The sequence below is a fragment of the Nocardia sp. NPDC041819 genome (assembly GCF_055590505.1).
Map to the genome: position 1 here is coordinate 466181 of NZ_JBVJAP010000001.1, position 57671 is coordinate 523851.

General features: G+C 69.6%; 52 protein-coding genes and 1 pseudogene (2 of these 53 running past the window's edge). 38 read left to right on the forward strand and 15 right to left on the reverse strand.

The window, feature by feature from the left end; genetic code table 11:
- The 4 genes from ACZ6DL_RS02140 to ACZ6DL_RS02155 all read left to right on the forward strand — a co-directional run.
- Positions 1-987 carry the 3' portion of a winged helix DNA-binding domain-containing protein gene (locus ACZ6DL_RS02140; protein WP_466048460.1) on the forward strand. It extends 123 nt beyond the left edge of the window, so only the last 987 of its 1110 coding nucleotides appear in the window; its start codon lies off the left edge, out of view; the stop codon is at positions 985-987.
- 350 nt (positions 988-1337) lie between these two features.
- A complete protein-coding gene (locus ACZ6DL_RS02145; RefSeq protein ID WP_466049515.1) occupies positions 1338-2534 on the forward strand; it encodes a glycosyltransferase family 4 protein in 1197 nt (398 codons plus the stop codon).
- The gene (locus ACZ6DL_RS02150; RefSeq protein ID WP_466048462.1) at positions 2531-4660 is read left to right on the forward strand and encodes an amylo-alpha-1,6-glucosidase; all 2130 of its coding nucleotides are present in this window, start codon (positions 2531-2533) and stop codon (positions 4658-4660) included. The genes ACZ6DL_RS02145 and ACZ6DL_RS02150 overlap by 4 nt, the downstream gene beginning before the upstream one ends.
- A 94-nt stretch (positions 4661-4754) precedes the next feature.
- Entirely contained in the window at positions 4755-4940 is a 186-nt protein-coding gene (locus tag ACZ6DL_RS02155; protein ID WP_357116330.1) for a hypothetical protein, read from the forward strand.
- Between the two features lie 72 nt (positions 4941-5012).
- On the opposite strand, the gene ACZ6DL_RS02160 is transcribed toward ACZ6DL_RS02155, so the two are convergent.
- The 8 genes from ACZ6DL_RS02160 to ACZ6DL_RS02195 form a co-directional block, all read right to left on the reverse strand.
- Positions 5013-5468 (reverse strand): DUF350 domain-containing protein, encoded by a 456-nt coding sequence (locus tag ACZ6DL_RS02160; RefSeq protein WP_062969855.1) that lies wholly within the window; start codon positions 5466-5468, stop codon positions 5013-5015.
- A 64-nt stretch (positions 5469-5532) separates the two neighbouring features.
- The gene (locus ACZ6DL_RS02165) at positions 5533-6696 is read right to left on the reverse strand and encodes a glutathionylspermidine synthase family protein (protein WP_357033737.1); all 1164 of its coding nucleotides are present in this window, start codon (positions 6694-6696) and stop codon (positions 5533-5535) included.
- Complete coding sequence (locus ACZ6DL_RS02170) at positions 6697-7509, reverse strand: hypothetical protein (protein WP_466048464.1); 813 nt, start codon at positions 7507-7509, stop codon at positions 6697-6699.
- 31 nt (positions 7510-7540) lie between these two features.
- Positions 7541-7819, reverse strand: a complete 279-nt coding sequence (locus ACZ6DL_RS02175) for an acylphosphatase (RefSeq protein WP_357033741.1) — start codon at positions 7817-7819, stop codon at positions 7541-7543.
- On the reverse strand, positions 7819-8286 hold the full coding sequence (locus ACZ6DL_RS02180; protein ID WP_466048466.1) for an OsmC family protein: 468 nt from the start codon (positions 8284-8286) through the stop codon (positions 7819-7821). Before ACZ6DL_RS02180 ends, ACZ6DL_RS02175 begins: the two co-directional genes overlap by 1 nt.
- A gap of 98 nt (positions 8287-8384) precedes the next feature.
- Positions 8385-9068 carry a response regulator gene (locus ACZ6DL_RS02185; protein ID WP_466049517.1) on the reverse strand — a complete coding sequence of 228 codons (684 nt, stop codon included), beginning with the start codon at positions 9066-9068 and terminating at the stop codon, positions 8385-8387.
- Between the two features lie 54 nt (positions 9069-9122).
- Positions 9123-11669: an ATP-binding protein gene (locus ACZ6DL_RS02190; RefSeq protein ID WP_466048468.1), complete on the reverse strand. Its 2547-nt coding sequence runs from the start codon at positions 11667-11669 to the stop codon at positions 9123-9125.
- 102 nt (positions 11670-11771) lie between these two features.
- Positions 11772-12026, reverse strand: coding sequence for a hypothetical protein (locus ACZ6DL_RS02195; RefSeq protein WP_466048469.1), 255 nt, complete (start codon positions 12024-12026; stop codon positions 11772-11774).
- Positions 12027-12156: 130 nt separating this feature from the next.
- On the opposite strand from ACZ6DL_RS02195, the gene kdpF reads away from it, so the two are divergent.
- The 4 genes from kdpF to ACZ6DL_RS02215 all read left to right on the forward strand — a co-directional run bounded on the left by kdpF (position 12157) and on the right by ACZ6DL_RS02215 (position 17063).
- Positions 12157-12363: a K(+)-transporting ATPase subunit F gene (gene kdpF, locus ACZ6DL_RS02200; protein WP_466048471.1), complete on the forward strand. Its 207-nt coding sequence runs from the start codon at positions 12157-12159 to the stop codon at positions 12361-12363.
- Positions 12364-14034 carry a potassium-transporting ATPase subunit KdpA gene (kdpA, locus tag ACZ6DL_RS02205; RefSeq protein WP_466048472.1) on the forward strand — a complete coding sequence of 557 codons (1671 nt, stop codon included), beginning with the start codon at positions 12364-12366 and terminating at the stop codon, positions 14032-14034.
- A gap of 100 nt (positions 14035-14134) precedes the next feature.
- Positions 14135-16192, forward strand: a complete 2058-nt coding sequence (kdpB, locus tag ACZ6DL_RS02210) for a potassium-transporting ATPase subunit KdpB (RefSeq protein WP_466049519.1) — start codon at positions 14135-14137, stop codon at positions 16190-16192.
- Between the two features lies 1 nt (position 16193).
- Positions 16194-17063: a potassium-transporting ATPase subunit C gene (locus ACZ6DL_RS02215; RefSeq protein WP_466048474.1), complete on the forward strand. Its 870-nt coding sequence runs from the start codon at positions 16194-16196 to the stop codon at positions 17061-17063.
- Between the two features lie 48 nt (positions 17064-17111).
- Here the strand turns inward: ACZ6DL_RS02215 and ACZ6DL_RS02220 are convergent, their stop codons facing one another.
- Together ACZ6DL_RS02220 and ACZ6DL_RS02225 are read right to left on the reverse strand one after the other, a co-directional pair.
- Entirely contained in the window at positions 17112-17741 is a 630-nt protein-coding gene (locus tag ACZ6DL_RS02220; RefSeq protein WP_466049521.1) for an MBL fold metallo-hydrolase, read from the reverse strand.
- Positions 17735-18820, reverse strand: coding sequence for an S-(hydroxymethyl)mycothiol dehydrogenase (locus ACZ6DL_RS02225; protein WP_466048476.1), 1086 nt, complete (start codon positions 18818-18820; stop codon positions 17735-17737). The genes ACZ6DL_RS02220 and ACZ6DL_RS02225 overlap by 7 nt, the downstream gene beginning before the upstream one ends.
- Before the next feature lie 227 nt (positions 18821-19047).
- Here ACZ6DL_RS02225 and ACZ6DL_RS02230 point away from each other — a divergent pair, with 227 nt between their 5' ends.
- Positions 19048-19473 carry a DUF1707 SHOCT-like domain-containing protein gene (locus tag ACZ6DL_RS02230; RefSeq protein WP_466048477.1) on the forward strand — a complete coding sequence of 142 codons (426 nt, stop codon included), beginning with the start codon at positions 19048-19050 and terminating at the stop codon, positions 19471-19473.
- 57 nt (positions 19474-19530) lie between these two features.
- On the opposite strand, the gene ACZ6DL_RS02235 is transcribed toward ACZ6DL_RS02230, so the two are convergent.
- Positions 19531-21177: a hypothetical protein gene (locus tag ACZ6DL_RS02235; protein WP_466048479.1), complete on the reverse strand. Its 1647-nt coding sequence runs from the start codon at positions 21175-21177 to the stop codon at positions 19531-19533.
- Between the two features lie 441 nt (positions 21178-21618).
- Between ACZ6DL_RS02235 and smc the strand changes: the two genes are divergently transcribed.
- A complete protein-coding gene (gene smc, locus ACZ6DL_RS02240) occupies positions 21619-25239 on the forward strand; it encodes a chromosome segregation protein SMC (RefSeq protein WP_466048481.1) in 3621 nt (1206 codons plus the stop codon).
- A gap of 12 nt (positions 25240-25251) precedes the next feature.
- Here smc and ACZ6DL_RS02245 read toward each other — a convergent pair whose 3' ends face one another.
- Complete coding sequence (locus ACZ6DL_RS02245) at positions 25252-25449, reverse strand: hypothetical protein (RefSeq protein ID WP_157172836.1); 198 nt, start codon at positions 25447-25449, stop codon at positions 25252-25254.
- A 130-nt stretch (positions 25450-25579) separates the two neighbouring features.
- Positions 25580-26500: an NmrA family NAD(P)-binding protein gene (locus tag ACZ6DL_RS02250; RefSeq protein WP_466048483.1), complete on the reverse strand. Its 921-nt coding sequence runs from the start codon at positions 26498-26500 to the stop codon at positions 25580-25582.
- Positions 26501-26606: 106 nt separating this feature from the next.
- On the opposite strand from ACZ6DL_RS02250, the gene ACZ6DL_RS02255 reads away from it, so the two are divergent.
- The gene (locus tag ACZ6DL_RS02255) at positions 26607-27380 is read left to right on the forward strand and encodes a TetR family transcriptional regulator (RefSeq protein WP_466048485.1); all 774 of its coding nucleotides are present in this window, start codon (positions 26607-26609) and stop codon (positions 27378-27380) included.
- Between the two features lie 130 nt (positions 27381-27510).
- On the opposite strand, the gene ACZ6DL_RS02260 is transcribed toward ACZ6DL_RS02255, so the two are convergent.
- On the reverse strand, positions 27511-27900 hold the full coding sequence (locus tag ACZ6DL_RS02260; protein WP_019048221.1) for a DUF2237 family protein: 390 nt from the start codon (positions 27898-27900) through the stop codon (positions 27511-27513).
- Between the two features lie 193 nt (positions 27901-28093).
- On the opposite strand from ACZ6DL_RS02260, the gene ftsY reads away from it, so the two are divergent.
- From ftsY to trmD, 13 genes are all read left to right on the forward strand, one after another.
- The gene (gene ftsY / locus ACZ6DL_RS02265; RefSeq protein WP_466048487.1) at positions 28094-29581 is read left to right on the forward strand and encodes a signal recognition particle-docking protein FtsY; all 1488 of its coding nucleotides are present in this window, start codon (positions 28094-28096) and stop codon (positions 29579-29581) included.
- Positions 29582-29908: 327 nt separating this feature from the next.
- Positions 29909-31288: an ammonium transporter gene (locus ACZ6DL_RS02270; protein ID WP_357033770.1), complete on the forward strand. Its 1380-nt coding sequence runs from the start codon at positions 29909-29911 to the stop codon at positions 31286-31288.
- A 4-nt stretch (positions 31289-31292) separates the two neighbouring features.
- Positions 31293-31631, forward strand: coding sequence for a P-II family nitrogen regulator (locus ACZ6DL_RS02275; RefSeq protein ID WP_040868325.1), 339 nt, complete (start codon positions 31293-31295; stop codon positions 31629-31631).
- Between the two features lie 83 nt (positions 31632-31714).
- Positions 31715-34186: a [protein-PII] uridylyltransferase gene (locus ACZ6DL_RS02280; protein WP_466048490.1), complete on the forward strand. Its 2472-nt coding sequence runs from the start codon at positions 31715-31717 to the stop codon at positions 34184-34186.
- Positions 34187-34306: 120 nt separating this feature from the next.
- Positions 34307-34621: a hypothetical protein gene (locus tag ACZ6DL_RS02285; protein WP_040868323.1), complete on the forward strand. Its 315-nt coding sequence runs from the start codon at positions 34307-34309 to the stop codon at positions 34619-34621.
- 106 nt (positions 34622-34727) lie between these two features.
- Positions 34728-36290 carry a signal recognition particle protein gene (gene ffh, locus ACZ6DL_RS02290; protein WP_466048492.1) on the forward strand — a complete coding sequence of 521 codons (1563 nt, stop codon included), beginning with the start codon at positions 34728-34730 and terminating at the stop codon, positions 36288-36290.
- 130 nt (positions 36291-36420) lie between these two features.
- The gene (locus tag ACZ6DL_RS02295; protein ID WP_466048494.1) at positions 36421-37515 is read left to right on the forward strand and encodes an amidohydrolase family protein; all 1095 of its coding nucleotides are present in this window, start codon (positions 36421-36423) and stop codon (positions 37513-37515) included.
- A 54-nt stretch (positions 37516-37569) separates the two neighbouring features.
- The gene (locus ACZ6DL_RS02300) at positions 37570-38553 is read left to right on the forward strand and encodes an LLM class F420-dependent oxidoreductase (RefSeq protein WP_040868319.1); all 984 of its coding nucleotides are present in this window, start codon (positions 37570-37572) and stop codon (positions 38551-38553) included.
- A gap of 49 nt (positions 38554-38602) precedes the next feature.
- Positions 38603-39340 (forward strand): class I SAM-dependent methyltransferase, encoded by a 738-nt coding sequence (locus tag ACZ6DL_RS02305; protein WP_393228398.1) that lies wholly within the window; start codon positions 38603-38605, stop codon positions 39338-39340.
- Positions 39341-39534: 194 nt separating this feature from the next.
- Positions 39535-39966, forward strand: a complete 432-nt coding sequence (gene rpsP, locus ACZ6DL_RS02310; RefSeq protein WP_357116297.1) for a 30S ribosomal protein S16 — start codon at positions 39535-39537, stop codon at positions 39964-39966.
- A gap of 91 nt (positions 39967-40057) precedes the next feature.
- A complete protein-coding gene (locus ACZ6DL_RS02315; RefSeq protein WP_011210690.1) occupies positions 40058-40300 on the forward strand; it encodes an RNA-binding protein in 243 nt (80 codons plus the stop codon).
- Positions 40301-40825, forward strand: coding sequence for a ribosome maturation factor RimM (rimM, locus tag ACZ6DL_RS02320; RefSeq protein WP_466048496.1), 525 nt, complete (start codon positions 40301-40303; stop codon positions 40823-40825).
- A gap of 73 nt (positions 40826-40898) precedes the next feature.
- Positions 40899-41606, forward strand: a complete 708-nt coding sequence (trmD, locus tag ACZ6DL_RS02325) for a tRNA (guanosine(37)-N1)-methyltransferase TrmD (RefSeq protein ID WP_466048497.1) — start codon at positions 40899-40901, stop codon at positions 41604-41606.
- A 221-nt stretch (positions 41607-41827) separates the two neighbouring features.
- Here the strand turns inward: trmD and ACZ6DL_RS02330 are convergent, their stop codons facing one another.
- The gene (locus tag ACZ6DL_RS02330; protein ID WP_466048499.1) at positions 41828-42679 is read right to left on the reverse strand and encodes a LuxR C-terminal-related transcriptional regulator; all 852 of its coding nucleotides are present in this window, start codon (positions 42677-42679) and stop codon (positions 41828-41830) included.
- Positions 42680-42778: 99 nt separating this feature from the next.
- Here ACZ6DL_RS02330 and ACZ6DL_RS02335 point away from each other — a divergent pair, with 99 nt between their 5' ends.
- The 14 genes and pseudogenes from ACZ6DL_RS02335 to ACZ6DL_RS02400 all read left to right on the forward strand — a co-directional run.
- On the forward strand, positions 42779-44413 hold the full coding sequence (locus ACZ6DL_RS02335; protein ID WP_466048500.1) for an AMP-binding protein: 1635 nt from the start codon (positions 42779-42781) through the stop codon (positions 44411-44413).
- Positions 44410-46047: an AMP-binding protein gene (locus ACZ6DL_RS02340; RefSeq protein ID WP_466048502.1), complete on the forward strand. Its 1638-nt coding sequence runs from the start codon at positions 44410-44412 to the stop codon at positions 46045-46047. The genes ACZ6DL_RS02335 and ACZ6DL_RS02340 overlap by 4 nt, the downstream gene beginning before the upstream one ends.
- A 100-nt stretch (positions 46048-46147) precedes the next feature.
- On the forward strand, positions 46148-48565 hold the full coding sequence (locus ACZ6DL_RS02345; protein WP_466048503.1) for a Tex family protein: 2418 nt from the start codon (positions 46148-46150) through the stop codon (positions 48563-48565).
- Positions 48566-48592: 27 nt separating this feature from the next.
- Positions 48593-49513, forward strand: coding sequence for a hypothetical protein (locus ACZ6DL_RS02350; protein ID WP_466048505.1), 921 nt, complete (start codon positions 48593-48595; stop codon positions 49511-49513).
- A gap of 150 nt (positions 49514-49663) precedes the next feature.
- Complete coding sequence (locus ACZ6DL_RS02355) at positions 49664-49957, forward strand: hypothetical protein (protein ID WP_040868301.1); 294 nt, start codon at positions 49664-49666, stop codon at positions 49955-49957.
- Positions 49958-50225: 268 nt separating this feature from the next.
- Entirely contained in the window at positions 50226-50567 is a 342-nt protein-coding gene (rplS, locus tag ACZ6DL_RS02360; protein ID WP_040780792.1) for a 50S ribosomal protein L19, read from the forward strand.
- Positions 50568-50644: 77 nt separating this feature from the next.
- A complete protein-coding gene (gene lepB, locus ACZ6DL_RS02365; RefSeq protein WP_040868300.1) occupies positions 50645-51427 on the forward strand; it encodes a signal peptidase I in 783 nt (260 codons plus the stop codon).
- A 47-nt stretch (positions 51428-51474) separates the two neighbouring features.
- Complete coding sequence (locus tag ACZ6DL_RS02370; RefSeq protein ID WP_466049523.1) at positions 51475-52260, forward strand: ribonuclease HII; 786 nt, start codon at positions 51475-51477, stop codon at positions 52258-52260.
- A gap of 46 nt (positions 52261-52306) precedes the next feature.
- A complete protein-coding gene (locus tag ACZ6DL_RS02375; RefSeq protein ID WP_011210678.1) occupies positions 52307-52612 on the forward strand; it encodes a DUF2469 domain-containing protein in 306 nt (101 codons plus the stop codon).
- Positions 52613-52713: 101 nt separating this feature from the next.
- Positions 52714-53070, forward strand: coding sequence for a YraN family protein (locus ACZ6DL_RS02380; protein WP_466048506.1), 357 nt, complete (start codon positions 52714-52716; stop codon positions 53068-53070).
- Positions 53071-54123, forward strand: a pseudogene (locus tag ACZ6DL_RS02385) (YifB family Mg chelatase-like AAA ATPase); the annotation flags it as partial.
- A 289-nt stretch (positions 54124-54412) separates the two neighbouring features.
- On the forward strand, positions 54413-55696 hold the full coding sequence (locus tag ACZ6DL_RS02390) for a site-specific integrase (RefSeq protein ID WP_466048508.1): 1284 nt from the start codon (positions 54413-54415) through the stop codon (positions 55694-55696).
- Positions 55693-57492 carry a hypothetical protein gene (locus tag ACZ6DL_RS02395; protein WP_466048509.1) on the forward strand — a complete coding sequence of 600 codons (1800 nt, stop codon included), beginning with the start codon at positions 55693-55695 and terminating at the stop codon, positions 57490-57492. The genes ACZ6DL_RS02390 and ACZ6DL_RS02395 overlap by 4 nt, the downstream gene beginning before the upstream one ends.
- Positions 57489-57671, forward strand: partial view of an integrase gene (locus ACZ6DL_RS02400; RefSeq protein ID WP_466048510.1) — the beginning only. Its footprint extends 1971 nt past the window's final position; the window shows 183 of its 2154 coding nt (coding positions 1-183); its start codon is at positions 57489-57491; the stop codon falls past the right edge of the window. The genes ACZ6DL_RS02395 and ACZ6DL_RS02400 overlap by 4 nt, the downstream gene beginning before the upstream one ends.

Here is a 57671-nt window from a genome sequence, read left to right on the forward strand (position 1 = left end):
CCGAACTGGCCCTATGTGGGGCTGTGGTCGCGCCTCGCGGAGTTCCGGCACGACGATTTGGCCGCGCTGCTGCGTGACCGCAGGCTGGTGCGCTCCACCATGATTCGCCGGACCGTCCACCTGGCCGATGCGGCGGACTACCGCTGGCTGCGGCCGACGGTGCAACCGGTGGTCGACGCCGCGCTGAAAGCGCCGTATTTTCGTGACGAGATCGACGGCGTCGACCTGGGAGCGCTCGCGGCCGCCGGACGTGAACTGCTCGCCGGACAGCGGCTGCGCCGCCGCGAACTGGGTGACCTGCTCGCCCGGCGTTTCCCGGACCGGCACACGCGCAGGCTCGCCGAAACCGTCGAGTTGCTGGTCCCGTTGACGCACGGCCCCGAGACCGGCGCGTGGGGGCGGTGGCGCAATCGGCAGGTCACGGTCGGTCTGGCCGAGGAATGGACGGGCCTGCCCATGGCCGAGGTGGCCCAGCCCGAGACGCTGGTCCTGCGCTACCTAGCCGCGTTCGGTCCGGCGACGGTGGCGGATATGCAGGCGTGGGCGGGTATCACCCGGCTGGCCGAGGTCGTCGACGACCTGCGCACCCGGCTGCGCGTGTTCACCGACGACCAGCACCGCGTGTTGTTCGATCTGCCGGACGCGCCGTTGGCCGAGCCGGATCTGCCCGTGCCCGTACGCTTTCTGCCCGCCTTCGACAACGCGCTGCTGGGCCACAAGGACCGCCGCAGGATCATCAGCGAGGAAGACCGGAAGCGCACCGCCAAGGAGGCTTCCGCGGGCGTGCCCATGTATCTGGTCGACGGTTTCGTGCACGGCCGCTGGTCGCTGGAGGGCGCCACGCTGCGCATCATGCCCTGGCATCCGCTGTCCGCGACCGAGGAGGCGGCGGTGCGCGCGGAAGCGGAAGATTTGCTGTCGTTCATCGTCGCGGGTGGCGACGCCACCGCGGCCGGCTGCGAACCGCAGGTCGTCCTCGAGGGGTGAGACGCGCGGCAACCGGCTGTCGGAGAAGACGGGGCCACCGGACTACCCATCGGTAGCTGAACAATCGCTGGACGACGGGATTTTTCCCCAACTGTGGTTTGAACCACACCGCCTGAGGTACCTCCCACTCGGCCCCCCTGATCATGCCGAAAGCGTGACCAGGCCAACCAAGCCCCATGGACGGCGGTGCAGCTAGGTCTTCACCTCCGCCGCGGGGGCCACTTAGTTCAGTTCGGCGCCCGGTACTCCGAGTGCTGGGTGAATGCGAGTGTTACTTGGTTGTCCCTGGAAGGAGGGTCATGAGCGCGCTTTCCGTGCCGATTTCCGCGCAGGCGTCGTCCGATCTGGAGATGCCGTCGTGCGACTACGTGTCGACAGATCGCTCCAGCGGTCCGTTCCGGATCGCGATGGTCGTGCCGCCGTACTTCGACGTCCCGCCCAAGGCATACGGCGGTGTCGAGGCCGTGGTGGCCGATCTTGTCGACGCACTGGTGGCCCGTGGCCACGACGTGACTCTGCTTGGCGCGGGGGAACCAGGGACGAAGGCCAAGTTCGTGCCGGTGTGGGACCGGGCGCTGCCCGAGCGTCTCGGGGAGCCGTTTCCCGAGGTCGTACACGCGTTGCGGGTGCGCCGCGCCATCGAGAAGCTCGTGGCCACATCGGGTGTCGACCTGGTGCACGACCACACCTTCGCAGGCCCGCTCAACGCGTCCGTCTTCCAGGGCATGGGCCTGCCGACGGTACTGACCGTGCACGGGCCGGTGGAGGACGACATCTACCGCTACTACCAGGATCTGGGCGACGAGGTGGCGCTGGTCGCGATCAGCGACCGGCAGCGCGAGCTGGCGCCCGGCCTGAATTGGACCGGGCGCGTGCACAATGCGCTGCACGTCGACGACTGGCCCTTCCGTGTCGAGAAGGACGACTACGCGCTGTTCCTCGGCCGGTTCAACGAATGCAAGGCCCCGCACCTGGCGCTGGAGGCCGCGCACGCGGCGGGCATCCCGCTGGTGCTGGCCGGTAAGTGCAGCGAACGTCCGGAACAGGCGTACTTCGAGGAGAAGGTACGGCCGATGTTGACGGACAACGATCACGTGTTCGGACTCGCCGACGCGGCGGCCAAGCGTAAGCTGCTTGCCAATGCGCGTTGCCTGTTGTTCCCAATCCGCTGGGAGGAACCGTTCGGCATGGTGATGATCGAATCCATGGTTTGTGGCACGCCGGTGGTCGCGTTGCGCGGCGGGGCGGTGTCCGAGGTGATCGTCGACGGCGTGACCGGCCGCATCTGCGAGGATCCCGCCGAATTGCCCGCGGCCATCGAAGAGGTCCGCGGCATCGACCCGTATGCCTGCCGAGCCCACGTGCAGGCCAATTTCGGGTCCGACACGCTCGGCTTCGGGTACGAGCAGGTGTATCGCCGTCTGCTGCGTTCCAAGCGGCGGTTCGGCGCCGCGCCACTCGACATCGCGGCGCCCGCGGTCGCGCCGCTCGACACCACGGCGACCGGCGCCGCGCCCGTCCGGATCGCGGCGAGCGGATTGGCGTGAGCGGTGCCACCCCGTTGACCCCGGCCCCCCTGAACTCCGGTGAGTCCACCGGGTTCGGGGGGTCCGGTTCGGTGACCCTGGTCGAAGGCGGCACGTTCTGCCTGTCCAATCGGCTCGGTGACGTCGAACCGGGCAAGCCGCACGGCTTGTTCTTCCGGGACGCACGCGTGCTGTCGCGCTGGGAGTTGCTGGTGAACGGCAAACCCGCCGAGTCGCTTTCGGTGCTCAGTCCGGAGGCGTTCGCCGCCAGGTTCGTGTTGCGCAGGCCCCCGCAGGCGGGCCTGGCCGACAGCACGCTGCTGGTGGTGCGCGAACGGATCGTGGCCGACGGCATGCACGAGCTGATCACACTGGAGAACATGGGCCGCGAGCCCACCGCGGTGCTGCTGGAACTGCATGTGGACGCCGACTTCGTCGACCTCTTCGCGGTGAAGGAAGGCCGGGCGGGGCACGCGCGGGCCGACGTGACGGTCGCCGACGGCGAACTGGTGCTGCACGACCACGCCGACCGCAGCCGGGGAATATCGATCTCCGCCACGGTGGAACCCGAGGTTCTTCCGGGTTCGCTGCTGTGGCGGGTGATCGTGCCGGTCGGCGAATGCTGGCAGACCGAGATCATCGCCCAGCCGACGGTGGGAAACCAGCGATTCCAAGCCGTGTCGCCGGGGGAGCACTACAACGTCAGCGCGCCGGGCCGCAAGATCGAGGCGTGGCGCGACACCGCCACCGACATCGCCGCGTCCGACCCGGCGCTCACCCGCGTGCTGCGCCGCACCGAGAGCGACTTGGGCGCGTTGCAGATGCACGACGAATCCGGCAACGCCCGCCCCTTCGTCGCCGCGGGTGCGCCGTGGTTCATGACCCTGTTCGGCCGCGACAGCCTGCTCACCGCGTGGATGGCGCTACCGCTGGAGGTCGATCTGGCGCTGGGCACCCTCGAGCAGCTGGCGGAACTGCAAGGGCAGGACGTGAACCCGCTCACCGAGGAGGAACCCGGACGCATCATGCACGAGATGCGCCGCGGCCCGGCGGGCGGGCAGGTGTTCGGTGGCAACATCTATTACGGATCCGCCGACGCCACGCCGCTGTTCGTGATGCTGCTGGCCGAATGCCATCGCTGGGGCGCCGACTCCGAGGTGATCCGGCAACTGCTGCCCGCCGCCGACGCCGCGTTGCGCTGGATCACCGACTACGGCGACCGGGACGGCGACGGCTTCGTCGAGTACCGCCGCGCCACCGACCGCGGCCTGATCAACCAGGGGTGGAAGGACAGTTTCGACGGAATCAACGACGCCACCGGCCATATCGCCGAGGCGCCCATCGCGCTGTGCGAGGTGCAGGGCTATGTGCACGCCGCGATGCTGGCCCGGGCCGAGCTGGCCGAGGCGTTCGACGACCCGCGCCTGGCCGGCCTGCTGCGCGAACGCGCCGCGGAGTTGCGGGTCAAGTTCGCCGAACAGTTCTGGCTGCCCGACCGTGGCTGGTACGCCGTGGCGCTGGACGGTGGCAAGCGGCAGGTCGACGCGCTGACCAGCAATGTGGCGCACTGTCTCTGGTCGGGTATCGCCACCGACGAGCACGCGGCCGAGCTGGTGGCGCGCATGGCGGCTCCCGAGATGGACTCCGGCTTCGGGCTGCGCACCTTGGCCTCGAATATGGGCGCCTACAACCCGATGAGCTATCACTGCGGTTCGATCTGGCCGCACGACACGGCGATCGCGGTGGCGGGGCTGCTGCGCTACCGGCACGTGCCCGGTGCGGTGAAGCTGGCAACCCGGCTGGCCACGGGCCTGCTGGACGCGGCGGCGGCGTTCGAGGGGCGCCTGCCGGAGCTGTTCTGTGGTTTCCCCCGGTCCCGATTCGCCACGCCCGTGCCGTATCCGACGTCCTGCTCGCCGCAGGCGTGGGCGAGCGCGGCGCCGCTGTTGCTGGTGCGCTCGTTCCTCGGACTCGACCCGGACACGCCGAGCAGGACGCTCACCGTGCGGCCGCAGCTACCGGCGCGGTGGGGCAAGGTCTCGCTGCGCGCGCTGCGGCTCGGTGCGACCACCGTCGATCTGGAGGCCGAGGGCGCGCAGATCACCGCGGCACGCGTGCCCGACGACTGGCGGCTGGTGACCCGGTGAGCCACACCGGTTGCCGAGCGGCCCGAGCGGGTATGCCTCCGGCGTAAGGACATTGCAAGCCTTCTCGCACCGATACCAGCACGGGAGGTGCACGATGCAGACATCGCTGGATACGCAGGACCTCTGGCGGAGCCGATACCGGGACTGTTCGGCGGACCCGACAGACCTCGACCTCGATCGCGCGCTGTTCGTCCGCGGCGTGCACGCCGGTCACGGTCCGGAGTGCCGCCAGTACCTCGCCGCGGCGGCGTACTGTCTCGACCACGCGGACGAGCACTGACCAGCGGCCGCGCCGCTGCGAGGGATGCCGGGCCGGTACCGAACGTCGGGCCCGATGAGATCGCGGATACGCCTAGAGGATCGCGAAGGCGACGACCAAGCCGAGCGCGAAATGCGCGGCCGCCACCACGAGTACCTCGGTGGTGTAGGTGTCGGCGTGCAGCGCGGTGCCGATGTCGATGCCGAGCGCCCGCTCGATCACGCGCACCGAGATGACCTGGGCGACAATGCCGACCAGGCCGAACACCAGCGCGGCGATCAGGCCCTCGGACAGCTTGCCGCCGCCGCCCACGGCGAAGATGGCGAGCACGACGATGAACGCCATGCTGATCATGCCCGCGGCGGTGACGATGACGGCGTTCGGCTTGCCCGCCACCACCAGTTTGCGCAGCTTGCCCGGTGTGGTCAGGTCGATGGCGTAGAAGCCGACGAGCATGAGCACCAAGCCGACGAGGGCGTAGAGGATGATCGCTCCCACACCCTCGCCCAGCGAACTCCAGTACCCCGATTCCAGGGCGACTGCGGTCATCTTGATCCTTCCGAGAGGGATTGGCGGGCGGCCGAGATTAGTTCGTGCTTGCCGGTGACGAGGCTCAATCGGTGATGCGGTGCGGGACGAAGGCGGAGCCGTCGTCGGTGATCAGTCCCGCGGTCTCGCGGATGCCGAGGCCCGCCGCGGCGTCGCCGACGATCCACGCGCCGAGCACCGGACGCATGTCGTCGAATTCCGGCAGCGGGTCGAGCAACTGGTACACGTAACCTTCCTCGCCGTAGACGCCACCGGTAGCGGTCTCCAGACCCGCGCCGACGATCGTCATATTGGCGCCCTCGCGTCCCAGCTTCGGTTTACGGATGTACTCGGTGAGCTCGTTGGGCTGGTCGAGATAGGCGGGCAGCAGATTCGGGTGGCCCGGGTACATCTCCCACAGCACCGCCAGGATCGCCTTGTTGCTCAGCAGCGTCTTCCACAGCGGCTCGATCCACATGGTCTCCGGCAGGCTGTCCACGACGCGCTTGCCGAAATCGTCGTCGAGCGCCCACTCCCACGGGTAGAGCTTGAAGATCGCCTCGATCGGAGCCTCCGCCAGATCGACGAACCGTTCCAGCGCGGAATCGAAGCCGATCTCCTCGATCGGCAGCGCGATGGTGTCGAACCCGGCCTCGGCCGCGGTCTCCTGCATGTAGGCGGTGGTGACGTTGTCCTCACCGGTGGCGTCCGCGCCGGACCAGGTGAAATGCAACTGCGCGCTGGGAAGTACGTCGCGCAGCTCGCCCCACCGCTCGACCAGCTTCTCGTGCAACGAGTTCCACTGGTCGCCGCCGGGGTAGCGGTCGGTCAGCCAATGCCACTGCACGATCGCCGCCTCCAGCAGCGAGGTCGGCGTGTCCGCGTTGTACTCCAGCAGTTTCGCCGGGCGCCGCGCGTCGTAACGCAGATCGAAGCGCCCGTAGACGTGCGGGTCGGAGCGCCGCCAGGATTCGGCGATCGGGCCCCAGCTCCATTCGGGCAGGCCGAAATCGGCGTACCGCTCGGTCAACACGATGTGCTCCACCGCGTTCAGGCACATCGAGTGCAGCAGTTCGACGTCGGCCTCCAAGGCGAGGATCTCCGGCATCTCGAACTCGTAGTGCACCGACTCGTCCCAGTACGGCCGCGGCTGACCGCTCGCGTCCCGTCCCGGCGAACCGTAGACCAGGCCCTGTCCCTCGATGATCTGCTGCCAGCCCGCCCGGGGCGTATCCCGCACGCGCCGCATCTACGAACCTCCGCCGGTGCTCTTGCTGCCCAGGCCGCCGCGCTGGATCGTGGTGCCGCTCTTGGTCTTGATCTCGGCGCCTTTCGGTTTGATGGTGGTGCCGCCGGTCGGCGGTCTGCCGACGGTGCCGGTGCCGCCGTAGTAGTAGCGGTACTGCGGTCCGCCGCCGAGGATGATCAGACCGGGACCGACACCGGTGTCGCCGATGAAACCGGGACGACCGTCGCCGCAGTGGGAGTCGTCCACCACGATCTCTTGGCCGTTCTCGACTTTCACGCACTGAGCGGTGACCCGGTCCGGCGCGGTCAAGGCGCGATAGGTCAGGTAGCCGCCGCCGACCAGCGCGGCTACGCCGACGATGGCGGCACCGCCGATCATGACGCGCTTGCGGGTGCGCTTCTTGGCCTCCTCGGCCGCCGCGGCCGCGCGCTGCGCTTCTTCGGCGCGCTTGCGGGCCTTGTCCCTCGCCCGTAGCTCGGCCACCGTGGGCGGGCGGGGCTGGGTCACGCCGGCTTCTTGCCGCTGGATACTGCCGGGACGCGGCGGGTGCTCGGCGGGTGGTTGCTGCTCGGCCGGACCGCTCGGGCTGCCGGGCGGCACCGAAGTGGGCGTGGACCAGTCGGTATCGGACTGCTCGGGGCCACCCGGCGTGGAAGCGGGTTCCGTGCCACCGGAGACGGGCGTCGACCAGTCCTGTTCGTCGCCGGACCCGGGTGTGGCCGCGGTCGGTTCGTTCTCGTCGGGACGTGGCGTCCCGGACGGCCGCTGGGGATCGTCCCGGCGCTCGTCGTCACCCGGATTCCGCGTGCTCACCGCTGTGCCCCCCTCGTCGCCCGAACCACCACTACCGCTCCTCGAAACCGGTCAAATCACCCCGCGCGGGCTCCCAGCTTTCCACAACCAACCTGACCTGACCAGGAGTATCGCCGGAACGCAGCTGTGCGAGCAACCGCTCGCAGGCCGGTCGCGGCCCCTCGGCGACCACATGCACCCGGCCGTCCCTGGCATTCCTCGCCTGCCCGACCAGCCCCAGCTCCAGCGCCCGCGACCGAGTCCACCAGCGGAAACCCACGCCCTGGACCAGGCCGTGCACCCAGGCGCTCAACCGAACGGCCTCGTCCATCAGGCCTCGACGTCGAACGACAGCGTCACCTTCGATCCCGCCTTCAGCGTCCGTCCCACCGTGCAGACCTTGTCGATCGCACGCTGCACGGTGACCAGCAACCGCTCGCGGGCCTCGTCGTCGAGTTCGCTGAGATCGAGTTCGAACACTTCGTCCAGCTGCGGGTAGACCTCGTTCTCCCGGTCGGCGTCGCCGGAGACGCGGATGGTCGCGTCGAAGTTGTCGCCGAGTTTGCGCGACAGCGGGAAGTCCGCGCTCAAGCCGGAGCAGGCGGCCAGCGCGATCTTCAGCAGCTCGCCGGGGGTGAACACACCGGGGACGCCCTGCGAACCGATCAGGACCTCGGCGCCACGGGAGCTGCGTCCGGTGTAGGCCCTGGTTCCGGTGCGCTCGACCCACAGCGTGGTGGGCTCCGGCGCGCTCGGCGCCGCGGTGGCGGTGGTGGGTGTAGCGGTGTGTTCAGCCATGGGTTCGATCCTGCCATTGTCGTCGCAATCAACTCGCGCGCCTGGCAACGCCGTGCCCCGTCGCGCCATTCCGCGCCGTCGGCGGCCCGTGGCCGGGATTACTCCTGGAACCGGTAACCCATGCCCGCCTCGGTGAGCAGATGCTTCGGGCGCGACGGATCGTCCTCCAGTTTGCGGCGCAATTGCGCCAGATAGACCCGCAGGTAGTGGGTCTCGGTGGCGTAGGACGGGCCCCAGACCTCGCGCAGCAGTTCGCGCCGCCCGACCAGCTTGCCGCGATTGCGGACCAGCATCTCGAGCATGCCCCACTCGGTGGGCGTGAGGTGCACGGTATGGCCTCGCTTGGTGACTCTCTTGGCGGCCAGGTCGACGGTGAACGAGTCGGTGGTCACCACCGGGGCCGAGGCGTCGGAGTCGGTGGCGCCGCGCCGGACGGCGGCCCGCAGCCGGGCCAGCAGCTCGTCCATGCCGAACGGTTTGGTCACGTAGTCATCGGCGCCCGCATCCAGCGCTTCGACCTTGTCGGCGGAATCCGTCCGCGCCGACAGCACGATCACCGGCGCCGAGGTCCAGCCGCGCAATCCCGCGAGCACCTCGATGCCGTCCATGTCCGGCAGGCCGAGGTCGAGGATCACGACGTCCGGGTGCCGGTCGGCGGCCGCGCGCAGACCCGCGCCACCGGTCGCGGCTGTGATCACCTCGTAGCCACGGACCGACAGGTTGATCCGCAGCGCGCGCACGATCTGCGGTTCGTCGTCGACCACGAGCACCTTCGTCGCCATCGCCTCGGGCGTCTTCGTCACAACCGCCGCCTCCTGTGTCGTCACCCGGACACCTCACTCACCCGCGCGCGTCGTTTCGTGCGCCGCGCCGCCGCCGGTACCGTCCACGTCCGGCGGCTCGCCGCCGGGCAAGTCGACCAGCATGGTCAATCCTCCGCCGGGGGTGGGCTCGGCGTGCACGGTGCCGCCCATCGCTTCGACGAACCCGCGCACCACCGACAGACCGAGCCCGACTCCGGTGGTGTTGTCCCGGTCCCCGAGGCGCTGGAACGGTTCGAACAGCTGCTCCTCGGTACCTTGCGGTACGCCGGGACCGGTGTCGACGACCGCGATCGAGACCCGTTCGCCCGCCCGTTCCGCGGTGACCCGGACCGTGCCCGCGCGTGGCGCGTGCCGCAGCGCGTTGTCGATCAGGTTGGCCAGCACGCGTTCCAGCAGACCGCTGTCGGCGCGCACCGACACGTCGCCGACCTCGATGCGGACCCGGTCCATCGCGGCGCGGCGCAGTCCGCGCGCACCCATCCCGACGCTCACCAGCGCGCGGTGCACCGCCTCGTCCAGGTAGACCCGCCGCAGGCGCGGGGTGACGACGCCGACCGCGAGCCGGGAAGAATCCAGCAGATTGCCGACCAGCGCGGTGAGCTGGTCCACCGATTCCTCGATCGTCTCCAGCAGTTCGGCGGTGTCCTGCGGGGAGAACTCGATGTCGTCGCTGCGCAGGCTGGACACCGCCGCTTTGGCGCCGGCCAGCGGGGTGCGCAGGTCGTGACTGACCGCCGAGAGCAACGCCCGCCGCAGGCGATCGGCCTCCAGCAGGGCCGCGGCGGCGCCGGCCTCCTCGGCCAGGCGCGCCTGCCGCACCAGGGCGACGGCCTGGTTGGTGACCGCGTTGAGCACCGGGCGGTCGGCCGCCGCCAGCGGTCGGCCCGCCAGCAGCAGCCAGTGGCCCCCATCGCCCGCCTCGACCACGGTGTCCGCGTCCGAGGGGCTGCGCGGCGGGTCGGCACCCACTTCGGCGAGCATCCGGTCACCCGACACCAGGCAGACCGCGCGTTGCGCGAAGACCTCTCTGATCTGTTCGAGCAGCCGGGGCAGATCCGCGCCGTGCAGGATGGCGCCGGAGAACATGGTGAGCAGTTCGGCTTGCCGGGATGCCTTGCGCGCCTGGCCGGTTCGTTTCGCGGCCAGATCGACCAGCGCCGCCACCGCGACGGCGACGATGAGCAGCACCACCACGGTGATGAAGCTGTTCGGCTCGGCGATGGTCAGGCTGTAGCGCGGCGGCGCGAAGAACCAGTTCAACAGCAGGCCGGACAGCAGGGCCGAGAACGACGCGGGCACCACGCCGCCGAGCAACGCCACCGCGACCACGCCCACGACGAACACGGCGCTGATGCCGCCGAGATCCAGCACCTCGTCGAGGTACGCGGCGCCCAGCGCGCAGACCAGCGCGGGCACCAGCACGGCCGCGAGCCAGGCGGTGACGGGGCGGCGCGGGTGCAGCGCCGAGTACCGCAGCCCGCGGTGGGCCTCCTCGTGTGTCACCATGTGCACGTCGATCTTGCCGGAGCGCTGCACGACGGCGGAGCCGATGCCCTCGTCGAAGATCCGTGCCCAACGGGAGCGGCGCGACGTGCCGAGCACGAGCTGGGTCGCGTTCGCCTCGTGGGCGAACTCGAGCAACGCGGTGGGCACGTCCTCGCCGGTGACGGTGTGCAGCGAGGCACCCAGACCGGCCGCCAGTTCACGCAGCCGCGCCAGCCGCTCGGTGGACACCCCGGCCAAGCCGTCGCCGCGTACCACATGCACGACCACGAGGTCGGCACTGGATTTGGCGGCGATCCGGCCGGCCCGTCGCACGATGGTCTCCGATTCCGGACCACCGGTCACCGCCACCACGACCCGCTCGCGGGCCTCCCACAGCTCGGTGATGTGGTGGTCGGTGCGGTAGGCCGCCAGTGCGGCGTCCACCTGGTCGGCCAGCCAGAGCAGCGCCAATTCGCGCAGCGCCGTGAGGTTTCCCGCGCGGAAGTAGTTGCGCAACGCGGCGTCGACCTTCTCGGCGGCGTACACGTTGCCGTGCGAAAGCCTGCGCCGCAGCGCTTCCGGGGTGATATCGACCAGCTCGACCTGGTCCGCCCCGCGTACCACCGCGTCCGGCACGGTTTCGCGCTGCTGGATGCCGGTGATCCGCTCCACGACGTCGTTGAGGCTGTCCAGATGCTGCACGTTGACCGTGGAAATCACGTCGATGCCCGCGTCGAGCAGTTCCGCCACATCCTGCCAGCGTTTCTCATGCTTGCTTCCGGGGGCGTTGGTGTGCGCCAGCTCGTCGACCAGCACCACCGCGGGCGCACGCCGCAGTACCGCCTCGACGTCGAGTTCCGCGAACGTGCTGCCGCGATACTCGATCGACTTCGGCGGTATTCGTTCGATGCCGTCGAGCAACATCGCGGTCTTCTCCCTGCCGTGGGTTTCGACCACCCCTGCCACCACATCGCGGCCGCGTTCCAGTCGCCGGTGCGCCTCGCCGAGCATGGCGTAGGTCTTGCCGACTCCCGGCGCGGCGCCGAGGTAGATACGCAGCTGACCGCGTTTCACGTGTTCATCATCGCGCGTCGCGCTGCCGCGGCCGCGCAAGGCTCGATCACCACGGCGTGCTGCCACGGGCACGGTGCTGCCGCGCCGCGTCGCCGGTCCCCGTCACCGGCGCGCATCGTCCGCCTCGATCACGACCGGTAGGGGCCGCCGCGTCTGTTCACGAGTGCCGAGCGCGCGGATGACCAGCGCGCAGCAGACGAATGTGGCGACGAGGACGACTACCGACATTGCGATCCCTCTCTTCTCTCCCGGCCGTTCGGCACCGGTCGCACTGGAATGGTCCGCGTGGTCCGGCTCTCCACTTCTACCGCCGCCGGACCCGCCGACCTCGATCTTTACGGTGTGCTGACGGTTCACCGGGATTCCTTGACGGGTTACTTGCGGGACGTCGCGCGGCTGTCAACGAAGCGCAAATGCCCGGCAGCGGAGCATCAAGAAGTCGTCAGGAACCGGTCGGCGGGGCCGGACGGGCGGTTCACTCGCTCTGATGCGCCGCGTCCCGGCGCGCGGAGGGAGGTTGTGGAGTCATGTCGGTCGTCGTGTTCACCGCGCTCACCGTGGCTGCGTTCGCGCTGCTGGGGTTGGTCCAGCGCGGGGTGGAGAAACTGTGACCGCGAATTGGATCGGTCTGGTTCTCGCTGTCGGCGTGGCGATCTACCTGATCGCGGCGCTGCTGTTTCCCGAGAGGTTCTGAGTGAGCACGACAACCGCCGGGGCCGTTTTCGTGGCGGCCCTGATCCTGGCGCTCGCGCTGGTGCACGTGCCGCTGGGGGATTACATGTACCGGGTGTACGAGGGGCGAAGACACTCTCGTGCCGAACGCCTCGTCTACCGCGCGATCGGCGCGCAACCGGAAGTCGAGCAGCCGTGGCCGGTGTACGCACGCAGTGTGCTGGCCTTCTCAGCGGTCGGCATTCTCTTGCTGTTCTTCTTCCAACTCCTGCAAGGCCGATTGCCGCTGCACCTGAACGATCCGGGCACCACGATGACGCCCGCGCTGGCCTGGAACACCGCGGTCAGTTTCGTGACGAACACCAACTGGCAGAACTACTCCGGTGAATCCACTCAGGGGCACCTGGTGCAGATGGCCGGGCTCGCCGTGCAGAACTTCGTCTCGGCGGCGGTCGGCATGGCCGTGGCGGTTGCGCTGGTGCGCGGGTTCGCCCGCAGGCACACCGGCGACCTCGGCAACTTCTGGGTGGATCTGGTGCGCGGTACGCTGCGCGTTCTGCTGCCGATCGCGTTCGTGTTCGCGGTCGTGCTGGTGGCGGGCGGTGTGATCCAGAACTTCCACCTGCACGATCAGGTGGCGCAGACCCTGAACGGCACCGAGCAGACGATCACCGGTGGGCCGGTCGCCAGCCAAGAGGTGATCAAGGAACTGGGCACCAACGGCGGCGGCTTCTACAACGCCAACTCCGCGCACCCCTTCGAGAACCCGGCTGCCTGGACCAACTGGGTGGAGATCTTCCTGCTGCTGGTGATCAGCTTTTCGCTGCCGCGCACCTTCGGCCGGATGGTGGGCAGCCGCAAGCAGGGCTACGCGATCGTCGCGGTGATGGGGACGATCGCACTGATCAGTGTCACGTTGACCAATCTTTTCCAGCTCCAGCACCACGGCACTGTGCCGACCGCGATCGGCGCGTCCATGGAGGGCGCCGAGCAGCGCTTCGGCGTGGCGAATTCGGCGACCTTCGCCGCCTCGACGACCCTGACCTCCACCGGAGCCGTCGACTCGTTCCACGACTCCTACACCAGCCTCGGCGGATTGATGACGATGTTCGATATGCAGCTGGGGGAGGTCGCGCCGGGCGGCACCGGATCGGGTCTGTACGGCATGCTGATACTCGCGGTGATCACCGTGTTCGTCGCGGGCCTCATGGTCGGGCGCACCCCGGAGTACTTGGGCAAGAAGATCACGCCGCGCGAGATCAAGCTCGCGGCATCCTATTTCCTGATCAGCCCGCTGATCGTGCTGGTCGGCACCGCCGCCGCTATGGCAATGCCGGGCCCGCGCGCGAGCATGCTGAATACCGGGCCGCACGGTCTGTCGGAGGTGCTGTACGCGTTCACCTCAGCCGCCAACAACAACGGCTCCGCCTTCGCGGGCCTGACCGGCAACACCGAGTGGTACAACACCGCACTCGGGCTCGCCATGCTCTTCGGCCGCTTCCTGCCGATCATCTTCGTGCTCGCGCTGGCCGGTTCACTGGCCCGGCAGGGCACCACCCCCGCGTCGATCGGCACGCTGCCGACGCACCGGCCGCAGTTCGTCGGCATGGTCGTCGGCGTGACGGTGATCCTGGTCGCGCTCACCTTCCTGCCCGCGCTGGCGCTCGGGCCGCTCGCCGAAGGAATCCACTGACATGTCCAGTTCTGTGATGGAGGAGAAGGTTTCGGCGCATGCCGAGCCCGAGCGGCGGCGGCGGGGCGAGAGCGTCCCGAGGGGAGTGCTCGATCCGAGGATGCTGCTGACCTCGTTGCCGGACGCGCTCCGCAAGCTCGATCCGCGCACCCTGTGGCGCAACCCGGTGATGTTCATCGTCGAGCTGGGCGCGGTGTGGTCGACCGTTCTCACACTGGCGGATCCGTCCTTTTTCGCCTGGGCGATCGTCGTGTGGCTATGGCTCACGGTGATCTTCGCGAATCTGGCCGAGGCGGTCGCGGAGGGGCGCGGCAAGGCGCAAGCCGACACACTGCGCAAGGCGAAGACCGACACCGTCGCACGGCGACTGGTCGAGTGGTCACCGGGCGCGCGGGTGGTCGAGGAGCGCGTCGCCGCTGCGGGACTGCGCCGCGGCGATCACGTCGTGGTCGAGGCCGCGCAGGTGATCCCGGGCGACGGCGACGTCGTGGAAGGCATCGCCTCGGTCGACGAGTCGGCGATCACCGGTGAATCCGCGCCGGTGATCCGGGAATCCGGCGGTGACCGGTCGGCGGTGACCGGCGGCACCACCGTGCTGTCGGACCGGATCGTCGTGCGGATCACCCAGGAGCCGGGGCGCAGCTTCATCGACAAGATGATCGCGCTGGTGGAGGGCGCCAGCAGGCAGAAGACCCCGAACGAGATCGCGCTGAACATCCTGCTGGCGGCGCTGACGATCATCTTCGTCTTCGCGGTCGTCACCCTGCAGCCGATGGCGATCTTCAGCAAGTCGAACAATCCGGGGGTGCCGGACAGCGCGGCGCTGGACACGCACGGCGTCACCGGCATCGTGCTGGTCTCGCTGCTGGTGTGCCTGATCCCCACGACCATCGGCGCGCTGCTCTCGGCGATCGGCATCGCGGGCATGGATCGCCTGGTGCAACGCAACGTGCTCGCCATGTCCGGTCGTGCCGTCGAGGCCGCGGGTGATGTGAACACGCTGCTGCTGGACAAGACCGGCACCATCACCCTCGGTAATCGACAGGCCACGAACTTCGTCCCGGTGCCCGGCGTGAGCGAGGACGAATTGGCCGACGCCGCACAGCTTTCCAGCCTGGCCGACGAGACGCCGGAAGGCCGCTCCATCGTCGTCTACGCCAAGCAGACCCATGGGCTGCGGGAGCGGACGGCAGGCGAGTTGGCCCACGCGCGGTGGGTCGAATTCACCGCGCAGACCCGGATGTCGGGCGTCGACCTGGACGGCCGCCGGTTGCGCAAGGGCGCGGCGGGCGCGGTCACCGACTGGGTGCGGGCCGAGGGCGGTGCGGTGCCCGGCGAACTCGGCGCGATCGTCGACGGGATCTCCGCGGCCGGCGGCACGCCGCTGGTCGTGGGCCGGGTAGCCGACGGCGTCGCGCGGGTGCTGGGTGTGATCCAGCTCGAGGACGTGGTGAAGCAGGGGATGCGTGAACGGTTCGACGAGATGCGCCGGATGGGCATCCGGACCGTGATGATCACCGGTGACAATCCGATGACCGCCAAGGCGATCGCCGACGCGGCCGGGGTCGACGACTTCCTCGCCGAGGCGACGCCGGAGGACAAGCTGGCGCTGATCAAGCGGGAACAGGAGGGCGGACGGCTGGTCGCGATGACCGGTGACGGCACCAACGATGCGCCCGCGCTGGCGCAGGCCGACGTGGGCGTCGCGATGAACACCGGCACCTCGGCCGCCAAGGAGGCGGGCAACATGGTCGATCTGGACTCCGATCCGACCAAGCTGATCGAGATCGTGGAGATCGGCAAACAGTTGCTCATCACCCGCGGTGCACTGACCACGTTCTCCATCGCCAACGACATCGCCAAGTACTTCGCCATTATTCCGGCGCTGTTCGTCACGCTGTTCCCCGGTCTGGACCGCCTCAACGTGATGCGCCTGGCCAGTCCGCAGTCTGCGATCCTGTCGGCGGTGATCTTCAACGGCCTCGTCATCGTGGCGCTCATCCCGCTCGCGCTGCGCGGGGTGCGTTACCGGCCGTCGAACGCGTCGAAGTTGCTCAGCCGCAATCTCGCCGTCTACGGGCTCGGCGGCGTCATCGCGCCGTTCCTCGGCATCAGACTCATCGACCTCGTTGTCCATTTCCTCCCCGGGATGTCCTGAGATGCGCTTTTCGACCTGGATCCGACAGCATCTCGCCGCGTTGCGCGCCCTGCTCGTGCTCACGGCGATCACCGGAATCGGCTATCCCCTGGCGGTACTCGCGGCGGCGCAGCTACCCGGGCTGCACGACAAGGCGGACGGTTCACTGCTCGAGGCGAACGGATCGGTCGTGGGCTCCGCCCTCATCGGTCAATCGTTCGCCGCCGCCGACGGCGCCGCACTCGCGCAGTATTTCCAGAGCCGCCCGTCGGCCGCTGGTCACGGCTACGACCCGATGGCCACGGCGGCGAGCAATCTCGGACCGGAGGACATCGTGGACACCGCGTCGCGGCCGAGCTTGCTCACCACCGTGTGCGCGCGTAGCAAGGCGGTCGGCGACCGTGAGGGGGTCGACGGCAGTCGCCCGTTCTGCACGAAAGACGGTGTGGGCGCGATTCTCTCGGTGATCGGTCCTCGCGGGACCGACGGCGACGTCGCGCATCCGGTGCAGGTCGTCAGCGTCAACCAGGTCTGCCCCGCGCGGCCGTTCCTCGCCACCTATCGCGGAGCGCGTGTCGAATGCGCCGAACCCGGACGGGACTACACCCTCGGCCGTATCGTGCCGATTCGCGGTGACGCCCCCGACTCCCCGGCGGTGCCCGCGGACGCCGTATCCGCTAGCGGCAGTGGGCTGGACCCCCATATCTCACCGGAGTACGCGACCATTCAGGTGGCGCGTGTCGCGAAGGCACGCGGGATCACCGAGGGGCAGGTGCGGGCACTGGTCGGCGAACACACCCGCGGCCGGACCCTGGGGTTCCTGGGTGAGCCGCGGGTCGACGTCCTGCGCTTGAATCTGGATCTGGATCAGCGCTACCCGTACCGCGGCTGAGCGGGATCGCGGGTGGCCGCGCTCGATCCACCCGCGATCCTCGAGGTCTCAGTGACCGCGGGCGATCCACTCGGCCAGGAACGGTTTCTCCGCGCCGATGGTGGTGGAATCGCCGTGCCCGGTGTGCACCGCGGTTTCCTCCGGCAGCGTCAGCAGGCGGTCGCGGATCGACTCGATGATCGTGCCGAAATCGGAGAACGAGCGACCGGTCGCGCCGGGCCCGCCCGCGAACAGCGTGTCGCCCGTGAACACGGCTTTCGCGTCGGGCAGGTGCAGGACGACCGATCCGGGGGAGTGCCCGGGCGTGTGCAGCACGTGGATCTCGGTGTCCCCCACGGGTATCCGATCGCCGTCCGTGAGCGGCTGGTAGCCGGCGTCCGGGTGGGTCATGCGCCACAGCGGCTCGTCGCCGGGATGCAGCAGGACCGGTGCGTTCAAGCGTTCGGCGAGTTCGGGCGCCACCGTCACGTGATCGTTGTGCCCGTGGGTGCACACGATCGCGCGGACGGCGCGGCCCGCGACCGCCGCGACGATCGGGCCCGCGTCGTGGGCGGCATCGATGACGACCACCTCGTCGTCGTCACCGACCAGCCAGATGTTGTTGTCCACCGCCCAGGTACCACCGTCCAGGCAGAAGTCGCCGGAGGTGACGACGCGGTCGATGCGGGCGGTCACCAGACCACCACCGAGCGCAGCACATCGCCGGTGTGCATCTCGGCGAAGGCCCGCTCCACCTGGTCGAGCCCGATGCGTTCGGTGACGAAGCGGTCCAGCGGCAACCGTCCCTGGCGGTGCAGGCCGATCAGGGTGGGGAAGTCGCGTTCCGGCAGACAGTCGCCGTACCAGGAGGATTTCAGCGCGCCGCCGCGGGAGAACAGGTCCAGCAGCGGCATCTCGATGGTCATCTCCGGAGTCGGCACGCCGACGAGCACCACCGTGCCGGCCAGGTCGCGGCCGTAGAACGCCTGCTTCCAGGTCTCGGGTCGCCCGACGGCCTCGATGACGACGTCGGCGCCCCACCCGCCGGTGTACTCCTGGATCTTCTCCACTACGTCCTCGGTGGTGGCGTCGATCGTGTGGGTGGCGCCGAAGTCCGTGGCCCAGCCCAGTTTCCGGGCGTCGCGATCCACCGCGATGATGGTCCTGGCCCCCGCCAGGCGGGCTCCGGCGATAGCCGCGTCCCCGACGCCGCCGCAGCCGATCACCGCGACAGTGTCGCCGGTCGACACGTTGCCGGTGTTCATCGCCGCGCCGATGCCCGCCATCACGCCGCAGCCGAGCAGGCCTGCCACCGCGGGGTCGGCCGCCGGATCGACCTTGGTGCACTGGCCCTCGTGCACCAAGGTCTTGTCGGCGAACGCTCCGATGCCCAGCGCGGGGGTCAGCTCGGTCCCGTCGGCGAGCGTCATCTTCTTGCTCGCGTTGCGGCTGTCGAAGCAGTACCAGGGCCGGCCCCGTTTGCACGCCCGGCACTCACCGCAGACCGCGCGCCAGTTGAGGATCACGTAGTCACCCTCCGCCACGTGGGTGACCGCGGCGCCCACGGTTTCCACCACGCCCGCCGCCTCGTGACCGAGCAGGAACGGGAAGTCGTCGGTGATACCGCCTTCGCGATAGTGCAGGTCGGTGTGGCAGACGCCGCAAGCCTGCACCCGCACCACCACGTCGTGTGGTCCGGGATCCGGGATCACCACCTCGACGATCTCGACCGGTGCGCCTTTGCTGCGGGCCACGACCCCGCGGACGGTTTCCGACACCTGTTCCTCCTCGAGCGAGTTGGTCGGGACGCGGAGCCGGCCGTTCGCCGGGCCCGCGAGCCGAACACCTGTCCATACAGTTGTTCTCGTCTAACCGAACATTACCGCCGCCGGGTGGGCAGTCCCCGCTTTCGGACGCTGAACGTCCCGGGTTGACATTCCACTTTGGAGGGTTATCCTAGACCTATATTCCACTATGGAGGGTGGAACCGTCGATAGGACCAGGCATGGACATCTCCACCGGCACCCGCGCCTCGAATGCCGAACGCGACGCCGTGGTGCGCCTGCTCGGCAGGCATATGGCAGACGGGCGGCTCGATCTGCCCGAATACGACCAGCGCGTCGCTCAGGTGTACGCCACCACCGATCGTGAGGACCTGCGCTCGGTGCTGTCCGATCTGCCCGAACTCGGCAAGGATGCCGTCGCACCGGCTTCCGCGCGCCCGCGCATCCCGATCTGGCAGCGCATCGAGGGCAGCACCTGGCTCGCCGTGAGCCTGCTGGTGCTCGTCATCTGGGGTGCGGTCTCGCTGAGCGTCGGCGCCTTGACCTACTTCTGGCCGATCTGGGTGATCGGCCCGTGGGGCGCCGTCCTCGCCTTCCGTATGGTGGCCGGCTTCGAGAACGGCCGGTTCACCGACCGCGCGAGCTGAGCCCCGCTTCTCGGCGCTGTCACCCGGAGCGCCGGGTGACAGCGCCGATTTCGTGTCCTACCACCCGCGCCGCGAGGTGGACTCGTGTGAGGGGGCCGGGTTTTCGCGCCGTGAGCCCTGATCGCCGCGATGGCGGCGGTCGGGTGGCGGTTGATCGTAGGTCCGCTCCGGGATGCGTTCGGACGGTGTCGGCCGGTCCCGCCGACCGGTCCTCGGCTCGAAGTCCATCGGCGGCTGAAGGGTGCGCCCTGACCGCCGACCGGGTCGTGAACGAGGGGAATCGGTCTCGTCGGGGTAGCGATCCGGCTGCCGGGCGACGTGCTGGTCGTCGTCGGCGAGTTCGCGGTGTCGACGTCTCGGGAGGTCGGGACGGCCGGAGGTGGGCCGGGTGGGCACTTGCGGCTCGTCCGCACCGGGCCACCGATCGCCGCGCTGCGGCGATTCGGGTTCGCCGCGTCGACGGCGCGCCGGAGGCGTTCGCGCGGGCGAGCCGTGGTCGTCGCACCGGAGGTTCTGTTGCGCCACGTCGTCGCGTGATCGTCGAGCGGCACCGGCGCGGGGGGATGAGGGTCGGGGGGCGGCGGCGCTTGGTGTGGAGCGGCGCTCGGAAGCTCTCCGAGCGGCCGGAGGTCCTTCGCGACCGGACGAGAGCCGGGCATGGTCATCGTCCACGGCTTCGGCCGACCGGCGTGCGGTCCCGGTGCCGGACGCGTCATCAGGCAGCTTGCGGAGGGACTTGCCCGCGCGCGGCGGCTGCGGTGGACGGCCCGGCTGGAGGACGGGTAGTTCGCGGGTGGTCTGCGCGGCGTTGACGCCCTTCTCCCGGTAGGTCGCGGGAATGTCGTGGGCGCGCAGCCACGCGCCGGGGTCTCGGCGAGCGCCGGCGTCCAGCCAGGGAATGGTGTCCTCGAGCAGATCGAGGAGGTCGCCGGGCCCGTCAGCGAGGGCGCTGCGAATCGCGTGGAAGGCGTCGGGGTGGAACGTCCACTTCCATTCGGAGGGCGGATGCGCACCGTCGTGCCACCGGCCGTGCACGACGAGGTCGCCGGAGCGGCCGATCCTGGCTCGCACCGTTCGCCTGCTCGATTCGATGACGAGTTCGCCCGTCTCGGTGCGGGTGATCTGCTCTGTCTCGTCATGGTCGTCGAGTTCGCCGTCGGCTTCCTCGTCGGGGTCCACGCGGCGAATCCATTTCGTCATCGCGTTCAGGGTCGGCAGGGGCAGCCGTTCGCCCGAGGCGCCGAGGCGGGTGATCCGCAATGTCCGCGCAATCCCGGTGACGAGATCGGCGCGCCCCGCGGATTCCTCGGGTTCGAGCTGGTCGTCGTCTTCGAGGTCGGCCACGGGAGCGGGCCTCGCGGCCGCCTCCGTGCGACGCGCTCGCTCGCCCCTGCCGTATGCCGTGTCCGCCCGACGCCCGGATCGGCCGGGAAAATTCCCAGGACTGGGAGTTTCGTACTGCTCGGCGTCGTCCCACGGCGGATCGGCGTCCTGCTCCGGCCCGCGCAGCTTGATCTCGAACCACGCCGCGGCCAGGGCGGCGGCGCCGAGAGCGGCCGCGAACGCCACCTCCACCCGCACATCGCCGAGCAGCGCGCTCTTGCTGCGCTCGCAGGCGTGCAGGAACACCAGGCTGCCGAGTACCAGCCCCGTGATCCGGGCAAGGCGCAGCCGCGTGCTCGTCCCTGGTGAGGGGGCAGACATCGTGGTGCGCTCCCGAACGTTCCGCTGGCGAATCAGAGGGATCGTATGTGGCCGGAGCGCGCGGCGTCAGTGCCAGTTCGAGACCGCCCGGATTCGGCTGATCGACGAGCCCGGAAGCGGACCGGCGATCGAGCGAACACGCAGGGGCGTCGCGCCGTCGCGGGCGAGGGCCCAGTGGTTCGCGGTGCGCGCGCCACCGGTCCGGACCGGGTGCTACAAACAGTGCGGCGCGCCGTCCGGGCAAACCCCGGGCACATCGAAATGCGCGCGAACCGGCGGCGAGTCGATAACCTACGGATATCGCCGAACCGCCACTCGGCCGCGTGCGCCGTCGGGGCCCGGGAGCGCCCGGCACGCGACGGATACCATGACTGGTCGCCGGATGCGCTGCCTCGACCGCGCGGAACGCCGACCGGGCAGAACACGGAAAGGTCGTCGAACTTGCACCTGAAGAGTCTGACGTTGAAGGGCTTCAAGTCCTTCGCGTCCGCGACGACGCTGCGGTTGGAGCCGGGCATCACGTGCGTGGTCGGTCCGAATGGATCGGGCAAGTCGAACGTCGTCGACGCGCTCACCTGGGTGATGGGCGAGCAGGGTGCGAAGGCGCTGCGGGGCGGCAAGATGCAGGACGTCATCTTCGCGGGCACGGCGGGGCGCGCGCCGCTCGGCCGCGCCGAGGTCACGCTGACCATCGACAATTCCGACGGCGCACTGCCGATCGACTACGCGGAGGTCTCCATCACCCGGCGCATGTTCCGCGACGGAGCGGGCGAATACGAGATCAACGGCAACTCCTGCCGCCTGATGGACGTGCAGGAACTGCTCAGCGACTCCGGTATCGGCCGCGAGATGCACGTCATCGTGGGTCAGGGGCAGCTGTCGGCGATCCTGGAGTCGCGCCCGGAGGACCGCCGCGCGTTCGTCGAAGAGGCCGCCGGTGTGCTCAAGCACCGCAAGCGCAAGGAGAAGGCGGTCCGCAAGCTGGAGGCCATGCAGGCCAACCTGGCCCGGCTCACCGACCTCACCACCGAACTGCGCAGGCAGCTCAAACCGCTGGGCAGGCAGGCCGAGGTGGCCCGAAGGGCGCAGACCGTGCAGGCCGATCTGCGTGACGCGCGGCTGCGCCTGGCCGCCGACGACCTGGTCACCCGCCGCGCGGAGCTGGCAGGTCAGCAGAGCAAGGAGGCCTACGCGCGCGAGCAGCAGATCACCGTGCAGTCCGAGCTGGACGCCGCCAACGCGGCGCTGGCGCAGCAGGAATTCCAGCTGTCCCGGTTGACGCCGAGCGCCGAGGCCGCCGCGCAGATCTGGTTCCAGCTCTCCGCGCTGGCCGAGCGGGTCAACGCGACCATCCGCATCGCGGGCGACCGGGCCCGGCACCTGGACACCACCGCTCCGGTCGGCGCGGGCCGCGACCCCGAGCAGCTCGAGGCCGAGGCCGATCGTGTCGAGGCCGAGGAGGCCGAGCTGCGCGAGGCGGTCGAGATGGCCACCGAGACGCTGGAGGCGGCCAGAGACCAGCTGGCCGAACGCGAGCACGCCGCCAAGGCCGCCGAGCAGGCGCACCTGGCCGCGGTGCGGGCGATCGCCGACCGGCGCGAGGGCGTGGCCCGGTTGGCGGGCAAGGTGGACACCTTGCGGGCCAGAGCGCAGTCGGTGGACGCGGAGATCGCGCGCCTGTCGGTCGCCATCGCCGACGCCCGCCATCGCGGCGAGGCCGCCCAGGCCGAATTCGACACGGTGCAGACCGAACTCGACGAACTCGACGCGGGCGAGGCCGGTCTGGACGCCCAGCACGAGCACGCGGTACAAGCCCTCGAACTGGCCGATCAGCGCGTCACCGAACTGCGCGAACAGGACCGCGACGCGAGCAAGCGGGTCGCCTCGCTCGGCGCGCGCATCGAGGCGCTCGGGATGAACCTCGCGCGCCGCGACGGCGTGGCCTGGCTGGTGGAGCACCGCGAACAGGGTTTGCTCGGCCCACTCTCGGCGCTGCTGCGCGTGCACGGTGGGTATGAGGCCGCCGTCGCCGCCGCGCTCGGCCCGCTGGCCGACGCCGTCGCCGCCGACACCGGCGAGTCCGCGCACGCCGCCATCCAGGCGCTCAAGGCCGCCGACGGTGGTCGCGCCGCGGTCGTCTTCGGCACCGAGAGCGCCGAGGGGCCGCACCCGGGCGCATTGCCCGGCGGCGCCCGCTGGCTGGTCGACGTGGTGGAGTGCCCCGACACCGTGCGTGGCGCGATCGCGGCGCTGACCGCGGGAATCGCCGTGGCCGAGGATCTGCCCGCCGCCCGCGCGCTGGTCGCCTCCCGGCCCGGCCTGCGCGTGGTCACCCGCGACGGCGACCTCGCCGGAAACGGCTGGCTGCTCGGCGGTTCCGATCGGGCGCCCAGCCAGCTGGAGATCCAGGCCGACATCGATGCCGCCCAGGCCGAGCTGGTGTCCGCGCAGCGGCGCGCCGAGGAACTCGAGGCCGCGCTGTCCGGCGCGCTCGAGGAACAGGCCGACCGCAAGGACGCCGTCGATCAGGCATTGCTCGCCCTGCACGAATCCGATCAGGCGCTGGTGGCGATCTACGAGCGGCTGGGCAGGCTCGGCCAGACCGCCCGCACCGCGCACGCGGAGAGCGAACGGCTGCTCGGCCAGCGCGACGACGCCGAGGCCAACCGGGAAGAGGCGCTGGCCGCGCTGGCCGACCTGGAGGATCGCCTGCGGCACGCGGAATTCGAACAGTCCGAGGTGGATGCCGACGGCGCGGGCGCCGCGGGTACCGAAGCCGCGGGCCGCGCGCGCGAGGAGGCGGCGTCCGCGCTGGCCGAGGCGCGCGCGATGGAGGTCGAGGCCCGGCTCGCCGTGCGCACCGCCGAGGAACGCGCGGAATCGGTACGCGGCAAGGCGGAGTCGCTACGCCGTGCCGCTCGTGCCGAGCGGGAGAACCGCGCCCGCGCCGAACGCGCGGCGGCCGCGCGCAAGAAGGCGGCCGAGGTGGCCGCCGCTGTCGCCGAATCCGGTGCGAAGATCGCCGCCGAGCTCGAGCGGGTGGTCGCCGCGGCGGGCGCCCGCAGGGACGAGCTGGTGCGCAAGCGCTCGGAGTGCGCCGCGCAGGTCGAGCAGATCAAGGAGCGGGTGCGTGCGCTCACCGCGCAGCTGTCCCAGCTCACCGACGCCGTGCACCGGGACGAGGTGGCGAAGGCGCAAGCGGCGCTGCGCATCGAGCAACTGGAGGCGACGATCGCCGAGCAGTTCGGCATCGCGTTGAACGATCTGATCGCCGAGTACGGTCCGGACGTGCCGCTGCCGCCCTCGGCGCTGGAACTACAGGAGTACGAGCAGGCCAAGGAGCGGGGCGAGCAGGTCAGCGAGCCCGCACCGATGCCCTACGACCGGCAGACCCAGGAGCGTCGCGCCAAGCGCGCGGAGAAGGATCTGGCCACCCTCGGCAAGGTGAATCCGCTGGCACTGGAGGAATTCGCGGCGCTGGAGGAGCGCTACAACTTCCTGGCCACCCAGCTCGAGGACGTCAAGAGCGCGCGCAAGGATCTGCTCGACGTGGTCGCCGAGGTCGACGCCCGCATCCTCCAGGTCTTCACCGAGGCATACGCCGACGTGGAGCGCGAGTTCGTCGGGGTGTTCGCGAAACTGTTCCCCGGCGGCGAGGGCAGGCTGCTGCTCACCGACCCCTCCGACATGCTCACCACCGGCATCGAGGTGGAGGCCCGTCCGCCGGGCAAGAAGGTCAAGCGGCTCTCGCTGCTGTCCGGCGGAGAGAAGTCGCTCACCGCGGTCGCGTTGCTGGTGGCCATCTTCCGCGCCCGGCCCTCGCCGTTCTATGTGATGGACGAGGTCGAAGCCGCGCTCGACGACACCAACCTGCGTCGCCTGATCGGCTTGTTCGAGCAGCTGCGGGAGAAGAGCCAGCTGATCGTCATCACCCACCAGAAGCCGACGATGGAGATCGCCGACGCGCTCTACGGCGTCAGCATGCGCGGCGACGGCATCACCCAGGTGATCTCCCAGCGGCTGCGCGGGGAGAATCTGGCGCCGGTCGGCGCGGCGGGCTGAGCCGCCGCGCGGTCACCCGCCGGTCGCGGGGAGGGTGACCGTGCCGGCGTCCAGGTCGACCAGCGGATCGTCACCGGAGACGCGGTCGTCGAGCTTCGCGACCGCCACCCATTCCTTGCGCTCGTGGATGTGCTTGCGCGACGGGCCGAATATCTCGTCGACTTCCGCGCCCACCGGGTCGCGCCGGGGACGGCGGGATGCTCGGCGCATGCGTAACACCGTGCCGAGGGTACGCCTGGCGGGGCGATCACCCCGGCGAGCTGGGCGGCGGCTGAGCAGACGTCCGCGGCATCGTCCGCCGACCGGTCACGCCGTCACATGCGGATCGGCCGGGCTCTTGTCAGCTGACCGCGGCGGTGGCCTTTTCGCCGTCCAGCAGCGCTTTGATCTGCGCCGCACCGGTTTCGGCGAGCCAGGTGTCGAATGTCCGCAGGCCGGGATGGATTTCGCGGGTCTCGTCGACATCGGCGCGCCAGCCGCCGGTGTGGCGCATCGAACGCCAGGTATTGCCGATCTCCGCGCCGATCGCGTCCGCCTCGGCCTCGCCGACCTCCTGATACCGGACGGAGTGGCCGGTGGCCGCGCTGATCGCCGCGGCGGCCGCGGGCGGGGCGAGCACGTCGCCCGCGAGTTCGAGGACGCGGCCGTGGAATCGATCCGGGTCGGCGAAGACGAGACCGGCGATATCGCCGATATCCGCCAAGGCGATCACCTTCATCGGCCCTTCGGCCGGGAAGAGATGCCGGTGTACGCCGTCGAAGATGCCGTCGACCGGTGAGGTGCGCAGCAGGTAGTTCTCCATGAACCGCACCGGGCGCAGCAGGGTGTAGCGGGCGCCGCTGGCGATGACGGCGTCTTCGATGCGCTTCTTGCCCGTCACGCCCCACGACGCGTTGTCGCCCATCGAGGCGATGCCGGTGAACACGATCTGCCGAACGCCGGCGTCGCGCGCCGCGTCCACGACCGCTCGTCCGCGCGCGGCTTCCAGGTCGACATCCCAGCCCTGCGGACGGTATGCGGCCGGCGGGACCAGGAACAGCCCGGTGACACCGGCCAGCGCCGCGGGCAAGGTCTCCGGGGCGTCGAAGTCGCCGACGACGAGTTCGGCGCCCGCCGCGGCCAGGGCCTGTGCGGCCGGTGCCTGCGCGTCGCGGACCAGCGCGCGCACCGCCCTGCCGTCCGCCAGTAGCCTGCGGGCGGTCACTCCGCCCTGCTTGCCGGTGGCGCCGGTGACCAGGATGAGGTTGTGCTGAGGGGACATGCTCCGCCTTCTCTGCTCGTTAGAATCGGGTCGGTCAACCCGGATTCGGACGATACGGGTGGCTCGACCCGATTCACCAGGTCGCTTCCAGGAAGGCCGTAACGAAATGACCACCTCGCTCGCCCCGGACGGGCTGTCCCGAGCCGATGCCCGGCGCAACCGCGCCCTCGTGCTGGCGGCCGCGCAGCGGGCCTTCGCGGAGCAGGGCGCCTCGGTGTCGCTCGCCGAGGTCGCCCGCAGGGCGGGCGTCGGCGCGGGCACCGTCTACCGCCACTTCCCGACGAAAGCCGCTCTGCTGGAAGCCGTTATGCAGCAGCGCATCGACCGGTTGGCGAAAATGGCCGCCGACCGTCTCGGCGCCGCCGATCCCGGCGCCGCCTTCTTCGACCTGTGCACCGCCGTGATCGCCACGACCCCGGGTAACCAGGCGCTGTGCGATCTGGTCCAGTCCGACGACGGGTGGCCGCGTGCGCTGTTGCAGGGCGCGGGCGTGCGTTTTCATCGCGCGCTGGGCGCGCTGCTGGCCGCGGCCCAGCGCGAGGGGGCGGTCCGGGCCGACATCGAACTCGACGACGTGCTGGCGATCTTCACCGGATGCGTTGCGATTCAACAACTCCGCAAGGCGCGGGGCGAAGTGGACCGCACCGCGGCGCTCGTGCTCGACGCGCTGCGCGCCCGGCCGGGCGGTCCGGCGGTGACGAAACAGGATGCCGGGATCGAAAACCGTAACGAATCAGTCGAACGTAACGAAACCGGGGACGGTCGCTGCCCGGTGTGCCACGCGGCGGTGCCGCGGGCCGGGACGGGCCGCCGGGCCAGGTATTGCTCGGCGGCATGCCGCCAGAAGGCGCATCGCAGGCGTGTTGCGGCGGCCCGGTAGGGAGAATGGCGCATCTGTGCCATTCGGTGCTCTACTGCGCCACCCATCCGATCGGACGCCGGTTCGCCGTCGGGGGCGGTGGATCCTCGCGGCGACCCGCCGGGGGCCGAGGAAGAGAATTCCCCCTCGCTCAGAGCAGGTCGCTGACGTCGTCGGGCACGTCGACGGCGTACTTGCGCAGAATGTCCATCGAGATCACTTCCAGGGCGTTCTCGTGGGTGGCCGCCAGCACCACGGGCGCGGCCACGCCGTCCTCGTGTGCGTGCAGCCACCGCACGGCCACCACGCACCACCGATCGCCTGGCTGGAGGCCAGGAAAATTGTTCTCCGGACGCGGCGTGCTCAAATCATTTCCGATGGACGCTTGATGCTCCAGGAATTCTGCCGTGACGACGGTGCACACGGTGTGGCTGCCCAGATCCTCCGGCCCGGTACTGCAGCAGCCGTCCCGGTAGAAGCCGGTGAGAGGATCGGTGCCGCACTCTTCCAGCGGCCCCCCAAGCACGTTTCGATCGGTCACGTCGCCGATCCTATTGTCCCTTCGCGAGAAGTTCCGCAGGACAAGAAATCTCGGGGGCTGTGTCGGTACCGGGCAGGGCTCGTGCACGGCCCGGTATCTGCGGTGTTCCCCGAGGTCACGCCGTCGGCCCGGTGGTGCGACTCGCGCGGCGGGTGCGGCTCGGGGCCCGGCACGTGATGGTCGGTCTGCAAGGATGGTCCGCGTGAGTCCCGAAGTCTGGATCCTGATCGCCGCGGTCGCCGCACTGCTGCTCGTCGTGCTCGTCGCCGGTTTCGTCCGGTACCGGCGCGGCCGCGTGTCGCTGACACCGCCCACGCAGGACAAGGAGGTGACCGACCGGTCCGGTGGCTACACCGCGTCCGGCGGATTCACCTTCAGCAGGGGCGGCACGGCGACCGAGCCGCAACCGGTCGAGCGCACCGACACCGAAGGACAGCCGCACGTCGGCGACGACGCCGCGATCCCGCGTGACGCGCCCAAACGCGGCATCACCAATGTTCCGTTGCCGGAGGCGGACGTCGCCGAGGCCCCGCCCGCGGCCGGTGCCGCCGCTCCTGCCGAACCGGAGACGGCGGAGCCCGCCACCGGCGAGGCGGCAGCGCCGGAGCGCCCCGTGACCGGCACCGCGCCGGTCACGGCCGACGACACCGAGGTCGCGGACGCTACCGCCGACACCGCGGCCTCGGATGCCACCGCCACCGGAGTCGTCGCTCCCGACACGCCCGCCGGCGTCGAGGCGCCTGTCGCACTGGAGGAGATCGAGCCCACCGCCGGACGCCTGGTCCGGCTGCGCGGACGGCTGTCGCGCTCGCAGAACGCCGTCGGCAAGAGCCTGCTCGGCCTGCTCGGCGGCGGTGACCTGGACGACGACTCGTGGGAAGAGGTCGAGGACACCCTCGTGCTCGCCGACCTGGGCACCGCCAGCACCACGGCCGTCGTCTCCCGGCTGCGTGCGGAGATGGCGGCGCGCAGCGTGCGCACCACCGACGAGGCGCGTGCGGTGCTGCGCGACGTGCTCGTCGAGCAGTTGCGACCGGAACTGGACCGCGCGGTGCGCGCGCTGCCGCACCCGGACCATCCGTCGATTCTGCTCGTGGTCGGCGTGAACGGCACCGGTAAGACCACCACCACCGGCAAGCTCGCGCGTGTGCTCGTCGCCGACGGGCGCCGGGTGCTGCTCGGCGCGGCCGACACCTTCCGTGCCGCGGCCGCGGACCAGTTGCAGACCTGGGGTGAGCGGGTCGGCGCCGACACCGTCCGCGGCCGCGAGGGCGCCGATCCGGCCGCGGTCGCGTTCGACGCGGTGGCGGCGGGCGTCGAGCGCGGCGTCGATGTGGTGCTGATCGACACCGCGGGGCGGCTGCACACGAAGACGGGGCTGATGGACGAACTGGGCAAGGTCAAGCGGGTCGTGGAGAAGAAGGCCGCCGTGGACGAGGTCCTCCTCGTGCTGGACGCGACGGTCGGGCAGAACGGACTGACCCAGGCCCGGGTGTTCGCCGAAGTGGTGGATATCACCGGTGTCGTGCTGACCAAGCTGGACGGCACGGCCAAGGGTGGCATCGTCTTCCAGGTCCAGCACGAACTGGGCGTGCCGGTGAAGCTGGTCGGACTCGGCGAGGGCGCCGACGATCTGGCTCCGTTCGAGCCGGCCGCGTTCGTGGACGCGCTGCTGGGCTGATCCTTCCGCTTCGAAAGGGGCTGCGACTCGTGGCGTTCCGGTCGGCGGCGCGCCGCGAGACGCTCCCCGCCGGGATGCGAGGCCGATCACACCCCGGATGTTTGCCGAGTCCTCCTCCGCTGTAACGAATGTCCGATTCCCCGGCGCGGGCCTCACAACGCCGCGAAACGCCCGGTGTAGGTGACGAAACGTAGTGGCAACACGGCTGCGCCATCCGTTCACGTAGGTGAAACACATCAGCTCTACGGATGAAACACCGAGTAAGGACCCTTCTGTTCAGGTCCATTTGCCGGAATCGGCGGGGCCCGAGATGAGGAGGACATTAAGGTGGCTTTTCCACTTACCGGTGCACCGGATACCGGTGACACCGCCTGGATGCTGGCGAGCTCGGCGCTGGTGTTGCTGATGACGCCGGGCCTTGCTTTCTTCTACGGTGGCATGGTCCGGTCGAAGTACGTGCTCAACATGATCATGATGAGCATCAGCGCCATGGGCCTGGTCGGCGTGCTGTGGTCGCTGTACGGATACTCGACGGCTTTCGGCGACAACAAATTCGGCGTGATCGGTGACCCGACGCAGTTCTTCGGCCTGAAGGGCTTGATCGGGGGCAACTCGGTCGCCGAGGTCAAGGACGCGGCGGGCGCGGTCACCACCGAAGCGGTGAACATCCCGCTCGCGGGCACGATTCCGGCCACCGTCTTCGTCGCCTTCCAGTTGATGTTCGCCATCATCACGGTTGCCCTCATCTCGGGCGCGGTCGCCGACCGCTTGAAGTTCGGCGCGTGGCTGCTGTTCGCGGGCATCTGGTCCACGGTGGTCTACTTCCCGGTCGCGCACTGGGTGTTCGACTTCGACGTCAAGGACGCCGACGGCAACGTCGTGCACGAGGGCGGCTGGATCGCGAACAAACTGCTCGCGGTCGACTTCGCGGGTGGCACGGCGGTGCACATCAACGCCGGTGCCGCCGGTCTGGCCCTGGTGCTGGTGCTCGGCAAGCGCAAGGGCTGGCCGACGACCCCGTTCCGTCCGCACAACCTGCCGTTCGTCATGCTGGGCGCCGGTCTGCTGTGGTTCGGCTGGTTCGGCTTCAACGCCGGTTCCGCGGTGACCTCCGGCGGCCTCGCCGGTTCGACCTTCGTCACCACCACCGTCGCGACCTGCGCCGCCATGCTGGCCTGGCTGCTGGTGGAGAAGATCCGCGACGGCAAGCCCACCTCGCTCGGCGCGGCCTCGGGCATCGTGGCGGGCCTGGTCGCCATCACCCCGTCGTGTTCCTCGGTGAACGTGCTCGGCGCGCTGGCCATCGGCGCGGTCGCGGGCGCGTTGTGCGCCCTCGCGGTCGGCCTGAAGTTCAAGTTCGGTTTCGACGACTCGCTCGACGTGGTCGGCGTGCACCTGGTCGGCGGCATCGTCGGCACCCTGATGGTCGGTTTCGTCGCGGCGCCCGAGGCGGGCGCGGGCAAGACCGGTCTGCTCTACGGCGGTGGCGTCGATCAGTTGTGGCGGCAAGCGGTGGGCGCCGGTGTGGTACTTGCGTTCTCCTTCGTCGCGACGCTGATCATTGCCTATATCGTGAAGTTCACCATTGGGCTGCGCGTGAGCGAGGAAGCAGAGTCGGTGGGCTTGGACGAGTCCGAGCACGCGGAAACCGCCTACGACTTCGCCGCTCTGGGTAGCACGGCACGTTCGGCCGTCAAGGAGGCATGACGACATGAAACTGATCACCGCAATCGTCAAACCGTTCACGCTCGAGGACGTCAAGTCCGGGCTCGAGCAGGCGGGTGTGCTGGGCATGACCGTCAGCGAGGTCCAAGGGTACGGCCGGCAGAAGGGGCACACCGAGGTGTACCGCGGCGCGGAGTACTCCGTCGACTTCGTGCCGAAGGTCCGCGTGGAGGTCGTCGTGGACGACGCGTCCGTCGACAAGGTCGTGGAAGTGATCGTGGAGGCCTCCCGCACCGGCAAGATCGGCGACGGCAAGGTCTGGGTCACCCCGGTGGAGTCCATCATCCGGGTCCGGACCGGCGAACGCGGCACCGACGCGCTGTAGCGGGATATCGATCGAGCGGCGGCCCCGCTCCCGCCGGAGCTCCGGCCGGGGCGGGGCCGCGCGCATGAACTGGGCGGTGGGTTGTGGGTAGTCAGTACGAGCACGACGGTGAGCCGAAGGTCACCGGAGGCAGCGGCAAGGTGTCCAACGGGGCGGCCGACCTGGTCCGCGCGCGAACCCAACTGCTCGACGGCGGCCAGCCGCGCAATCCCCGGCTGGACGCCGAGTCGCTGCGCCATGCCTTGGTCGACCTCTACGAACTGTGGCTCACGAGCAAGGGCGCGGAACTGGGCATCGCCCCCGACAGCGGCTTGGCCGTGGTGGCGGTCGGCGGTCTGGGCCGCGGCGAGATGCTGCCGTACTCCGATCTGGATCTGGTGCTTCTGCACGACGACGTCGACCCGGCCCGGGTGGCCGAGGTCGCCGATCAGCTCTGGTATCCGCTGTGGGACGCGCACATCAAACTCGACCACAGTGTGCGGACCGTTCCGCAGGCGTTGCGGGTGGCCGCGGACGATCTCATCGCCGCGCTGGGCATGCTCGAGGCCAGGCACATCGTCGGCGACCAGGACTTGAGCAATCTGCTGATCGGCGGGGTGCGCCGGGAATGGCGCACCGGCATCCGCTCCCGCTTCGACGAGCTCATCGCCCAGGCGCACACCCGATGGGAGCGCAACGGCGAGATCGCCCACCGCGCCGAGCCCGATCTGAAGAACGGGCGCGGCGGCCTGCGCGACATCCAGCTGCTCGACGCGCTGGCCATCGCCCAGCTGACCGACGCCATGCCCGGCCTCGGTCCGGACGTGCCCGGCGGCGGATTGAAACAGGCGCATCGGCGCCTGCTCGACGTACGCACCGAGCTGCACCGGGTGGCGGGCCGGGCCCGCGACCAGCTGCGGGCGCAGGACGCCGACGAGATCGGCGCGGCCCTGCGCGTCGGCGATCGGTTCGATCTGGCTCGCACCCTGAGCGATTCGGCCCGGACGGTCAGTTACTCCGTGGACGTCGGGTTGCGCACCGCGGCCAACGCGCTGCCGCGCCGGGGCTTGGCGCGCCTGCGCCGGATGCCGGTGCGCAGGCCGCTGGACGAGGGAGTGGTCGAGCACGCGGGCGAGGTCGTGCTGGCCCGGGATGCCCGCCCGCAGCGCGATCCCGGCCTCATCCTGCGCGTGGCGGCGGCGTCCGCGCAGACCGGCCTGCCGATGTCGGCCACCACCCTCAACCGGCTCTCCGAGGACGCCCCCGAGCTACGCGAGCCGTGGCCCAAGGACGCCCTCAACGACCTGCTGGTCCTGTTGGGCGCGGGCCGCGGCACCATCGACGCGGTCGAGGCGCTCGACCGGACCGGACTGTGGGGCAGGCTGCTGCCGGAATGGGGCGCCGTGCGCGACCTGCCGCCGCGCGATGTCCAGCACATCTGGACCGTCGACCGCCACCTCATGGAGACGGTCGCCTACGCGGGCGGCCTGAGCACCCGGGTGGCCCGCCCGGACCTGCTCGCCCTCGGCGCGCTGCTGCACGACATCGGCAAGGGGCGCGCGGGCGATCACAGCCTCGTCGGCGCGGAACTCGCCACGCACATCGGCCGCCGCCTCGGTTTGTGGCCCTCGGACGTGCGGACGCTCAGCGCGATCGTCCGCCACCACCTGCTGCTGCCGGAAACCGCCACCCGGCGCGACCTGTCCGATCCGGAGACGGTGCGCTCCGTCGTCGACACCCTCGACGGCGATCCGCAGCTGCTGGAACTGCTGCACACCCTGGCCGAGGCGGACTCGCTGGCCACCGGTCCCGGCGTATGGGGCGACTGGAAGGCCTCGTTGATCGGTGAGCTGGTCCGCCGCTGCCGAATGGTCATGGCCGGCGACCAGCTGCCGACGCCGGAGCCGATCGCACCGGAGCTGATCGAGAAGGCCCGAGCGGGCGGGGTGCACGTGGATCTGAAGCCGGGTGAGAGTAAACACACCTACACGGTGACCGTCATCGCGCCGGACAGCCCAGGGCTGCTCTCCGACGCCGCCGGCGTCCTCGCGCTGCACTCGCTGCGGGTGCTGTCGGCCGCGCTGGGGGTCGAAGGCGCGTCCGCGGTGGACACTTTCGTCGTCGCTCCCACATTCGGCGATCCGCCGGACCCGGGCCTGCTGCGCCAGGAACTGATCCGCGCCACGGCCGGCGATCTGGATGTGCCCGGGGCGCTGGCCAAACGCGAGCGGGAGGCGAGCACCATCGGCCGGAGCAGGTACGCGCAGGCTCGGCCCCGAGTGATCTGGTCGGACACCTCCGCACCCGGCCAGGTGATCCTGGAGTTGCGCGCCGAGGACCGGGTCGGCCTGCTCAGCCGCCTGGCCGCCGAACTGGCCGCCTGCGGAGCCGACGTCCGCTGGGCCAAGGTCGTCACGATGGGGTCGGCGGTGGTCGACAGCTTCTGTCTGGATCTGGGATCCGAGGACGGCCCCGCCCGCCGGGAAGCGATCGAGAAAGCGCTCCTCGCGGTGGTTCCCAAAACTGCGCCCAAACCGCCAGAAGCGACTGCTTCCGATCCGGAAAGTAGCCGCTAGCTGCGAGTAATCCGGTGATCAATCTGTTGCAGGATATTTGCTGCATCCGAACTCCCGCTCGGCGGCCGGACCATACGATCTAGGGCGTCCGGCTATCGCGAGCACGAGGGGAGCAGGTCGATGGCAATCGAAGTCGTTTCGGCGTCCACGATGACGAGTGACGAGACCACGCACATGGCCCGCTGCGTCGGCGGCGACCGCTGGGTGGTCTCCTGGCTTCCGGGTCGCACGTTGACCGGGCGACAGGCGGTGACCGCGATGACGATCGCGTCCAGGGTCGCGACCTCGCCCATCCCGAGCACGGCGGAGTGGGCGGTGCTCGACGACCTGGCCCTGGAACTGGGCCTGACCGCCAACGAGGCGGTCTTCATGGTCGCCGAGGAGAACCACGACTACCGCAAAACCGCCAAGCCGCGCCGCCGCGTGCTCGACTAGCAGGCCCGCGCTCGGCCCGGAAGGACGCACCGCCTGCGCGAACACGCGGGTGATCCCATTACCCTGGGAGAGAATGTGACGTCCCCCGAGATCAGGAGCGCGATCGGTGTTCGAATCCCTGTCCGACCGGCTTACCGGTGCCCTCAAGGATCTGCGCGGTAAGGGGCGTCTGTCACCGGCCGACATCGACGCCACCTGCCGCGAGATCCGCCTCGCGCTGCTGGAGGCCGACGTCGCGCTGCCCGTCGTCCGCGGCTTCATCGGACGGATCAAGGAGCGCGCCAAGGGCGCGGAGGTCAGCGCGGCGCTGAACCCGGCCCAGCAGGTCGTGAAGATCGTCAACGAGGAACTCGTCGGCATCCTCGGCGGCGAGACCAGGCGGCTGAACCTGGCCAAGAACCCGCCGACGGTGGTCATGCTGGCCGGTCTGCAGGGTTCCGGTAAGACCACGCTCGCGGGCAAGCTGGCGAAATTGCTGAAGGGGCAGGGGCATCAGCCACTGCTGGTGGCGTGCGACCTGCAGCGTCCCGGCGCCGTCACCCAGCTGCAAGTGGTCGGCGAGCGCGCGGGCGTGCCCGTCTACGCGCCGCACCCCGGCACGTCCGTCGGCGGCGGGGAGAACCCGCTGGGCATCTCGGCCGCCGATCCGGTGAACGTGGCGCGCGGCGGTGTCGAGGAGGCGCGCCAGAAGCAGTACGACGTCGTCATCGTCGACACCGCGGGCCGCCTCGGCATCGACGAGGAACTCATGCGCCAAGCGGCGGGCATCCGCGACGCCGTGCAACCGGACGAGACCCTGTTCGTGCTCGACGCGATGATCGGCCAGGACGCGGTCAACACCGCCGAGGCGTTCCGCGACGGCGTCGGCTTCACCGGTGTGGTGCTCACCAAGCTCGACGGCGACGCCCGCGGTGGCGCGGCGCTGAGCGTCCGCGAGGTCACCGGTGTGCCGATCCTGTACGCCTCGACCGGTGAGAAGCTCGAGGACTTCGACGTCTTCCACCCGGACCGTATGGCCAGCCGCATCCTCGGCATGGGTGACGTGCTCACCCTGATCGAGCAGGCCGAGCAGGTCTACGACGCCAAGCAGGCCGAGGAGGCCGCGCGCAAGATCGGCAGCGGCGAGCTCACCCTCGAGGACTTCCTCGACCAGATGCTGGCCATCCGCAAGATGGGCCCGATCGGCAACCTGCTCGGCATGCTGCCGGGCGCGGGCCAGATGAAGGACATGCTCGCGCAGGTCGACGACAAGCAGCTCGATCGCGTGCAGGCGATCATCCGCGGCATGACCCCGGCCGAACGGGCGAATCCGAAGATCATCAACGCCTCCCGCCGCCTGCGCATCGCCAACGGTTCCGGCGTTCAGGTCTCCGACGTCAATCAGCTCGTCGACCGCTTCTTCGAGGCCAAGAAGATGATGGCGATGATGGGCCGCCAGATGGGGCTGCCCGGCAGCCGCCGCGGCAACGCGAAGAAGGGCAAGAAGGGTAAGAAGGGTGGCCGCGGCCCCACGCCGCCGAAGGTGCGCGGCGGCTTCCCGGGCATGCCTGGAATGCCCGGCATGCCCGCAGGTATGCCCGACCTGTCGAACATGCCCGCCGGTTTGGACGAGTTGCCGCCCGGGTTGGAGGGGTTCGACCTCAGCAAGCTGAAGTTCCCGAAGAAGTAGGGCACTTCGCCGCGGCAGGACCCTTCGGTCGGATGGGCGTCGCCGTCCCGCGGTCACTCGGTGCGTGGATGACTGTCGCGGGAATCGCCCAGTAGGTTGGAGGCGGCCGGTGACATCCAGGAGGTTGTTCGTGCATCTGCGAGGTGTGGTTCTCCCCGAAGACGAGGTGCGCGATCTCTGGGTGCGGGACGGCCTGGTGTCCTTCGAACCCGTACCGGGCGCCGAAACGCTGTGCGACGCGGGATGGATCGTGCCGGGGCTGGTCGACGCGCACTGCCACGTCGGGATCCGGTACGGCGGCGGCCACGAGGACCGCGCGGGCGCCGTCGCGCAAGCCGAGACCGAGCGTGACGCCGGGGCGCTGCTGCTGCGCGACGCGGGCTCGCCGATCGACACCCGTTTCATCGACGACCACGAGGACCTGCCGCGGATCATCCGCGCGGGCCGCCACATCGCCCGCCCGAAGCGCTACATCCGCGAACTGGGCATCGAACTCGACGACGAACGCGATCTGCCGGAGATCGTCGCCGAGCAGGCCCGCCTCGGCGACGGCTGGGTCAAGATCGTCGGCGACTGGATCGACCGCTCCATGGGCGACCTGCGTCCACTGTGGAGCGACGCGATCCTCAAGGAGGCCATCGACGCGGCGCACGCCAACGGCGCCCGGGTCACCGCGCACGTCTTCGGCGAGGACGCGCTACCCGGCTTGATCAACGCCGGTATCGACTGCCTGGAGCACGGCACCGGCCTCACCGACGAAACCATCGAGATGATGGTCGAGCACCGCACCGCTCTGGTCCCCACCCTGGTCAATATCGACACCTTCCCCGACATCGCCGACAGCGCGGGCAAATTCCCCGTATACGCCTCGCACATGCGCGATCTGCACCGTCGGGTGCGCGGCACGGTCGCCGCCGCGCACGAGGCGGGCGTGCCGATCTTCGCGGGCACCGACGCGGGCGGCTCCATTCGCCACGGGCGCATCGCCGACGAGATCGCCGCGCTCGGCGCCGCGGGCCTGTCCCCGCACGACGCGCTCGGCGCGGCTTCCTGGAATGCCCGCGACTGGCTCGGGCGGCCCGGCATCGAAGACGGTGCGCCCGCGGATTTCGTCGTCTATCAAGCGGATCCGCGCACCCATCCGGAAACGCTCGGCACGCCGTACGCCGTCGTCCTGCGCGGGCGCGTGTACGGCGCGCACGGCCCGGTCACCGGCCATCGATAACTCGTCATCGCGGCTCACCCGCGCGTTCGCCGACGCGGCGTAAGGTCGGATTCCGTGACGATTCGCCTCGGTTATCAGATGCCCAACTTCAGCTACGGCAAGTCGGTGCGCGAACTCTTCCCCACGGTTGTCGCGCAGGCCCGAGAGGCCGAAGCCGCCGGTTTCGACACGGCCTTCGTAATGGACCACTTCTATCAGCTGCCCGGCATCGGCACGCCCGACGAGCCGATGCTCGAGGCGTACACCGCGCTCGGCGGTCTGGCCACGGCGACGGAGCGAATCCAGTTGTCGGCGTTGGTCACCGGCAACACCTACCGCAACCCGGCCATGCTCGCCAAGACCGTCACGACGCTGGACGTGGTCAGCGGTGGCCGCGCGGTGCTCGGCATCGGCGCGGGCTGGTTCGAACTCGAGCACCGCTCCTTCGGCTACGAATTCGGAACGTTCACCGACCGCTTCGAGCGGCTGGAGGAGGCCCTGCGGATCATCCAGCCGATGCTGCGCGGGGAACGCCCCACGTTCCAGGGCAAGTGGTATCAGGTCGAGCAGGCCATGAACGAGCCGCGCGTCCGCGACGATCTGCCGATCCTGCTCGGCGGCAGCGGCGAGAAGAAGACCTTCGGCCTGGCCGCCCGCTTCGCCGACCACCTCAACATCATCTGCAACGCCTCCGAACTGCCGCGCAAGATCGAGGCGCTGCGGGCACGCTGTGCCGAAGCCGGCCGGGACCCGCAGACCCTGGAGACCAGCTACCTGTGCTTCGTGATGATGGACGAGGACGGCGATCTGGTACGCAAGCAGCAGCGGGATTACCTGAGCCGCATGGGTATCGACCTGTCGGCGATGTCGGACTCCGAGCGCGCGCAGAGTCCGGCCGACCGTCAGTTCGTCGGCACACCAGACGATGTTGCCGAACAGCTGCGGACCCGCGTGCTGGACCAGGGCGTCGACGGACTGATCATCAACATGGTGTTCAACGGGCACGAGGCGGGCGCGGTCGAGCTCGCCGGACGCACTTTTGCTCCGCTGGTGCGCTGACGAGCGAGAACCGGGTCCGAATGCCGTTGGCGCTGGATACAATCGGCCGATGATAGCCCCTCCGTGGCGCGCCTCGTACGGTATCGACGCGCCGTCGGTGCTGCTGTTGCTGGGAGTTCTCGCGGTCGGGTATCTCGCCGCCGCCCTGGTGGTGGCGCTGTTCGGGCAGCTGCGCCCGAGCCTGCTGCTCCTGCTCATCGGCGTCGTGCTGGCGGCGCAGTTCGGGCTGTTCCTGCACGCGACCCGCCGGGGCAAGTTCCGGGTCTGGGCGGGTCTGCTCGACGACCTCGACCTGCGCGGCGACGAACGACTACTGGACATGGGATGCGGCCGCGGGGCGGTGCTGCTCGCCGCCGCGCGGCGCCTGCCCGCCGGGCGCGCGGTGGGCCTGGACCTGTGGTGCTCGGCCGACCACTGCGGGAACATCCCGGCCACCGCCGAGCAGAACGCGCTCGCCGAGAACGTCGCCGACCGGATCGAGTTGCGCACCGGCGACATGACCCGCATGCCCTTTCCGGACGGCGCGTTCGACGTCGTCGTCTCCAGCTTGGCGATTCACACCATCAAGACCGCCGAGGGCCGCGCGAGCGCGGTCCGGGAGGCGTGCCGCGTCCTGCGTCCCGGCGGCAAGCTGGTCATCGTGGATATCGGCAAGACCCGCGATTACCGCGCTGTCGTGGCAGCGCACGGCGCGACAGCCCTCACCCTGCGCCCCGTGGGATGGCAGATGTGGTGGGGCGGTCCCTGGGTGCCCACCCGCGCGCTCACCGCCACCGCTCCGGCCTAGCCGCACCGAGGACGCGATTTCCGGCGTGATCATGCGGTCTGGCACAATGGACCACCGTCCTTCCGGACAAGTGGCAGCCCGTCTCCGGTTCCGTACCGCGCGGCGGTCACACACTCGAAAGCGCAAAACCGGGCTCGCAGACCATGCGGGTCGCCGAATTGCGTCGTGACCAACCAACGAAAGGCAGATCAGCAGTGGCTGTTCGCATCAAGCTCACCCGCCTGGGCAAGATCCGCAACCCGCAGTACCGCGTCGTCGTCGCCGACGCCCGCACCCGCCGCGACGGCCGGGCCATCGAGTCCATCGGCAAGTACCACCCGAAGGAAGAGCCCTCGCTGATCGAGATCAACTCCGAGCGCGTGCAGTACTGGCTGGGCGTCGGCGCGCAGCCGACCGAGCCGGTCCTCCAGCTGCTGAAGATCACCGGCGACTGGCAGAAGTTCAAGGGCATCGAGGGCGCCGAGGGCACCCTGAAGTCCAAGCCGGCCAAGCCCTCCAAGCTGGACCTGTTCAACGCCGCGCTGGCCGCAGCCGACAACGAGCCGGTCGCCGAGGCGGTCACCCCCAAGAAGAAGGGCAAGAAGGACGCCGAAGAGGGCGCCGAGTCCGCCGAGGCCGCCGAGTAATGAGCCGGCCTCACCCGTCCACCCGATACCCGTCCCGAGCCGTGCACAGATCGGCCCCGACGGGTGAGTTGCGTCTCGAGGTGATGGAACAGTGAGCGCCGTCGTCGCCGATGCCGTCGAGCACTTGGTGCGCGGCATCGTCGCCAACCCCGACGACGTCCGCGTCGAGCTGATCACCGGCCGCCGCGGGCGCACCGTCGAGGTGCACGTCCATCCCGATGACCTGGGTAAGGTGATCGGCCGCGGCGGACGTACCGCGACCGCGCTGCGCACCCTCGTGGCCGGTATCGGCGGCCGGGGCATCCGGGTCGACGTGGTCGACACCGACCAGTAGATGGAACTCGTCGTCGGACGGGTCGCCAAGTCGCACGGCGTGCGCGGCGAACTCGTCGTCGAGGTACGCACCGACGAGCCCGAAGCGCGTTTCGCGCCGGGCACGACATTGCGCGGCCGGCTGCCCCGGGCGGCGGAGATCCGCGAGTTCACCGTGGAGTCGGCCCGGGAGCACTCGGGCCGGCTTCTGGTGTGCCTGGACGGCGTGACCGACCGCACCGGGTCCGACGCGCTGCGCGGCATGCTGTTCGTGGTCGACAGCGCCGAACTCCCGCCTTCCGAGGATCCGGACGAGTTCTACGACCACGAGCTGGAGGGGCTGGAGGTCCGGCTCCTCGACGGCACCGTGGTCGGCTCCGTGCGTGAAGTGCTGCACTCCGCCGCCGGGGAACTACTCGACGTGCGCGCCGCCGAGGACGGACGGGAGATCTTGATCCCGTTCGTCACCGCCATCGTGCCCACGGTGTCTCTCGCCGACGGTGTGATCGTGATCGATCCGCCCGAGGGTCTGCTCGACCCCGAATGATGCGGCGCGAGCCCGGATCGCGCGTCGCTCACCCGGCCGGTGCGAGGCGGCCCGGCGGCGAGAGGAGACAGGGATGAGAATCGACGTCGTCACGATCTTCCCGGAGTACCTGGAGCCGCTGCGCACGGCACTGCTCGGTAAGGCGATCGACAAGGGCCTGATCTCCCTCGCGGTGCACGACCTGCGCCGCTGGACCCACGACGTGCACAAGTCGGTCGACGACGCTCCCTACGGGGGCGGGCCCGGCATGGTGATGAAGCCGACCGTGTGGGGTGACGCGCTCGACGAGGTCTGTCCCGATGACGCGCTGCTCGTGGTCCCCACTCCGGCGGGCGTGCCGTTCACGCAGGCGACCGCGCACCGCTGGGCCGCAGAGCGCCATCTCGTGTTCGCCTGCGGCCGCTACGAGGGCATCGACCAGCGCGTTTTCGACGACGCCGCGCGCCGTGTGCGGGTGGAGGAGGTCAGCGTCGGCGACTACGTGCTGATCGGCGGCGAGGCGGCTGTGCTGGTGATGACCGAAGCCGTGGTCCGGCTGCTGCCCGGCGTGCTCGGCAATCAGCAGTCCCATCAAGAGGATTCGTTCTCCGACGGCTTGCTCGAAGGCCCCAGTTACACCCGCCCGGTCACCTGGCGCGGCCTCGACGTCCCGCCGATCCTGCTGTCCGGCGACCACGCGAAAGTGGCCGCCTGGCGGCGCGAACAAGCTCTCGCCAGGACCCGCGAACGCCGCCCGGATCTGCTTCCGGACCAGGACACGGTGCGCGAACCCGGACGATAGCCCGGAACCGCCCGCTCGGCGGATCAGCGCCACAGGTCGAACACGGCTTCCGTGGCGCGGAGCTGCGTAGTCCGAACGGACGCGCGTCGCGTTCCGTGATTCCCGGTCGCCGGTTCGATCAGCGGCTCAGTGGGTCGGGACGGCTGCGGGGTGGGCCTGCTGTCTCGTTCACCAAAGCTCGATATCGGTCACCGTCGAGGCATATCGCGGGCGCGGGTCGCTCACGGCAGTAAGCCGTGGCGGCGGGCCGCCGCCACCGCCTCGTGCCGGGAGTGGGCGTCGAGTTTGACCATCGCGTTGCGCAGATAGCTCTTCACGGTTTCCGGACCGAGCGAAAGACGTTGCGCCGTCTCCTGATTGGTGCAACCCAAGGCGATCTGGGAGAGCACGTCGAGTTCGCGGCGGGACAGTTTCGGGCTGTCGGGGTGCGGCTCGCCGGTCAGGACCCGGGTGAGTCGTTCGCACACCGCGTGCAGGCGTCCGCGCAACCGGTCGTCCTCGGTGGAGCGCGCCATACCGCGCAGTTCGGCGTGGATGTCGCGCAGTTCCTCGGTGATGGCCGGTGCCGTCGCGGCCGACGGCGCGGCCACCTCCAGCATGCGCAGCCGACGGTCGACCTCGTCGCGCACCGCGATCTCGGTGGCCAGGCGGCGACCGGCCTGGACGACGAGATCAGCGGTGCGGTCGCCCAGCGGGCTCACGCCACGGGTCGCGGCATAGAGCACCGCGCGGGGGCATCGGTCCACCACCACGGGCACGGCGAGCACGGAGCGGATGCCCTCGCCGGAAACCGGCCCGTCGTAGTCGTGGGTGATCGAGGACGCGCGGCGATAGTCGGTGACCGCGGCGGGCCGTCCGGAATCCATTACCCGGCCGCCCAGCCCCGAGGTCCGGACGACGGCCAGGCCGCGCAGGCCGTTGGTCAGCGTGCCCACGAATTCCGACAGCAGCAGCGCGTCTCCGTGCACTTCGCCGCCGAACGCGACCGGCACGCCCGCAGCGCTCGCCACCCAGCGGATCTCGGCACGCAGCGCGTCGCGGTCGCGCGGCCGCAGCAGAGCGGTGTGGGTCACGAGACTCACCCCTTTTCGGGGGTAGTGGGCAGCGGGATGTGACCCACATCCTATTGCACACCCGGGTTGCGCCGGATCACAGAACGAGGAGAACCGAAGATGGGCACCGACCTGAATCAGCGGGTGCGCGAACTGCTGGACTGCTACGACCGCGCCGACGCGTCGGCGGCGGACCTGCTGTGCGATCGGCATCCGGCCGACCGGGTCGCCTTCACGATCGTCGAAGCCGACTTGTCCTCGATCGATCTCACCTACGGCGAACTGCGCGAACGTTCCGCCCGCTTCGCCGCCGCCCTGGCCGAACTGGGTGTCGAACCCGGCCACCGCGTGGCCACGCTGATGGCGAAGTCGGCGGACCTGGTGGTCGCACTGCTCGGCATCTGGCGCCGCGGCGCGGTGCACGTTCCGCTGTTCACCGCCTTCGCGCCGCCCGCCATCGCCCTGCGGTTGAACGCCGCCCGTGCCACGGTCGTCATCGCCGATGCCGACCAGGCGCCGAAACTGGCGGCCGGGCCGGATCTGCCCGCGGACCCGCCCTGGCGACTCGTCGTCGCCGGAGGGGAGGTTCCCGAGGGAGCCCTGCGGATGGACGAACTGCTCGAGACTCGTTCGGCGACCCACCCGAGCGCCCATACCGTCGCGGTGGGCGGGGACGGCCTGCTGGTCCAGCTGTTCACCAGCGGCACAACGGGCACGCCCAAAGGCGTCCCGATCCCGCTGCGCGCGCTCGCCTCCTTCCACGCGTACCAGGAATTCGCGCTGGACGTCCGGCCCGACGACGTCTTCTGGAACGCCGCCGATCCGGGCTGGGCCTACGGCCTCTACTACGCCATCCTCGGCCCGCTGGCCACCGGCGTCCGCAGCATCCTGCTGCACGCGGGTTTCTCCGCCCCGCTCACCTGGCAGGTGCTGGAAACCTTCGGCGTCACCAACTTCGCGGCCGCCCCGACCGTGTATCGCGCGCTGCGCGCCGACAGCGCCACGCCTCCGGTGCACTCCAGGCTGCGCCGCGCGTCGTCGGCGGGGGAGCCGCTCACACCCGAGGTCGTCGCCTGGTCCGTGGAGCATCTGGGTGTCGCGGTGCGCGATCACTACGGCCAGACCGAGCACGGGATGGTCATCTGCAACGCCTGGCACGAGGACCTCGACACCGAGACTCCCGCGGGATCGATGGGCCGCTCATTGCCCGGATGGACCTGCGCCGTGCTCGCCGACGACGCCGACACCCTCGCGCCCGCAGGTGAACTGGGCCGCGTCGCGATCGACACCGAACACAGCCCGCTGCTGTGGTTCCTCGGCTACCTCGACGCCCCGGAACGCACCGCCCAGCGCTACACCGCCGACGGCCGCTGGTATCTGACCGGCGACGCGGGCTCGCAGGACGCCGACGGCTTCTTCCGTTTCTCGGCGCGCGACGACGACGTGATCATCATGGCGGGCTACCGCATCGGCCCGTTCGAGGTGGAGAGCGTGCTGGTGCTGCACGAGCAGGTCGCGGAAGCGGCCGTGGTGGGCATGCCGGACGAACTGCGCGGCGAAGTGCTCGAGGCGTTCGTCGTGCTGCGCGAGGGCGCCGCGGGCGGCCCGGAGTTGGAAGCCGAATTGCAGAGCCTGGTGAAGAAGAAGTTCGCCGCGCACGCCTATCCGCGCAGGGTCCACTTCGTGCCGAGCCTGCCGAAGACGCCCAGTGGCAAGGTGCAGCGCTTCGTGCTGCGGCAGGGGGGTGCCCGATGACGCAGGCGCCCCTGCCCAGTTACGCCTCCGGGGTCTCGGACGTCCCGCTGCTCGGTGACACCATCGGCGGCAATCTCGATCGCACGGTGGCGGCGTTCCCGGACCGGGAAGCGCTGGTGGACCGGCCGACCGGGCGGCGCTGGACCTACCGTGCGCTCGGCGCCGCGGTCGACGCCCTCGCGTGCGGTCTGGCGGGCCGCGGCATCGGCAAGGGCGACCGGGTCGGCATCTGGGCGCCGAACTGCGCGGAATGGTTCATCGCGCAGTACGCCACGGCGAAGATCGGCGCGATCCTGGTCAACATCAATCCGGCGTATCGCACCAGCGAACTGGAGTACGTGCTGCGCCAGGCCGGCGTCCGGATGCTCCTCGCGGCCGAGCGGTTCAAGTCCTCGGATTACGTCGCGATGATCGAGCAGGTCCGGCCGAACTGCCCGGAGCTGGCGCAGGTGCTCGTCCTCGGCACACCCGAGTGGGACACGCTGGCCCGCACCGAGGTCGACGCCGATCGGCTCGCCACGCTCGGCGCGCTGCTGTCGGCCGACGACCCGATCAACATCCAGTACACCTCGGGCACCACAGGTTTCCCGAAGGGCGCCACGCTCAGCCACCACAACATCCTGAACAACGGGTATTTCGTCGGTGAGCTGTGCGGATACACCGAACACGACCGCATCTGCGTCCCGACTCCCTTCTACCACTGTTTCGGGATGGTCATGGGCAATCTCGCGAGCACGAGCCACGGTGCGGCGGTTGTGATCCCGGCGCCGTCGTTCGATCCGAAGGCGACGCTGGCCGCGGTCGAGGCCGAGCGCTGCACCTCGCTCTACGGCGTGCCGACGATGTTCATCGACATGCTCGCCGAACTGGATTCGGCCACCGTGGAGCTGTCCACGCTGCGCACCGGGATCATGGCGGGCTCACCGTGCCCGGTCGAGGTGATGAAGCGAGTGATCGAACGAATGGGCATGCGCGAGGTGTGCATCTGCTACGGCATGACGGAAACATCCCCGGTCTCCACCCAGACCCGGCGCGACGACGGCATCGACCGGCGCACCGCCACGGTCGGCCGGGTCGGGCCGCATCTGGAGGTCAAGATCGTCGATCCCGCAACGGGTCTCACGGTGCCGCGCGGCGAACCCGGTGAACTGTGCACCCGCGGCTACTCGGTGATGCTCGGGTACTGGAACGATCCGGACAAGACCGCCGAGGCCATCGATGCCGCCCGGTGGATGCACACCGGCGATATCGGCGTGATGGACGACGAGGGCTATCTGGCCGTCACCGGCCGGATCAAGGACATGGTCATCCGAGGCGGCGAGAACGTCTATCCGCGTGAGATCGAGGAATTCCTCTACACCCATCCCGACATCCTGGACGCGCAGGTGATCGGCGTGCCGGATCCGAAGTACGGCGAGGAGCTGATGGCCTGGGTCCGGATGCGCGCGGGCGCACCGCCGTTGGACGCCGCGGCCGTGCGCGAGTTCGCCACCGGCAAGCTGGCGCACTTCAAGATTCCCCGCTACGTGCACGTGGTCGAGGAATTCCCGATGACGGTCACCGGCAAGGTCCGCAAGGCCGAAATGCGGGAAATAGCCCGGGCGATCCTCGCGTCGTCGAAGGAGACCCCGTAGAAATCGGCCCGGCGCGCTACCGCCGGCGCGCAGCGGAACGGCCGGGTACCCGCGACCGGCAGAAGACGCGGAGAGGCGGGGGAGCGGTAGTGTCTCCGACGTGACGACAGCGCCCGAGACTGCCAGTGCAGAGTCCACACCCGCCGTGCCACGCTCCGACACCGCGGGCCCAGCCAGCGTGAACCGTCGCATCGCCGAGGAACTCGCGGTGCGCGAGACCCAGGTGCGCGCCGCCGTCGAGTTGCTCGACGCGGGCTCGACGGTGCCGTTCATCGCCCGGTACCGCAAGGAGGTCACCGGCGGGTTGGACGACGCGCAGCTGCGCATGCTCGACGAACGTCTGCATTACCTGCGCGAACTCGACGAGCGCCGGGCCGCGATCCTCGAATCGATCCGCGGCCAGGGCAAACTCGACGACGCCCTGCACCGGCAGATCCTGCTCGCCGAGACCAAGGCGCGGCTCGAGGACATCTACCTGCCGTACAAGCCGAAGCGGCGCACCAAGGCGCAGATCGCGCGCGAGGCCGGGCACGAACCGGTGGCCGACGCCCTGATCGAGGATCCCGACACCGATCCGGCGCAGTACACCGCCGAGCAGCTCGACGGCGCGCGCGCCATCCTGGTGGAACGCTTCGCCGAGGACGCCGACCTGGTCGGCGAGCTGCGCGAACTGATGTGGAACCGTGGGCAGGTCACCTCGACGGTGCGCGCGGGAAAGGAGGAGGCGGGCGCGAAGTTCGCCGACTACTTCGAGTTCAGCGAGCCGTTCGACAAGCTGCCCTCCCACCGCATCCTCGCGCTGCTGCGCGGGGAGAAGGAGGAGGTGCTCACACTGCACCTCGAGCCCGACACCGAGGAGCCGCAGCCGGGCGAGCGCACCATCTACGAGGGTCGCATCGCCGCCCGCTTCGGCATCGCCGACCGCGGCCGCCGCGCCGACTCCTGGCTGCTGGACACCGTGCGCTGGGCGTGGCGCACCAAGTTGCAGGTCAGCCTGGGTATCGACACCAGGATGCGGCTACGGCAGGCGGCGGAGAAGGACGCGGTCGACGTGTTCGCCGCGAATCTGCGCGATCTGCTGCTCGCCGCCCCCGCGGGCACCCGCACGACCATGGGGCTGGATCCCGGCTACCGCACCGGGGTGAAGGTCGCGGTGGTCGACGCCACCGGCAAGGTGGTCGCCACCGAGGTGATCTACCCGCACAAACCGCAGGGCCAGACCGAGAAGTCGCTGGCGGTGCTCGGCGCGCTGGTCGCCCGCTTCGGCGTGGAGCTCATCGCCATCGGCAACGGCACCGCCTCGCGCGAGACCGACGCCCTCGCCGCCGAGCTGATCTCGCGCATCCCGGAGAACAAGCCCACCAAGATCGTGGTCTCCGAGGCGGGCGCCTCGGTGTACTCCGCTTCCGCCTACGCCTCGCAGGAACTTCCCGACCTGGACGTCTCGCTGCGCGGCGCGGTGTCGATCGCGCGGCGTTTGCAGGACCCGCTGGCCGAGCTGGTGAAGATCGATCCGAAGTCCATCGGCGTCGGTCAGTACCAGCACGACGTGTCCGAATCGCTGTTGGCCCGCTCGCTGGGCGCGGTGGTCGAGGACGCGGTGAACGCGGTCGGCGTCGACGTGAACACGGCCTCGGTGCCGCTGCTGTCGCGGGTATCCGGCATCGCCGGTTCGGTGGCGGAAAGCATTGTGGCGCATCGGGACCAGAACGGCCCGTTCCGCAGCAGGACCGCGCTGCTCGACGTCCCGCGCCTGGGGCCGAAGGCGTTCGAACAGTGTGCGGGCTTCCTGCGCATCCGCGGCGGCGACGATCCGCTGGACACCTCCGCGGTGCACCCCGAGGCGTATCCGGTGGTGCGGCGCATCCTGGCATCGACCGGTCGCCCCATCGCGGAGGTCATCGGCAACACCACGGTGCTGCGTTCGCTGCGCGCCGGTGAGTTCACCGACGAGCGCTTCGGCGTCCCCACGGTCACCGACATCATCGCCGAGCTGGAGAAGCCGGGCCGCGACCCGCGTCCGGAATTCAAGACCGCCGAGTTCGCCGCGGGCGTGGAGAAGGTCGCCGACCTGAAACCGGGCATGGTGCTCGAGGGCGTGGTGACGAATGTGGCCGCGTTCGGCGCGTTCGTCGACGTGGGGGTGCACCAGGACGGCCTGGTGCACGTTTCGGCGATGTCGCACAACTTCGTCAAGGACCCGCGCGAAGTGGTCAAGTCCGGCGACGTGGTCAAGGTGAAGGTGCTCGAGGTGGACGTGGCGCGTCAGCGCATCGGGCTGTCCCTGCGCCTGGACGACGAGCCCGGCACACCCGCCAAAGGCGGCGACAACCGGCAGCGCGGCCAGGGCGGCCGACCCGCGGGCGGGGAGCAGCGGCAGCGGCAGAATGGCCAGAACAAGCAGCAGGGCCAGAACCGCAATCAAGGACAGGGGCGCGGAGGCAATCAGCGCCGCAACGCCCCCGCTCCGAGCGGCTCGATGGCGGACGCGCTGCGCAGGGCGGGTTTCGGCCAGTAGTCCGACGCGCGGGAGGAAGTAGCGGCCATGCGACGGTGGCTCCACGAGGACGTGATCGCCCAAGGGCGGCTGCCGTTGCTGTGCTTCCTGCTCGGATTCATCGTCGGATTCCTGGTCATCCGCGTCAGTGTCCGGCTGATCCGCGCGCGGGTGCGCTGGTGGCCGGGCAATCTGCGGGCCGGTGACACGCATATCCACCACATGGTGTTCGGTGTGATCCTGGTGCTGTCCTCCGGGGTCGGCATGGTCGCCCAGTACCAGAGCGCCGGCATGGCCACCGCGGGCATCCTCGCCGCGCTCTTCGGTGTGGGCGCCGCGCTGGTTCTCGACGAATTCGCGCTGATCTTCTATCTGCGCGACGTGTACTGGGAGAAACAGGGACGCACGTCGGTGGACGCGGTGTTCGTCGCGCTCGCCGTGACCGGTTTGCTGCTGCTGGGCTTCCACCCGCTGTGGATGCTGGACATCAACGACTTCCGGCGCGACCCGAGCGTGGAGGTCCGCGCTTTCGTCGTCGTGTTCGCGGTGGTCAACCTTGCCCTCGCCGCGATCGTGATCGCCAAAGGGAAGATTTGGACCGGCCTGTTCGGCATGTTCTTCCTGCCGCTGCTGTTCGTCGGTGCGCTGCGCCTGAGCCGCCCCGGCGCGCCCTGGGCGCGCTGGCGTTACGCCGACCGCAGACGCATGATGTACCGGGCCATCGTCCGGGAACGGCGCTATCGCCGACCGGTCATCCGCGCCAAGATCTTCGTGCAGGATCTGGTCGCGGGGAAACCGGACGTCGAGCATGTCCGCACAGCGGCGGAAGCGGAACTCACTCGGACGGTCGTGCCCGCTCCGCCCGCCCCGCACCGGCACCATTCGCTGTGGCATTCCGACCATGGTTCGCTGCATACGCCCAGCTCGCCGTCCGCCCAGGACGCGATCTCCGGCGAACAGAACCACTGAGCGGAGCACGGCCGAGACGACCTGCCGCGTCGCGTCGGTGCACGAGGGTCTGCGATCTCCTCGGTTTCCCGCCGTCGCCCGGGAGGCGGGCGGGTTTCGGATGCCGCCATTCGTGGGATCCGAGGCTATGCGTATACGTATACTGTGACCGTGTTGGATCCCTTCAGTCTCGCGGTCGGTGCCGGTTTGGTCGGTGTCGGCTGGGCATGTGGCAGATTCGGGCATCGGCGGCGAGCCCGGCCGGGAGGCAGCCTTCCCGCGCGCTGCGGTTGCGGTCACGACCTGGCGCTGCACGACCGCGCCACCGGCACTTGTCACGCCGAGATCTCCCGTAAGGGCACGCACGGCCTGCGGGAATGGGTCGGTTGCCAGTGCCGCCGCTACACCGGCCCCACCCCGCTGGAGGAAGTCTTCGCGTCACCGATCCTCCCGCCCGAGTCCTGAACGGGCAGGAGACGACGCATCGGCCGCTCGCCGCGCTGAGTTCACCACCGCCGCGCTGTCTCGCACCCCGCGCGGGCCGTAGCGTGAGAGGGCGCCGCCGCGCCCGTCGCCCAGGCCGATTTCTTCCGTGGCGCGCCGATCTGGCACAATGCTCAGGTTGCCCTGGGTGGTTGTCGACCCGGCGCACCCCCTAATTCGGAGCATGAACCGGCCGAGCACTTCGAGTGCCGCCAGGGTCCTCTGTTCGCGCGAAACCATAAGGATGGAAATGAACACCCTTGACTTCGTCGACGAAAAGTCGCTGCGTAGCGACGTCCCCGAGTTCCGCCCGGGCGACACGCTGAACGTGCACGTGAAGGTCATCGAAGGCTCGAAGGAGCGCATCCAGGTCTTCAAGGGCGTCGTGATCCGCCGCCAGGGTGGTGGCATCCGCGAGACCTTCACGGTGCGCAAGGTGTCGTTCGGTGTCGGCGTGGAGCGCACCTTCCCGGTGCACAGCCCGAACATCGACCACATCGATGTCGTGACCCGCGGTGATGTTCGCCGCGCCAAGCTGTACTACCTGCGCGAGCTGCGCGGCAAGGCCGCCAAGATCAAGGAAAAGCGCTGAGCTAGCTTCTCGGCACAGCAGATCTTCCTCAGCCCGGCATCGGACTTCGGTTTCGCTGCCGGGCTAATCTGTTCGGCGTGGCAGACGAAAGTGGGTCGGTGTCGGTGTCCGAGTCGGGCGACGAGAATTCGCGGGTAGGTCGCGCCAAGCGGCGACCGAAGAAGAAGCAGCGGCCGTTCTGGCAGGAATTGCCGATCCTCATCGTGATCGCCGCGGTGATCGCCGCGTTGATGGTCACGTTCGTCGGTCGGCCGTACGTGATTCCGTCGGAGTCGATGGAAACCACGTTGCACGGCTGCGCCGGTTGCACCGGTGACCGCATCTATGTGCAGAAGCTGAGTTACTACTGGGGTGATCCGCAGCCGGGGGACGTGGTCGTGTTCGTCGGCCCGCCCTCGTGGAACACCACCTACAAGTCGATCCGCTCGGACAACGCCGCCGTGCGTGGCGTGCAGAACTTCTTCTCGTTCTTCGGCCTGGTGCCGCCGGACGAGAACGATCTGGTGAAGCGCGTGATCGCGGTCGGCGGCCAGACCGTGCAGTGCTGTGACGCGCAGGGCCGGGTCATCGTGGACGGCAAGCCCCTGGACGAGCCGTATGCCCGCTACCTCGCCCCGTACGTGCCGGGCCAGCCCTACGGCCCGGGGGGAGGGCGCGAATTCAAGCCCGTGAAAGTGCCCGAGGGACATCTGTGGGTGATGGGCGACAACCGCAATCAGAGCGCCGATTCCCGCGCCCATATCACCGACGAACTGCAGGGCACCATCCCCGTGGAGAACGTGCGCGGCAAGGCGGTGTTCAAGATCTGGCCGCCCGGCCGGATCGGACCGGTGCGTGCGGAGAATCCGCAGGAGAACTGACCGCTCGGACGCAGGATAATTGGATGGTGGGGCAAGGTCGAGTGCCGGTGGGTAACGGTTGGCCGCCGCGTGTGGTGATGCGCAGGGCCGGAGGTTTGCGCACGCTCGAGGCGGCTTTGATCCGCAGTGGCCTCGGCCCTGTCGCCGGCGTCGACGAAGCGGGGCGCGGTCCGTGCGCGGGACCGCTGGTGGTGGCGGCATGCCTGCTCGCTCCGAAGGCATATGACAAGCTGGCCGGCCTCGACGATTCCAAGAAGCTCACCGAGGCCACCCGGGAAGAGCTGTACCCGGTGATCGTCCGGCTGGCGCTGGCCTACCGGGTGGTCGTCATCCCGGCCTGGGAGATCGACTCGATCGGCATCCACGTCGCCAATATCGAGGGCATGCGCCGCGCCGTGGCCGGGCTCGGGCGCACGCCTGGCTACGTGCTCACCGATGGATTCCGGGTACCCGGCATCCCTGTGCCCTCGCTGCCGGTGATCGGGGGCGACGGTGCGGCGGCCTGCATCGCGGCGGCCAGCATTCTGGCCAAGGTCACCAGGGACCGCCTCATGGTCGAGCTGGACCAGCGATTCCCCGGCTACGGCTTCGCAGCCCACAAGGGCTACAACACGCCCGAGCACACCGCCGCATTGCACCGCCTCGGACCCAGCAGCGAGCACCGCCGCTCCTGGCGCAATGTGCGCGAAGCCGCCGGGCTGCGGCCGGTCGCGACGGCGGCCGACGTCGCGGACGCCGTACTGGCCGAAGGACTGGACGAAGCCCTGTCAGAGCAGTTTCCGAACGAGCGTACGGCTGGCCGAGTGGCTACCGACGCAGCGCATGCGCGATGATGTGACCATACGACGCGATGCGGCGAGAAGGAGGACGTCCCACCCGATGAGTGCCGAGGACCTCGAGAAGTACGAAACCGAGATGGAGCTCTCGCTGTATCGCGAGTACAAGGACATCGTCGGTCAGTTTTCGTACGTGGTGGAGACCGAGCGCCGCTTCTACCTCGCCAACTCCGTGGAGCTGCGGCCGCAGAACGCGGATGGCGAGGTGTACTTCGAGGTGCGGATGAGCGACGCGTGGGTGTGGGACATGTACCGCCCGGCCCGCTTCGTCAAGCACGTCCGGGTCATCACCTTCAAGGACGTCAACATCGAGGAGTTGGAGAAGCCGGACCTGCGGCTGCCCGAGTGAGCAGGCCGGCAGTTCTGCACAGCGACTCGGTTATCAACAGGTTTTCCGATTCCCCAGGTCGGCGGCGCTGAGCTGATTCGGTCCCCGCGCACGCTGGCCGGGTGACGGAAAATCAGGCGCTCGGCGCGCACGGGGAGGAACTGGCGGCAGCGTTTCTGCGCGCCGCGGGGATGGAGATCATCGCCAGGAACTGGCGTTGCCGATACGGCGAACTCGATCTCATCGCCAAAGACGGGGATGTGACCGCGTTCATCGAGGTCAAAACGCGTTCGGGTCTGGGTTTCGGCACTCCTGCGGAGTCGGTCACCTTCGCCAAGCGGCAACGGATCCGACGGCTGGCCCTGCTGTGGCTGGCCGAGCAGGACGGACCGTGGCGGCGCATACGGTTCGACGTGGTGTCGGTGCTGGCGCAGCGTGGCCGGACACCGGTCATCGATCATCTCGAGGCGGTGTTCTGAATGGCCCTCGGCCGGGCGCATTCGGTCGCGGTCACCGGCGTGGACGGCCTGCTCATCGAAATCGAAGCCGATATCGGCCAGGGCCTTCCCTCGGTCCATCTGGTCGGGCTCCCCGACACCGCGTTGCAGGAATCGCGCGACCGGGTCCGCTCCGCGGTGGCGAACTCCGGCGAGAAGTGGCCCGACGGCCGGGTGGTGCTCGCGTTGTCGCCCGCGACTTTGCCGAAGCTGGGCAGCGTCTACGACCTGGCACTCGCGGTCGCCGTGCTGGACGCGTCCGGTTCGGTCCCCTCCGAACGGCTCGCGAAGACGGTGCTGCTCGGCGAGCTCGCGCTGGACGGGCGGGTGCGGCGAGTGCGCGGCATCCTGCCCGCCGTGCTCGCGGCGCGCAAGGCAGGCTGGTCGACCGTCGTGGTGCCCGCGGTGACCATGGCCGAGGCCGGACTGGTCGAGGGCATCGAGGTCCTCGGAGCGCGCAGTCTGCGCGGCGTGGTGGCGTGGCTGCGCGAGGAAGGCGCGCTCGACGAGCCGGATGGTGACCTGCCGGATACGGTGCGGCAGGGCGGCGATCTCAGCGAGGTGGTTGGTCAGGACGAAGCCCGCTGGGCCTTGGAGTTCGCCGCGGCGGGCGGGCACCACTTGCTGCTCACCGGACCACCGGGTATCGGCAAAACCATGCTGGCGCAACGTCTTCCGAGCCTGCTGCCGCCACTCACGGAGACCGAGGCGCTGGAGGTCACCGCGATCCACTCCATGGCGGGCACGCTCGCCGGTGATCACCCGTTGATCACCGCGCCACCGTTCGTCGCCCCGCACCATTCGACCTCGGTGACCGCGATGATCGGCGGTGGTTCGGGGACCGCCCGCCCCGGCGCGGTCAGCCGGGCCCACCGCGGCGTGCTGTTCCTCGACGAATGCGCCGAACTCGGCACGAAGGTGCTGGAGGCGATGCGGACGCCACTGGAGGAAGGGGAAGTCCGCATCGCCCGGCGCGACGGTGTGGCCCGCTACCCGGCCCGCTTCCAGCTCGTGCTGGCGCCGATTCACTGCCCAACACATCTGTCGGTGATCTGGAGACGAATGATGTTCCGATCAGCGACAGGAAGGACGTGGGGTGCGCGAGGCTGAGAGGTGGGCTCCAGATGGGTGGTATCTCGACTTCTACGATTTCCGGCGGGAGTTCGTATCGATTGAGGATCTGGTTTCGGGTGTAGGTGATGTCCGTCGGCGTGCCGAGCGGAACGGGGCCAGGCAGGGAACGCCGATCTTCCTGGATCCGGTCGGCCGAGCCGATCCGCTGGTGAACGCGTTCTGGCGCGATCCGGAGATTCGGGGTTTAGCGGTGAGCACGCGCCGCCGTTATGCGCGCTCCTTGCGCGTCTGGCTGAACTTCCTGACTGCGGTGGGTGTTCGGTGGGATCGGGCGAGTCGCACCGATCTGGCGGCGTTCAAGGAGTGGCGGTTGTCGACCGAGGACAACCCGAAGCATGTGGCGCCGAACTCGTTCTGCCTGGATCAGGCCGCGATCCGTCGGTTCTACAGGTGGGCGTCGTCGCAGCATGGGGTCGAGAACCCGGTCCGGGTGCGGGTGATCGGTGAGACGTTCTTCGGGGTCGAGAAGGTGGCGTTGGAGAGCACGCCGGCCGGAATTCGGCGGGCGGATGTGAAGTGGTTGACGCCGGAGGCGTTCCGGTTGTGGTGCAACCTGGGTCTGCGAGGGTTCACCGCGGCCGGATTGCCGGCTGAGAGTTGGGTCGGCCGGACCGAAGACCGCGACGTCGCTTTCGCTGAAGGTTTGTTCGGCACCGGGATGCGGTTGGGAGAATGGTCCAGCCGCCTCACGATAGAGATGCCCGAGCTGGTGACCGACGGGCTGCTGCGCGGTTGGGTGGCCTCAGCTTGCGCGAAACGTCGTGCTGGGCGGCCATTTTGGATGCGGCGCCGGGTTGCCCAGCTGGCGCGGTTCTACGCGGAGGAAGGCGGGCGGCCCGCGGCGGTCGTTCGTGCTCAGCGGGCAGGACGCTACGAGCGAGTCCAGGATCGCTGGATGCTGCGGCGCGTCGTCCGCGAGGGCGTCATCGAGGTCATCGATGATAGTGGCGTCCGTCGTGAGGTGCGGGTCGACGCGATGGAGCCGCAGTTGCGGATGCGGCTGTTCCGGGAAGGCCCAGCAGGGTTGGAACCGGTGTGGTTGTGGTTGAACCACGATGGAACGCCGCGCCCGAAAGAGGCGTGGCACAAGACCTTTGCACGCGCGAATACCCGGGTGGCGAAGGCGCTGGATGGTGGGCGGTTGTGGTGTCGTCCGCACATGCTGAGACACGGGTTCGCGTTGCGGTGGTACTGCATAGCGACGTTCGTGGCCTGGCAGCGCACGAATCTGCTGACCGAGAAGGAGCAGCGCGAGTTCCGTCATCAGGTCGGAGACGTGTGGTTTCTGCTGGCCACCTTGTTGGGACACCGCAGCGTCGAGACCACGCGTGAGGTCTATTTGGAGCCGTTCCAAGCGTTGCAGATCGAGCAGTTGATCACGTTGATGGACTCCGACGACCGCGCCGCGCTCGAACGGCTGGCCGAGACGCTGGGCGCCGGAAATCCGCGAGTGCTGTCGGTGGCCGGGGCGTGAGCGGGGCGGGACGCCCGGCGGCGCTGCCGCCCGCGGGCTGGCGGCCCGCGCCGCGCCGCCACGGCCTGGTGGTCGAGTTCGTCAGCGAGGACGGCAGCCAGCACCACACCTACGATTTCGCCACTTTGGTTTGTCGAGCGGAGATCCAGCTGGAGTTTGCTGTCGCGTTCGACACCGCGACCGGGCCGTTGGGAACCTGGAAACGCCGAGCTGGGGCCGAAAACCTCTGGCAAGCCGCCCGCCAGGCTTCGCGCTGGCTCGCCGACGACCGGCCCGGGTTGACGAGCCTGGCGGACTTGAGCGCGGCCGACACCCGGATGATGCTGTATTCGCTGCGCGTTCCGAGCGGGCCGGGACTCGGGGTCAGTCTGCGCGCGTTGTTGCGCTACAGCCCGGTGCTGTCCGAGCAAGCCCAGCAGGCGCTGTCGCGCGAGAGTCTCATCCGGAAGCCATCGGCGCGCCAGCCCTACACGGCCGAGGAGTTCCGCCGCATCAACGTCGTCGCCCGCGGCGTCGTCCACCGGGCCAAGCGGCGGCTGCGCACGCACTGGGCGATGGTCGCCGACTACCGAGCCGGCGTGTTCGACGACCGTCCCGAGACCGACCCGCAGCGCTGCCTCGCCCACACGCTCGATCACTACGCCCGCACCGGTGACTACCTGCGCACCCCGACGGGCGCCTACACGAGCACGGCGCGGCGCGCCGTCACGGCCGCGGACGGGCAGGCGCTGCCTGCGCTGCTCCATCTCACCAATGCCGACGCCTGGGCGTTCGCGGTGCTGCTGGCAGGTCTGACCGGCCTGAACCGGTCGGTGGTGTTCGATCTCCCCGCACCTCACCAGATGGCCACCGCGCCGGGAGAACCCGGCATCGCACTGGTGCGGACGAACAAACCACGCCGAGGGCGACGGTCGGCGATGACGCTGCCGCTGACCGGGCTACCGCCCGAGCTGCGGTTGCCTCCGCACGACAAACGCCGCCGAGATGTGCTGAACACCTCACTGACCACGGCATTCGGGGTCTACTCGCTGCTGATCGAGCTGACCGAGCCGGCTCGCCAGAGGGTGAGCGGGCAGCTGGCGTTCGTCTACTACAACGCCACGACCAATCGCGGCACGGCTTCGGTTCTCAGACAAGGGTTTTGTCCTGGCGTGAACTGTCCGAAATCCCGGCGAGCCTGGGTGAGGGACTGGATGACAGGCGACCAGGCGCACGACGACCTTTTGACGGGAATCAGCTTCGACCGGCTGCGCAAAACCTACCTCGAACAGGTCCGCAAACCCGTCGCCCACACCCCGGCCACGCTGGTCCGCTACCTGCGGCGCATGCACAAGGTCACCGGCGAGGGATTCCAGATCGTCCGCGAGGCCCTCGACGAACAAGTCGCCGACGCGGTCGCTCGCCGACGCATGAGCGTCGAGCCGAACTCGGGCGAGCCGGAATCCGACACCGCGACCGACACTGTTCTGGGCAGCTGCGACGACTTCGCCCACAGCCCTCTCGACGGCGGATCGCCCTGCCGACAAACCTTCCTGACCTGCCTGGACTGCACCAACGCCCGAGCGCTGCCCCGGCACCTGCCCCTGCAACTACTGGTGCTCGATCATCTGCGCACCCTGCAAGCCCGGGTTCGGCTCGAGCGATGGATCGGCGAGTTCGCCGGTCGCGTCGCTCAACTGGAAGACCTGCTCAGCGCCTACGAACCCGCTCAGATCGCCCTCGCGAGGACCAAGATCACCGATGAGCACCACCGCATCCTGACCCGACTGTTCTCCGGAGACCTCGACCCCCGATGACAACTCCCGCCCTGACACGCGACCGGGTCGGCAACGACCTGGTCGGCCCCGCCACCGCCGTCTTGCTGCGCCGAGAAATCCACATCGACGCCGCGGCAACGACTTTGCCCATCTTCAGCGACGACCGCTGGGACATCGCCGCAGCGCTGGCCGACCGACACAGCCCCGGGCAGGCCATC

Excerpts from the sequence above, each read along its gene's own strand:
- ACZ6DL_RS02160 (WP_062969855.1), bottom strand. The coding sequence starts at position 5,468 with ATGACCGCAGTCGCCCTGGAATCGGGGTACTGGAGTTCGCTGGGCGAG.
- ftsY (WP_466048487.1), top strand. The coding sequence starts at position 28,094 with ATGGTCCGCGTGAGTCCCGAAGTCTGGATCCTGATCGCCGCGGTCGCC.
- rplS (WP_040780792.1), top strand. The coding sequence starts at position 50,226 with ATGAACACCCTTGACTTCGTCGACGAAAAGTCGCTGCGTAGCGACGTC.
- ACZ6DL_RS02145 (WP_466049515.1), top strand. The coding sequence starts at position 1,338 with ATGCCGTCGTGCGACTACGTGTCGACAGATCGCTCCAGCGGTCCGTTC.
- kdpB (WP_466049519.1), top strand. The coding sequence starts at position 14,135 with ATGCTGCTGACCTCGTTGCCGGACGCGCTCCGCAAGCTCGATCCGCGC.
- ACZ6DL_RS02230 (WP_466048477.1), top strand. The coding sequence starts at position 19,048 with ATGGACATCTCCACCGGCACCCGCGCCTCGAATGCCGAACGCGACGCC.
- kdpF (WP_466048471.1), top strand. The coding sequence starts at position 12,157 with ATGCGCCGCGTCCCGGCGCGCGGAGGGAGGTTGTGGAGTCATGTCGGT.
- ACZ6DL_RS02350 (WP_466048505.1), top strand. The coding sequence starts at position 48,593 with ATGCGACGGTGGCTCCACGAGGACGTGATCGCCCAAGGGCGGCTGCCG.
- ACZ6DL_RS02245 (WP_157172836.1), bottom strand. The coding sequence starts at position 25,449 with ATGCGCCGAGCATCCCGCCGTCCCCGGCGCGACCCGGTGGGCGCGGAA.
- ACZ6DL_RS02285 (WP_040868323.1), top strand. The coding sequence starts at position 34,307 with ATGGCAATCGAAGTCGTTTCGGCGTCCACGATGACGAGTGACGAGACC.
- trmD (WP_466048497.1), top strand. The coding sequence starts at position 40,899 with ATGAGAATCGACGTCGTCACGATCTTCCCGGAGTACCTGGAGCCGCTG.
- ACZ6DL_RS02340 (WP_466048502.1), top strand. The coding sequence starts at position 44,410 with ATGACGCAGGCGCCCCTGCCCAGTTACGCCTCCGGGGTCTCGGACGTC.
- ACZ6DL_RS02250 (WP_466048483.1), bottom strand. The coding sequence starts at position 26,500 with ATGTCCCCTCAGCACAACCTCATCCTGGTCACCGGCGCCACCGGCAAG.
- ACZ6DL_RS02215 (WP_466048474.1), top strand. The coding sequence starts at position 16,194 with ATGCGCTTTTCGACCTGGATCCGACAGCATCTCGCCGCGTTGCGCGCC.
- ACZ6DL_RS02255 (WP_466048485.1), top strand. The coding sequence starts at position 26,607 with ATGACCACCTCGCTCGCCCCGGACGGGCTGTCCCGAGCCGATGCCCGG.
- ACZ6DL_RS02305 (WP_393228398.1), top strand. The coding sequence starts at position 38,603 with ATGATAGCCCCTCCGTGGCGCGCCTCGTACGGTATCGACGCGCCGTCG.
- rimM (WP_466048496.1), top strand. The coding sequence starts at position 40,301 with ATGGAACTCGTCGTCGGACGGGTCGCCAAGTCGCACGGCGTGCGCGGC.
- ACZ6DL_RS02155 (WP_357116330.1), top strand. The coding sequence starts at position 4,755 with ATGCAGACATCGCTGGATACGCAGGACCTCTGGCGGAGCCGATACCGG.
- ACZ6DL_RS02275 (WP_040868325.1), top strand. The coding sequence starts at position 31,293 with ATGAAACTGATCACCGCAATCGTCAAACCGTTCACGCTCGAGGACGTC.
- ACZ6DL_RS02375 (WP_011210678.1), top strand. The coding sequence starts at position 52,307 with ATGAGTGCCGAGGACCTCGAGAAGTACGAAACCGAGATGGAGCTCTCG.
- ACZ6DL_RS02185 (WP_466049517.1), bottom strand. The coding sequence starts at position 9,068 with ATGGCGACGAAGGTGCTCGTGGTCGACGACGAACCGCAGATCGTGCGC.
- ACZ6DL_RS02335 (WP_466048500.1), top strand. The coding sequence starts at position 42,779 with ATGGGCACCGACCTGAATCAGCGGGTGCGCGAACTGCTGGACTGCTAC.
- ACZ6DL_RS02180 (WP_466048466.1), bottom strand. The coding sequence starts at position 8,286 with ATGGCTGAACACACCGCTACACCCACCACCGCCACCGCGGCGCCGAGC.
- ACZ6DL_RS02175 (WP_357033741.1), bottom strand. The coding sequence starts at position 7,819 with ATGGACGAGGCCGTTCGGTTGAGCGCCTGGGTGCACGGCCTGGTCCAG.
- ACZ6DL_RS02165 (WP_357033737.1), bottom strand. The coding sequence starts at position 6,696 with ATGCGGCGCGTGCGGGATACGCCCCGGGCGGGCTGGCAGCAGATCATC.
- ACZ6DL_RS02235 (WP_466048479.1), bottom strand. The coding sequence starts at position 21,177 with ATGTCTGCCCCCTCACCAGGGACGAGCACGCGGCTGCGCCTTGCCCGG.